This is a genomic window from Mesorhizobium sp. M6A.T.Cr.TU.014.01.1.1, assembly GCF_004022765.1.
In the GTDB taxonomy this organism is placed as follows: domain Bacteria; phylum Pseudomonadota; class Alphaproteobacteria; order Rhizobiales; family Rhizobiaceae; genus Mesorhizobium; species Mesorhizobium mediterraneum.
In genome coordinates, this window is record NZ_RZPG01000011.1 from 1 (window position 1) to 56848 (window position 56848).

Below are 56848 nucleotides of genomic sequence, written 5' to 3' on the forward strand. Positions count from 1 at the left end.
GGTGGGGGTAAGCGGCGGGAAGAAAGCCGGTCCGGCAATCGTTCACCGACCATGCCGGCATTGATCACAAACGACACCACCCGCTATGGCTGGGCGGCGATCGTCCTCCATTGGCTGATCGCCGCGATCTTCATCGGCCAGTTCGTGCTCGGCTTCGTCATGATGCGGGTGTCCAGCCAGCGCACCGCCTTCGAGCTGATCCAGCTGCACAAATCTTTCGGTTTCTTGCTGCTCGGCTTGGTGATCCTGCGCATTGCCTGGCGGCTCGGCAATGCGGCGCCGGCGCTGCCACGCTCAGTCGGACGCTTCGAGCGCCGGGCGGCGGCGCTCGTTCATTTCGCGCTCTACGCGTTTCAGCTTGCGCTGCCTCTGTCCGGCTGGGCGCTGGTATCAGTGTCGATGCTGGAGATACCGAGCGTGCCGTTCAACCTGTTCGTCATGCCGGACCTGCCACTCGTGGAATCGGACACGGCGGAAAGCTTCTGGATCTCAACGCATTGGTATCTCGCTTATGCTGGCATCGGACTTGTCGCCCTGCATATCGCCGCGGCGCTGCGCCATCATTTCTGGCTGAAGGACGCGGTGCTGACGCGCATGGTCCGGCCTTCGTCAAATCACGAGGCGGAATAGAGCTAGCGGTTCATTCGTTCACGGGGTGAGGCGCGGAGAACGCGTTGCCTGCAAGAAAAGGATCAAATCCATGTATGCGCGCATCCTCGGATTTGCGGCGGTCGCCACTTGTCTTGCCATGCCTGTTTTCGCGGCGGTCACCCTTGGTGATGCCGCCGGCAGCTACACGATCAGCCCGGCCGGTTCGAGCATTCGCTTCTCGATCGGCAAGCTCGGTGGCGGCGGATTCGACGGCGCCTTTGCCCGTTTCAAGGGCAGCATCCGCATCGACAACAGCGATGTCGGGCGCTCGCGTGTCAATATCACCATCTTTCCCGAAAGCGTCGGCACCGGCCAGAGCCGCATCGACGCCTTCCTTCGCTCCGACGCGGTGTTCGACGCCGCCAACAACCCGGAAATCCAGTTCCGCTCGACCAGCGTGAAACGCACCGGCGAGACGTCAGCCCTTGTCACCGGCCGGCTGACGGCGCGCGGCAAGACTTTTCCGGAAAAGTTCACTGCCGAGCTTAGCGGCCTCAAGGCGGGCACGATAAAATTCCATGTCACCGGCAAGGTGCTGCGGTCGCGCTACGGCATGGACGTCGGCACGCCGATCTATTCGAACGTCGTCCACTTCGACATGACACTGACCGGCAAGCGGAGCTAGCTTCACTTTCGCGATTGGCAGAGACACCTCTCACTTCGTCATCCTGGGGCGGAGCAAGGAGCGAAGCGACGCGGCGCAGACCCCAGGATCCATGCCGGGACATCAAAGCGTTGCAACGGTTCAGAATTCTGTTTCGTCGCATTCCTCGGCGATGTCGCGGCATGGATCCTCGGGTCAAGCCCGAGGATGACGAAAGTGCGGATCGACGAGCCAGTGTCTGATTGGCTTTTCTCCTGAATTAGGGCAAACCTCCAGTCCTGCAATCGAGAGGGAGAAGCCTGATGTTCCGATGGGGTGTTTTGTCGACGGCCAAGATCGGCCGTGAGCATCTTTTGCCCGCAATGGTCGAGGCGGAGAACGGCGTGCTGTCGGCGATCGCCAGCCGCGACCTGTCGAAAGCCCGTGCCCTGGCCGACCGTTTCGGCGCGCCCCATGCCTTCGGCTCCTATGACGAGCTGCTCGCATCCAAGGACATCGACGGCGTCTACATCCCGCTGCCTACCGCGCAGCATGTCGAATGGACTGCGAAGGCCATTCAAGCCGGCAAGCATGTTCTGGTCGAAAAGCCGCTGGCGCTCGATGCCAGGGACATTCCGCCGCTGATCAAGCTGCGCGATGCCAAAAACGTGCTGGTCTGCGAAGCCTTCATGGTCGTCTACCACCCGCAATGGATCAAGGTGCGCGAACTGATCGCCAATGGCGCCATCGGCCGGCTGCGCCATGTCCAGGGCGCGTTCTCCTACTACAATGTCGATCCCAAGAACATGCGCAACCAGCTCGACCTCGGCGGCGGCGCGCTGCCCGACATCGGCGTCTACCCGACGGTGTCGACGCGCTTTTCGACGGGCAAGGAGCCGCTGCGCGTCCAGGCGACGATCGAGCGCGACAAGACGTTCGGCACCGACATCTACTCCTCGATCCGCGCCGATTTCGGCGACTTCGAACTGTCGTTCTATCTGTCGACGCAGATGGCGGCGCGGCAGGTGATGGTGTTCCACGGCGAGAAGGGCTTCATCGAGGTGCTTTCGCCGTTCAACGCCGGTATCTACGATCATCATCGCATCGAGCTGCACAACCAGAAACACAGCGAGGCGCAAGTGTTCCGCTTCCCCGGCATGCAGCAGTACCGGCTGGAGGTCGAGGCCTTCGCGCGGGCAGCACAGGGCGGCACGGAGCGCGTCTTCACGCTGGAAGAGTCCGTGCTCAACCAGAAGGTCATCGACGCCATCTTCCGCGCCGGCGAGAAGGAAGGCTGGGAGACGGTCTGACAATTTCGTCAAGCCGGGGAGGAGAAAATGGCTGACGATGCCGATGTGATCATTGTCGGCGCCGGCCTTGCCGGCCTCGTCGCCGCGGCGGAACTGGTCGAGGCTGGCAAGAAGATCATCGTCGTCGACCAGGAACCGGAACAGTCGCTCGGCGGCCAGGCGTTCTGGTCACTTGGCGGCATCTTCCTCGTCGGTTCGCCCGAACAGCGGCGCATGCGCATCCGCGATTCGCATGATCTGGCGCTCGAGGATTGGCTGGGCACCGCCGCCTTCGACCGTGCGGAAGATCTCTGGCCGCGCCGATGGGCCGAAGCCTATGTCGGCTTCGCCGCCGGCGAAAAGCGCTCCTGGCTCATGCAGCGCGGCATAAAGTTCTTTCCCGTGGTCGGCTGGGCGGAGCGCGGCGGCGGCAACGCCGTCGGCCACGGCAATTCAGTGCCCCGCTTCCACGTCACCTGGGGTACCGGGCCCGGCGTGCTCGAGCCGTTCGTTCAGCGCGTGCGCGAGGCCGAGAAGCACGGGCTGATACGCTTCAGATTCCGCCACCGCGTCAATGAACTGACAAGGACGGGCGGCGTCGTCGACGGCGTACGCGGCGACATGTTGGCGCCGAGCGACGTCGAGCGCGGCCGCAAGAGTTCGCGCGACATCGCCGGCGATTTCGAGCTGAAGGCGCAAGCGGTCATCGTCGCTTCCGGCGGCATCGGCGGCAATCCCGAGCTTGTCCGGAAAAACTGGCCGCAGCGGCTGGGCACGCCGCCCAGCCGCATGATCAGCGGTGTTCCTGACCATGTCGACGGCCGCATGCTGGCCATCACGGAGGCGGCCGGCGGCAGCATCATCAACCGCGACCGCATGTGGCACTATGTCGAAGGCATCAAGAACTGGGCGCCGCTCTGGACCGACCATGCCATCCGCATCCTGCCCGGTCCGTCATCGCTGTGGCTCGACGCCCGCGGCAAGCGCCTGCCGGTGCCGCTCTATCCCGGCTTCGACACGCTGGGCACGCTCAGCCACATCATGGGCACCGGCTTCGACTATTCCTGGTTCATCCTGACCCAAAAAATCATTCAGAAGGAGTTCGCGCTCTCGGGCTCCGAACAGAACCCCGATCTCACCGGAAAGAGCTGGCGCCAGGTGCTCGGCCGCGCCACATCAGGCGTTCCCGGTCCGGTGAAAGCATTCATGGAGAAGGGCGAGGATTTCATCGTCGAGCCTGATTTGCCGGCGCTGGTCGCCCGCATGAACGCGCTTGTCGGTGGCGAGCCGCTGCTTGAGCTTCGCCAGGTCGAGCGCGAAATCCGCGCCCGTGACCGGCAGCTCGACAATCCGTTCTCCAAGGACATGCAGATCACCGCCCTGCGCGGCGCTCGCGCCTATCTCGGCGACCGGCTGATCCGCACGGCCAGGCCGCACAAGATGCTAGATCCTGCCAATGGCCCGCTGATCGCGGTCAGGCTCAACATATTGACCCGCAAGACGCTGGGCGGCTTGCAGACCGATCTCGGCAGCCGCGTGCTGGATGCCGAGGGCCAGCCGATCGAAGGGCTCTATGCCGTCGGCGAAGCCGCCGGTTTCGGCGGCGGCGGCATGCATGGCTATGCAGCGCTGGAAGGCACGTTTCTCGGGGGCTGCGTTTTTTCCGGGCGCAGCGCCGGCCGGGCTGCCGCGCGGGCGGTGGGGTAGAACCCTCACCAGATCCATTCGCCGCGTCCCAGAACCGACACAGCGTCGACGATGCGGGTGAAGCTCGAACGGGCGCGGCCGACCGTATGCCTGGCTCTGAGATAGCCATGCACCAGACCCGGCTCCTCCAACCAGTAGGCGTGTCCCTCTGCCGCGACGATGCGGTCGCGATAGGCCTCGCCGTCTGACGACAACGGGTCGCATTGCGCGGTGATCAGCACGGTCGGCGGCAGATTGGCAAAATCGGCGTCGGCCAGCGGCGACAGAGTGAGATCGCCGGTGCGGTCCTCGCCGCCAGTCCTGATATTCGTGTAGAAATCGAGGTCGCGCACCGTCAGCAACGGCGCTTCGGCATGGGCCACGTAGGACCCTTGCGAGCGGTCGCCGCCAAGACCGGGATAGATCAGCACCTGGCCGATCGGCCTTCGCGCATGGCCGCGTGTCGCGTGGCTGACGGAGGCGCAGAGATTGCCGCCGGCGCTGTCGCCGCAAAGCAGGATCGCGCGCTTATAAGTTGTCGCCGCCCATTCGAAGGCGCTGATGGCATCGTCGAAGGCAGCCGGATGAAGATGTTCCGGCGCTAGCCGATAGTCGACCGAAACCACTTCAAAGCCGGTGCGGCTGCAAAGCTCGGCACAGACGTCGTCATGGCTGTCGAGCCCGCCGAGGATAAAACCGCCGCCATGGAAATAGAGCACCATCGCCGCCGCTTCCGGCGCCGGCGTCAGGTAGATGCGGATCGGGATGGGATGCGAGGGCGTGGCAATGGCGGTGGTCTCCGCCGTGACATTGTCTGGGTAGCCGGCAAAGAACTCGCGGCACATGCGGTCGTAGATTTCACGTTGCTGATCGATCGTGTAGTCGATCGTGTCAGGCGGATAGTAGGAATTGGTCCGCTCGATGAAGGCCCAGGTCTCGGCGTCGATCAGCTTATTGTAGTCGGTCATGAGAGGAGACCAACCTGCGACGACGGCGCCCAGGCACCCCCCTCTGCCCTGCCGGGCATCTCCCCCTCAAGGGGGGAGATTGGCAGCTTCGGGCTCGGCGCTTTCCCTGCGACATAGAAGATTGACGAAAGCCTTCGCGACATCCGATCTCCCCCCTTGAGGGGGAGATGCCCGGAAGGGCAGAGGGGGGTGCCTCGCGCCATCATCTCCGACGTTATCGTCCCTTCCACACAGGCTGGCGCTTCTCCGCAAAGGCACGAAAACCTTCCATGTTGTCCTCCGAACCGTAGAGGACATCGACGGTCGGCAGCTGCCTGCGCGTCACCCGGTTCATCGCGTCCTGGAAGGTGAGCGATTCGGCGACCCGGGCCGTCTCCTTGATCGCGGCGAAGACCAGCGGCGGACCGCCGGCCAGCAGTCGTGCGATCTCCCAGACGCGGTCCTCGAGCCTGTCCCTGGGCAGCACCTCATTGACCAGGCCCCAGCGATGCGCCTCTGCGACATCCATCCAGCGGCCGGTGAGCAAAAGATCCATGGCGACATGATAGGGGATGCGCTTCGGCAGCTTGATCGTCGCCGCATCCGCAAGCGTGCCGGCGCGGATCTCGGGCAGCGCGAAGGAGGAATGATCGGACGCGTAGATGAGGTCGCAGGACAGCGCCAGCTCGAAGCCGCCGCCGACCGCCATGCCGTTGACGCAGGCGATGACCGGCTTGTTGAGGTCGCGCAACTCCTGCAGCCCGCCAAACCCGCCGACGCCATAGTCGCCGTCGACCGCATCGCCGCCGGCCGCAGCCTTCAGGTCCCAGCCGGCGCAGAAGAACTTGTCGCCGGCAGTCCTGACGATGGCGACCCGCAGATCCGGATCGTCGCGGAACGCCTTGAACGTCTCGCCCATCAGCCGCGAGGTCTTCAGATCGATGGCATTGGCCTTGGGCCGGTCGAGCGTGACTTCGAGGATCGTGCCCTCGCGGCGCGTTGAAATGACGTCAGACATTCTTTTTCTCTCCAAGCACCAGCAGCGCGTCGGCGATCCAGGCGCCTTTGCCGTGCGCGCAGACAATCAGCGGATTGATGTCGAGTTCCTCGATCTCGCCGGCATTTTCCTGCACGAAGGCGGCGATGCCTGATATTGCATCGATGGCCGCCGCGACATCGGCCTTCGGCCGACCGCGATAGCCTTCGAGCAGCGGGAACAATTTGAGCCCGCGCAGGGCCGCCTCGATGTCGTCGCGTGTCGCCGGCAGCATCAGCGTGACGCTGTCGCGCAACAGCTCGACCAGCACGCCACCGGTGCCGAGCGTCATCACCGCGCCGAACATCGGGTCGCGGGTGAAGCCGACGAGCAGCTCGGCGACGCCGTCGCGCACCATGCGCTCGACATAGAGGCCGGTGCCGAGCGGATCGAGATCATGGGCGGCGGTGCTGACGGATTCGGCATCCCTGAGGTTGAGCCGCACCGCGCCAAGCTCGGATTTGTGGGTGACGCCCAATGCCTTCAGCGCTACCGGAAAGCCGAGCGCCATCGACGAGATCACCGCCTCGACGGCGTTGCCGGCGCGTTCGCCCCTGGGCACGGGAAGCCCGGCCTCGATCAGCCGTGCTTTCGCCTCGGCCTCATCAGGTGTGACATGGTCGCCACTCGGTGCACCGGAAGCGGAGGTGTCGATCGGCTGCGCCTGCGGCTCGCGCCAGGCCCAGCCGATAAAGGCTGCCGCCTGGGCGGCGTCCATGGCCTCGGAAATGCCGAACAACGGCACCATGCCGCGCGCCATCAGTCCGGCGGTGTATTCCTCGGGCAGGTTCTCCGGCAGCGACGACACGATCGCGCCCTGCGCCTTGTTGGTCTTCAGCGCCGATTCGAAGGCACGCAGCGTCGCCCACCAGTCAGTGTCGGAGCAGCGGTCGGGGCGCGGAAAGTCGAGCACCAGCATGTTGAGGTCGAAGCCGCCCGACACCATGGCGGTGAAGGTGGCGGTCATCGCCGGCTCGTTGTTCCAGATGAAGGTGTGGTAGTCGAGCGGGTTGGCCACTGCAACCAGCGGCCCGAGCGTCGATTTGACGTGGGCGCGGTGCGTGTCGGTCAGAACAGGGAAATTCACCCAGCGGCCTTCGGCGCTGTCGGCCATGACGGAGGCCTCGCCGCCCGAACAGCTCATCGACGACAGCCGGTAGCCGGGCAGGGGTCCGGTGACGTGCAGCAGCTTCAGCGCCTCGATGAAGGCGGGGATGGAGTCGACGCGGGCGATGCCGAGCCGCTTCAGGAAGGCGCCCGAGGCCGCATCCGAGCCGGCCAGCGATGCCGTGTGCGAGACGGTCGCTTGCCGCGCCTGCTCGGAGCGGCCGACCTTCATGGCAATGATCGGCTTTCTCAACTCACGCGCCCGCGCGGCCAGCCTTTCGAAGCCGGCTACCGAATCGAAGGCCTCGATATGCAGGCCGAGCGAGGTGACGCGGTCGTCCTCGATCAGGCCGAGCGCCATTTCGGAAAGGCCGGTCTGCGCCTGGTTGCCGGCGGTCATCAGAAACGCGATCGGCAGGCCGCGCTTCTGCATCGTCATGTTGATGGCGATGTTCGACGATTGGGTGATGATGGCGACGCCGCGGCCACCCTCGACCAGCCTGATGCCGCCATGCTGGTCGGGCCATAAAAGCGCGCCGTCGGCATAATTGATCAGGCCGTAGCAGTTCGGCCCGATGATCGGCATCTGGCCGGCCGCTGCGACCAGTTCGGCCTGCAGCCGCTCGCCGTCCTCGTCATAGGCCTCGGTCTCGAGAAAGCCGGCGGCAAAGCAGACGGCGCCGCCGGCACCGCGCTCGGCCAGCACCTTGACCACCTCGATGGTCAAATGCCGGTTGACGCCGACAAAGGCAGCGTCCGGCGCGCCGGGCAAGTCGGCCACCGAGCGATAGGCTTTGCGCCCGGCGACCTCGTGCTTGGTCGGGTGCACCGGCCAGATCTCGCCAGCAAAGCCCATCTTGATCGATTGTGCGACGACAGCAGCCGCCTGCGCGCCGCCGAACACGGCAATGGAGCGTGGACGCAGGAGACGTTCAAGTCTGTGCATTGATCAGGCTCCGAACGGACGCAGCAGCGCCCGCGAAATAATGTGGCGCTGGATTTCCGACGTGCCTTCCCAGATGCGCTCGACGCGGGCGTCGCGCCAGATGCGCTCCAGCGGCAAATCGTCCATCAGCCCCATGCCGCCATGGATCTGGATCGCCTCATCGGCAACGAAGGCAAGCATTTCGGTGGCCTTCAGCTTGGCCATGGCCATGTCCTGATCGGTGACGGTGCCTTGATCGTACTTCCAGCCGGCTTCGAACACCATCAGGTCGGCGGCCTTCAACTCGGTCGCCATGTCCGCGAGTTTAAACGACACGCCCTGGAACTTGCCGATCGGCTGGCCGAACTGCTGGCGCTGCGCGGCGTAATCGATGGCATGGCCAAGCGCCCGCTCGGCCCGGCCGAGACAAGTGGCGCCGACCTGCAGGCGGGTTGCGCCAAGCCACGAATTGGCGACATCGAAGCCCTTGTGAACCTCGCCGAGCACCTGGGCCCCGGGCAGCCGGCAATCGTCGAATTCGAGTATGGCGTTGGTGTAGCCGCGATGCGAGACGTTGCGGTAGCCGTCGCGCACCGTAAAACCCTTGGTGCCCTTGTCGACGAAGAAGGCGGTGATCTTCTTTCGCTTGCCGCGCGGCGAATCCTCTTCGCCCGAGGCCATGAAGACGATGGCGAAGTCGGCGAGGTCGGCATGGCTGATGAAATGCTTGGTGCCGTTCAGCACCCAGTCGTCGCCGTCCTGGACGGCGGTCGCCTTCATGCCGCGCAGGTCGGAGCCGGCACCCGGCTCGGTCATCGCCAGGCAGTCCCATTTCTCGCCGCGAATGCAGGGGAACAGATACTTCTCGCGCTGCTCGGCCGTGCCCGCCAAAAGGATATTGGAAGGCCGCGCCACGCAGGTCCAATGCAGCGCGTAATTGGCGCGGCCGAGCTCCTTTTCGTAGAGCAGCCAGGTCACCGTATCGAGGCCGGCGCCGCCGACATCCGCCGGCATGTTGGCGGCATAGAGCCCGGCTTCGATCGCCTTGGCCTTGATCTCCTCGATCAGCTCGCGGCGCAGCACGCCGGTGCGCTCGACCTCGCGCTCATGCGGGTAGAGCTCGTTCTCGACGAAGGCGCGCGTCGTCTCGACGATGAGTTTCTGTTCTTCCGAAAGACCAAAATCCATGGTCTCAGCCCTTCTTCTTTTTCTTCGGCTTTTCAGCTTTGGCCTTCACCGGCTTGGTTGCCTTGGCCTTATCGGCTGCCTTGGAAGAGGCGGGCTTCTTCGCCGCAAGCTTGGCGAGCTGCTTGGTATAGTCCTTGTGCAAGGCGCCGGCGCCCCAGCCCTTGCCTTTGTTCTGCTTCGACAACGCATCCATGATGGCGACCAGATTGTCGTCGCGGATCTTTTCAAGCTCGCGGATCGACAGGCCATGCGCTTGGTCGTCCGACTGGGTGGCGATCAGGTCGACCAGTTCGTCGTTGAACTCCGGCACATCCATCAGCTTGGTCCACGGCCATTTCAGGCATGGCCCGAACTGCGCCATGAAGTGGCGCATGCCGGCCTCGCCGCCGGCGACGCGATAGACCTGGAACATGCCCATCTGCGCCCAGCGCAGGCCGAAGCCATAGCGCATGATGTCGTCGAGCTCCTCGACCGTGCAGATGCCATCCTTGATCAGCCATAGTGCCTCGCGCCATGCCGCCTCCAGCAGGCGGTCGCCGACGAACGCCTCGATCTCCTTGCGGATGACCACCGGCTTCATGCCGATCGAGGCATACATCTCCTTGGCGACCTCTATCGCCTCGGGAAAGGTCTGTTGGCCGCCGACGATCTCGACCAGCGGCAAGAGATAGACCGGGTTGAACGGATGGCCGACGACCAGCCGCTCCGGATGCTTCTTCATCGCCACCTGCATGTCGGTCGGCTTGATGCCGGAGGTCGACGAACCGACGATGGCGTTAGCCGGCGCATAAAGATCGATCTCGGCCAGCACGCGGTGCTTCAGGTCGAGCCGTTCCGGCACGCTTTCCTGGATGAAATCGGCATCGGCGACGGCATCGGCGATGGTCTTGGCAAAGGTCAGTTTTCCTTCCTTGGGCAGGCCGTCGGGCAGCATCTGCTTGTAGGCGCGGCGTGCGCCTTTCATCACTTCGCCGACCTTGCGTGCGGCTTCGGGGTCCGGATCAAAAATCGACACGTCGATGCCGTTCAAGAGCAGCCGTGCCACCCAACCGGCGCCGATGACGCCGCCGCCGATGGCGGCCGCCTTGTTGATGATGCTCATGCGGAGGCTCCGGTTCTGGTCCTGGCTACTTTGGAATCGGTGAGTGGCACGCGCTGGCCGGCGCGGATCACGGTGGGGTCATAGGCCTTGCGCGCAAACACTTCGAGCACGAAGGGCCGGAAGAAGTCGATCGGCAGCGTCTCGTAGTCCGGGTCGAAGCTCGACTGGTCCCAGCGCTCGCAAAACTCATCGCAATCGTCGAAATAATGATGGCCGGCGAAACGGTCGCGCGCATGCGGATTGCCGCCAAGGTGGTGCGCGTAATAGAGACGCTGGAAGTCGCCGTGCTTTTCCACCACCCAGGTGCATTGCTCGCGCACGAACGGTTTTAGGATCGAAGCTGCATATTCGTCGTGATTGTAGGGTGCGTAGATGTCGCCGATGTCGTGCAGCAGCGCGCAGGCGATCCAGTCGGTATCGGCGCCGTCGCGCCATGCGCGTGTCGCCGCTTGCAGCGAATGGCCAAGCCGGGTGATCTTGTAGCCGGACAGCCCCTCGTCGAGCTGGACAAGCGCGTCAAGCAGCCGGTCGCCGGTTTTCGCCGCATAGTCGATCTCGTGCTCGGTGAGGAAGGCGTAGTCCTCGCGGTCGCCGTCCTTCATGGCGGTGAATTTCACGGTCTTCATCGGCGGCTCCTCCCTACCGATTCCCTTCAAAGCGGCACGCGCTTCGTCAAATTGAGCTTCTTGCGCACTTCCTCCGGGCCGATCACCCTCGCGCCCATGTTCGACACGATGCTGACGGCCCGGTCGACCAGCTGCGCATTGGTCGCCAGCACGCCCTTGTCGAGCCAGAGATTGTCCTCGAGCCCGACGCGGACATTGCCGCCGGCCAGCACCGCGGCGGCGGCATAGGCCATCTGGTTACGGCCGATGGAAAAGGCCGACCAGGTCCAGCTCGACGGCACGTTGTTGACCATGGCCATAAAGGTGTTGAGATCATCCGGCGCGCCCCACGGCACACCCATGCACAATTGCACGAGAGCATCCGGATCCAGCACCTTTTCCTCGACCAATTGCTTGGCAAACCAGAGATGCCCGGTGTCGAAGGCCTCGATCTCCGGCTTGACGCCGAGCGCCGTCATCATGCCGCCCATGGCGCGCAGCATGCCGGGCGTGTTGGTCATGACATAGTCGGCCTCGGCGAAATTCATGGTGCCGCAGTCGAGCGTGCAGATTTCCGGCAGGCACTGGCGCACATGTTCCACGCGGTTGGTGGCGCCGCCCATATCGGTGGCTTTTTCATTCAGCGGCAGCGGGTTTTCCGGCGAGCCGAACACCATGTCGCCGCCCATGCCGGCGGTCAGGTTCAGCACCACGTCGACGTCTGCCGCGCGGATGCGCTCGGTCACTTCGCGGTAGAGATGCACGTCACGCCTAGGCTTGCCGGTTTCGGGATCACGCACATGGCAGTGCACGATCGCCGCACCCGCCTTTGCCGCATCGATGGCCGAATCGGCGATCTGCTTGGGCGAACGCGGCACATGCGGGCTGCGGTCCTGTGAGCTGCCGGACCCGGTCACGGCACAGGTAATGAAAACCTCACGGTTCATCGCAAGCGGCATGGACTTTCCTCCCAATCAGCACAGACGGCTCCGATCCAATATGGCCCAATCAAACATGGGCCCAATCGAGCAGATGGCAACAATGCCTGACTTGCCGGAAACTGTTTTGCGTTTTACGAAGATCGTATGATAAAAAGCGAAAAGCCGTCGATCTTTCGCGCCGAACGCTCGCCGCTCAAGGTGACGCTGCTGGTGTTTTCCGGTTCGTCGATCATGTGCGTGGCGTCGGCCGTCGATCCGCTGCGCGCCGCCAATCGCATCGCCGGCGAGACGCTGTTCGATTTCAGGTTGGTTTCGGTGACCGGCGAAGCGTCAATCACCACATGCGGCCTGCCGGTTGCGGTCAGCGGCCGCTTCGATGCAGCGGACACAACCGATATGCTTGTTGTGGTCGCCGGCTTCGGCACGCAGAACTATGCCACATCGGCCCTGCTTGCCGGCCTGCGCCGCGCGGCCCGCGCTGCGCGCGCTTGCGGCGGCGTCGAAGCCGGCACCTGGCTGGTCGCCCGCGCCGGCCTGCTGGAAGGGCGCAGCGCCACCACCCACTGGGAGGACATGGAAGATTTTTCCTCGGCCTTTCCCGGTGTCGATGTCCGCCCCGACCGCTACGTCATCGACGGGCCGGTATTCACCTCCGGCGGCGCCTCGCCGACCTTCGATTTGATGCTGCATCTGATCCGCACGCGGCTCGGCATGGCCGTCGCGCTCGATGTGGCAAGTGTCTTCATCTACGACCAGGCGCGGGCGGCGACCGACGCGCAGCCGCTGGTCTCGCTCGGCCGCCTCGACGGCTACGATCCGCGGCTGGCACAAGCCGTCCGGCTGATGGAAACCCATGTCGACCAGCCTTTGACCATTGCCGCGGTAGCAAAGCGCGCCGGGGTGACGGCGCGAACCTTGGAAAGCATTTTTCGCAAGTCGATCGGCGAAACGCCGGGCGCCTATTATCTCAGGCTGCGGCTGGGTGCCGCGCGCCGGCTAGTGGTCGACACGCGCGTGGCCATGGCCGATATTGCCGGGCGGACAGGGTTCTCGTCCGCCGCGGCATTTTCCAGGGCGTTTTCAAGAGCTTTCGGCGAAGCGCCGGTCAGGCTGCGTCAGAGATAGTGTGGGGATTAGGCAGCGTCCTGGCGGTCGCTGTTGCCGTCGATCTGCGAGCGCATCTGTCTCGCAAGGTGGGTCTCGAAGCGGCTGGCGACCGCGCGATCCCATTCGTTTGCACTGCGCGCACCATGCTTCGGATGCGGCAGCGCCATCAGCCGGTCGATGATCGATCCGGCCTCGCCAGATGAGAGCAGGGCGTCGATTTCGCGTTCGTGCTGCATATCGTTTCGCCTCCTTCTTTCTGTTCCCGCCACGAACCACACTATACGAGATTCGTGACGGCTGTTTGAAGGCAAGAGCGAGGCGATTGAGGGGCGTGCGAGGCAAAACCTTGTCGCCGGTTCCGCCCTCGCGCAAAGCTGTTCCGGGCCGGCGGGTCGGTTAGGAGACCCGCCGGCGCGACACCTCAGACGTAGCGGTTGACGATATTCTCGAGCAGTTCCTGGCGGCCGGATTTGGGCTGCGGCTCGATCTTCTTCTTGACGACGCGCTCGGCGATCTCCTCCAGCGTCCGCTTGCCGGCAAGCATCGCCTTGGCCTCGGCAGAGTTCCAGCCGGCATAGCGCTCGGCCAGCGGACCCGACAGCGCCTTGTCCTCGACCATCTTGGCGGCAGCCTTGAGGCCGCGTGCGCAAGCGTCCATGCCGCCGATATGGGCGATCAGCAGATCCTGCGGATCGAGCGACTGGCGCCGCAGCTTGGCGTCGAAATTGGTGCCGCCGGTCTTGAAGCCACCCGCCAACAGGACCTGGTAATAGGCCAGCGCCATCTCCGGCACATTATTGGGGAACTGGTCGGTGTCCCAGCCCGACTGGTAGTCGTTGCGGTTCATGTCGATCGAGCCGAAGATGCCGAGCGCATTGGCCAGCGCCAGCTCATGCTCGAAGGAATGGCCGGCCAGGATCGCATGTCCCTGCTCGATGTTGACCTTGACTTCCTTCTCCAGTCCGAAGCGTTTCAAGAAGCCATAGACCGTGGCGACATCATAATCGTACTGGTGTTTTGTCGGCTCTTGCGGTTTCGGCTCGATCAGAATGGTGCCCTTGAAGCCGATGCGGTGCTTGTAGTCGACGACCAGGTTGAGGAAGCGGCCTGCCTGTTCCTGCTCGCGGGCAAGGTCAGTGTTGAGCAGCGTCTCATAGCCTTCGCGGCCGCCCCACAGCACATAGTTCTCGCCCTTCAGCCGCTTGGTGACGTCGATGCAGTGCTTTACCGTCGCTGCCGCATAGGCAAAGACATCCGGGTCGGGATTGGTGGCGGCCCCCGACATGAAGCGGCGGTTGGAGAACAGGTTGGCCGTGCCCCAAAGCAGCTTGACGCCGGTCTGCTTCATCTTGCCGGCGAAGTAATCGGCGATCTCGTCGAGGCGCGCGGCACTCTCGGAAAAGTCCCTGCCTTCCGGCCGCACATCGGCATCGTGGAAGCAGAAATAGGGTGCGCCGAGCAGCGAAAACATCTCGAAGGCGACATCGGCCTTGAGCTTGGCCAACTCCATCGTGTCGGTGCCGCCGGCCTTGGCGAACCATGGCCGGTCAAAAGTCTGGCCGCCGAACGGATCGCCGCCCGGCCAGGCGAACGAATGCCAGTAGGCGACGGCAAAGCGCAGATGGTCCTCCAGCCGCTTGCCGGCGACCACCTCGTCTGGGTTGTAGAAGCGGTAGGCCAGCGGATTGGTAGAATCCGGTCCTTCGTATTTGATCGTCTTGATGTCGCCGAAAAAGCCGCTGGTCATGTTTGTCTGTCCTCTCGCATGGTTCTGTCCTGATTACCTCAGGCGTAATTGGTTTCGCGCTGGCGCTGGGTGAAAAGGGTCGTGTCAAAGCCACTCAACAACGGAGACAGACCATGACCGACCTCAACACGATCGCCGAAAACTACATCACCGCCTGGAACGAGAGTGATGCGGCTCGCCGGCAAGCCTTGCTGAAGGCGACCTTCACCGAGGACGTCAGCTACCGCGACCCGATCATGCAGGGCGACGGCCATGACGGCGTCGCCGCGCTGATCGATGGCGTCCAGCAGCGCTTTGCCGGCTTCCGGTTCTCGCTCAAGGGCAAGCCGGACGGTTTTGGCGACACGATCCGCTTCTCGTGGAATCTCGGGCCGGAAGGCACTGATTCCGTCATCGAAGGCACCGACATCGGCGTCATCGAGAATGGCCGCCTGAAAAGCGTCACCGGCTTTCTCGACAAGGTTCCGGCGCAGTGAAGACTTCTGGGTAAGGCGGGCGCCAAGCACCCCCCTCTGGCCTGCCGGCCATCTCCCCCTCAAGGGGGGAGATTGGCTGTCTTTTCTGCTTTCGCCAATCTCCAGCGAAACAAGGTTGGCACCAGCGCTGGAACTGCCGATCTCCCCCCTTGAGGGGGAGATGGCCGGCAGGCCAGAGGGGGGTAAGCGCCGGCTCACGCGGTTACAGCCCTGATCGCCGGATAAAGCGCCCGGTAGCGCTGATAGGCATCCGCATAGGCGTTGCTTAGCGCGGCGACCGGTTCGATGGTGGCATCGGTGGCCGGCGCCGTGCACACTCTGAGCGGATCGGCGCCTGTCGCCGCGATCATGCCGAGCCGGGCTGCACCGAAGGCAGCGCCGAAATCGCCGTCGGCGGGAACGTCGACGGGCAGGCCGAGCGCGGTGGCGATGGCCTTCAGCCAGTAGCGCGAGCGCGAGCCGCCGCCGATCGCCGTCACCCGCGTCAGCGTCGTGCCGGCCTTGGCCAGGGCTTCGAGACTGTCGCGGAAGGCGAAAGCCACGCCCTCCAGCACGGCCTGGGTCAACACGGTACGGCTGGTTTCATGCGCGAGCCCGGTAAACGAGCCGCGAATGGCCGAGTCATTGTGGGGCGTGCGCTCGCCGGAGAGATAGGGCAGGAAGGACACGCCGGTCGGCGCCTTCAGCGCATCGCCGAGTTCGGCGGTCAACTCGCCGGCGCCTTTTCCTGATATCTCCGACAGCCAGTTGAGCGAATCGGTTGCCGACAGGATGACGCCCATCTGGTGCCAGGTATCGGGCAGCCCGTGGCAGAACGTATGCACCGCGCTTTCCGGGTTTGGCAGATAGGCGGCGTTGGCGGCGAACAGCACGCCCGACGTGCCAAGCGAGACGAAGGCCTGGCCTGCTCCGACCGTGCCCATGCCGCAGGCCGAGGCCGCATTGTCGCCCGCGCCGCCGGCGATCGGGATGCCGGCCTGCATCCCCCATTTCGAGGCCAATTCGCTGCGCAAGGCGCCAGCCTTCTCAGTGCCTTCGACCAGCGATGGCATCTGCTTCTCATCAAGCGACGTGGCAGTGAGCAGGTCGGATGACCAGCCTCGCTTGCCGACATCGAGCCAGGATGTGCCGGCCGAGTCAGACATTTCCGAAATGTGTTCGCCGGAAAGCCAGAGCCGCAGGAAATCCTTCGGCAGCAGGACCTTTGCCACCTTGGCGAAAATATCAGGCTCGTTGTTTTTCACCCAGACCAGCTTTGGCGCGGTGAAACCGGGGAAGACGATGTTGCCGGTGAGCTTGCGAAAGCGCGGATCGGCGTCGAGCTTGGCCGCCTCGGCATGGCTGCGCGTATCGTTCCACAGGATGCAGGGACGCAGCACCTGGTCGCCGGCGTCGAGCAAGGTGGCGCCATGCATTTGGCCGGACAGGCCTATGCCCTTCACGGCGGCGAGCTGCCCTGGATGCGATGCCTTGAGCTCGGCGATCGCGTCCTCGCAGGCGCGGATCCAGTCGGCGGGATTCTGCTCCGACCAACCGGGATGCGGCCGCGACACGTCGAGTGAAGCATGGCCGGAGCCGATGACGGTCTGCCCGGCATCGATCAAAAGCGCCTTGACGCCCGACGTGCCCAGATCGAGGCCGAGATACATGGTGTCCTCCCAATGCCATTAATTTTTTCGGATCTCGAAAAAATCTGACTTGGCAGTTTTTAAGACAAGATCCGCCTCCGGTCAATTCTCCGACAAATCGGCCGCCCGACGCGAGAACAGTGCCGACAGCGGACTGTCCGGCCGCGCCAGCGCGCGTTCCGCCGCGAGCGCCCTTGCCAGCGCATGGTCGCCGGAACGCAACGCCGCCTCGATCAGCGTCAGGTCGATGACGTCGCGTTGCGCGTGGCTGCCGCCGAAGCGGTGGGCAATCGCCCGGATTGGCCGGATGAGGCGCACCGTCTCGGCATAATTGGCGTCGCCGAACGACTTGATGGCGAGCGTCAGGGGATGGCCGACGTCCCGGGCGAAGGCGGCGTTGTCGTCGTTGCCGTTCATGGCCTCGCGCTGCGCCTCGAGCAAGATGCGAACCGGCGCTTCTTGGCCGGCGCCGACGAAGGCCATCATCGCGTGGGCATCGTTGAAGGCATAATTGCCGGCGCCAGCCTTGGCCCAGTTGGCGGCAAGCGCCGCCCAGCGATCGCCGATATCGACGCCGCCGAGATGCAATCGCCACAGAATCGCCGAGGCGTCGACCATATTGAGCGCCAGCGTCGAGCGCTCGCCGTAGATCGGCCCATCATAAAGCGCCAGCACCTGGTCGGTCTCGCCGAGATCGTAGTGGAACAGCGCCAGATGCCACCAATTGTGCACTTGCAGGAAGCTCTCTTGCGTCCACGCTTCGGGGTTGGCGCGCATCCAAGCGATGCCGTCCTTTTGCCGGCTCTGCATCTCCATGACATGCGCGACGGCGTGCTGCGCCCAGCCGTCGCGCGGCTCGATGTCGACTGCCGCGCGGCCCAGCTTTTCGGCGCGCGCAAAGTCGCCCATTTCCTCCAGCCCGAACGCCTGCATGCCGAGTATGGCGTGATAGCCGGGCATGCCGTTCTGCCACGACGGCAGCGCGCGGCCGATGCGGTCGCGCAGCATGCGGGCGTTGCCGGTGAAGAAATCGATCTGGTGCCCGGTCTGCAGCGCCAGCGCGTCGAGCGGAAACTCGATGGCGATATCCTCGAGCAGACGGGCGGCTTCATGCCAATGTCCTGCGGCAAGATGGCCAAGTGCTGCGACGTGCGCCTGCTCACGCGTCGTCGCGGCAAGCGGCAGCGCCGCCTCGTGGCATGTCCTGGCCACAGCAGTCGCCTCGCGCTCGGTGGCGAGGCCGAAGAGATAGCCCTTGAACACATGCGCCATGACGAAGCCGGGATCCTCGGCGATGGCTCGGTCGACCGAGCCGACCGGATCGCCGATGAAGCATTGCAGTTCGCGGACAGCTTGGCTGTAGGGCGTGAACCCGGCTTCGGTCGCGCCCGAAAAAGTCAGGCCGAATGCGTCCCTGACTGCCATGTCATGTCCTCAATTGCCCGAGCGCATCGCCACCGTGGCGATGCCGGCGCCGACCAGCAGCGTGCCGCCGGTGCGGTTGAAGATACGGATCGCCCGGGGATTGCGCACCACGTTGCGCGCCCTTGCGGCGATCAGGGCATAGCCGAAGGCATTGGCGAAGGCGAGCGCCAGGAAGGTGGTTTCGAAGATCAGCATCTGCGTCCAGAAATCGCCATGCCGGTCGAGGAACTGCGGCAGGAAGGCGACGAAGAAGGTGATGCTTTTCGGGTTGAGCGCGGTGACCAGCCAGGCATGCGCCATCATCTTGGCCGACGACACCGCATCCAGGCGCGGCTCGGCCCTGAGCGTGCCACCGGCGCGAAACAGCTTTACGCCGAGATAGATCAGATAGCCGGCGCCGATCACCTTCAGCACCGTGAACACGGTGGCCGACGCCGCCAGCAGCGCGCCGATGCCCAGCATCGACAGCGTCATCGCCGTGAAGTCGCCAAACGCGACGCCGACCGCCATCGGCAGCGCCGTGCGCCAGCCCTGGCCGAGCGCATAGGACACGACCAGAAGGATGGTCGGGCCGGGAATGACAAGAAGGATCGTCGAGGCCGCGGCAAAGGCGGCCCAGTTTTCGAAGGACATGCTCGTCTCCTTGAGCTCAAAGAAGAGGATAAATCCTCGACCTCACGAAGATGTAAAGGGGCAGCATTGAAATAGACGGCACGACGGCTCGGCCAGAGGTTAAGGTAGGGCAAGACGTCTTCACGCTTTTTCAACCATGATTGGTGAAAATACCATCGATCCGGCCGGACCGTGTTTCCCGCCGATAGCGTAGGGTTTGGGTACATGCGTGAGTTGCCGCAAGGTCTGACGCCGCCGTACAATGGCGACGCCGTCGAAATCGAAATTTCCGAAAACCAGCTTTCCCGCCGCGCGGTGTTGTCTGGCGCCGGTGCGCTGGCGCTGCTCGGGGTTGCCGGCTGCAGCCAGACGCTCGATTTGCCATCGCTGCAGCTCGACGGCGTCACCACTGGCGCGATCACCCCTATCCGCCCGAGCATCAGCGTCGACAAGAACATCACCAGCCCTGGTGTGATGTATGCCTCCGTCACCGATGGCGGCTTCACGCTGCCGGAAGTGCCCTACCTCAAGGTCAAGCCGGAATTCCGCCGCCAGATCGTCGTCGACCCGACCGGCGAGCAGCCCGGCACCATCGTCGTCCATTCGCAGGAGCGGCTGCTCTATCTGGTGCAGCCCGGCGGTGACGCGATCCGTTACGGCGTCGGCATCGGCAAGGAAGGCTTCCGCTGGTCCGGCCGCGCCAACATCCAGTACGGCAAGGAATGGCCGGTCTGGACGCCGCCGGCCGAGATGATTGCCCGCAAGCCGGAGCTGGTGAAATGGCAAGGCGGACAACCCGGCGGCCTCGAAAATCCGCTCGGCGCGCGCGCCCTCTACATCTATCAGAATGGCCAGGACACCGGCTACCGCATCCACGGCTCGCCCGAATGGTGGAGCATCGGCCAGGCGATGTCGTCCGGCTGCGTTCGCCTGATCAACCAGGACATGATCGACCTCTACAGCCGCGTCTCCAGGAAGAACCCGGTCGTCGTCGTCTGACCCTCCCGGTTGTCGTCTGACTTCATAGCGGCTGGCGCGGCCGCTCGACTCTCCCGTTGCGTGATCTCGCAAGACAGGCGAATGTGCCTGCAAAGCCACTGCTCGGGAGACGTGAAGCATGTCCGGAACTTTTGTGATCGCGCAAGGCGGCGGCCCGACCGCCGTCATCAACCAGACGATGGTGGGCGCCGCGCTCGAGATCCGCAAGCGGCATCCCGGCGCCAAGGTTTTAGGCTCCATCCATGGCGTGCGCGGCATTCGTGACGGCAACTATGTCGATCTTTCCGCCATTGCCGAGGACCGGTTGCGGCTGATTGCGGCCACGCCGAGCGCCGCCCTCGGCTCGACGCGCGACAAGCCGGATGCCGCCTACTGCGAAATCATCCTCAGCGGCCTGAAGAAGGCCGGCGCCGACGCCTTCATCTACATCGGCGGCAACGACACGTCGGGCACGCAGCAGATCCTGACCGACGCCGCCGGCGGCAAGATGGCTTTCGTCCATGCGCCGAAAACCATCGACAATGATCTCGAGGAGAACGACCACACGCCCGGCTTCATTTCGGCGGCCGAATTCGTCGCCGGCGCCTTTCTCTCGGTCGACCTCGATTTCCGTGCCCTGCCCGGCATCTATGTCGGCATCGTCATGGGCCGGCACGCCGGTTTCCTCACCGCCGCCGCTGCCGCATGGCAGCTTGACCCCGACAGCGGCCCGCATCTCGTCTATGTGCCGGAGCGCCCGTTCTCGGCTGCGGCCTTCATCGACGATGTTCGCGCCACGCTCGATCGCCATAAGCGCTGTATCGTCGCCGTCTCCGAAGGCGTCAGCACCGCCGACGGCAAGGCGCTAGTCGAAAGTCTGGTGCCGCCGGACAAACTGGAGCGCGATGCGCATGGCAACGTCAAGCTGTCGGGCAGCGACCTGCCGGCCGCTCTCGAGCGTGCGCTGGCCGAAGGATTGCCGGGCAAGCGGGCGCGCGTCGATGCGCTCGGCTACATGCCGCGCGGCTATGTCGGCGCCATCAGCGCCGTCGATGCGCAGGAAGCCTTCGACGCCGGCGCTTTCGCCGTCAAGGTGGCGGAGGAGGGCGGCGGATCGGTAGCGCTGCAATATGACGGCAAGAAAACCGTGCTGAGGAAAGTGCCGCTGAAAAACGTCGCCGGCAAGACGCGCCACATGCCCGACGATTTCATGCTGCCGGATGTCAACCAGCTCTCCGATGCGGGCATGGCCTATCTGAAGCGCCTGGTCCCCGAAAAATACAAGGTCGGGAAGCCGTTCGTCTGATGCCGGATATCTCCTGATGCTTGACTGGTTCAGCAAGACGGAAGTCGACGCCCATACGACGATGCTGACCGAGCCGTTCGTGCATGATTTCGTGCGCGCCAATATCTGGCATCTGCGCGGCCGCGACGTCGACCTGCTCGTCGACACCGGCATGGGCATCCGGCCGCTGGCGCCTGAGATCGACACGCCTGACGGCAAGCCGCTGCTCGTCGTCGCCACCCATATCCATCTCGACCATGTCGGCTCGCTGCACGAATTCCCGTTGCGGGCAGGGCCGAGGATGAGTGCCGCGCATTTCGACAGCATGGACGAGGCGGTCACCTACGCCCACATGTTCCACGATCTCGACGGCGCCGTCTCCAAGTTGCCGGCGCCCGGCTGGAAAGCAGCCGATTACAAAATCCCACCGGCGCCGCTGACGCGGACGCTTGACGAGGGCGATCTGGTCGACCTCGGCGATAGGCGGTTCCGCGTGCTGCATCTGCCTGGCCATTCGCCTGATTCGATCGCGCTGTTCGATGAGGCCGACGGCCTGTTCTTCGCCGGCGACGCCATCTACGACGCCATGCTGATCGACGACCTGCCGGATTCCGATCCCGTCGCCTATCGCCGGACTATGCAGCGGCTGCTCGACCTGCCGATACGCGTCGGCCATGGCGGCCACGGCCCGAGCTTCGACGCCAAACGGATGCGCGAGATCGCTAACGGCTATCTCAGGCGGACTGACGGGATCGGCGCATAGGAGGCTCCGGCAGGACGGGAAGAGATGCGGGCAGGCGCCGTCGGCGAAGCTGCTGATCTCCTCCGCAAGGGGGGAGATTGGATGCCGCCACGGCTTTCGCCAGTCGTCAACGCCGGAAGCAGGGCCAGAGGTGTTCATGCTCTTTTGCCGGGTCGGTGCTGATTGCGCCAGCGACCCGCCGTTGAGGCGGGTTTTTTGTTTTCGGGTTTCGGCGCCATCGCGGCAGGCCGGTGCCAGGCCGTTATATTAAATCTTCGTAATATCATCTGGAAACCACGATCGCCGCCCTAGATGCGGGGGCTGTCGATCGGTCGGCTGCCTGCCAGGCGAGACAGGCAAGGCGACCCTCGACACGCCGAATGGGCGGTTTCCCAGCCGGAACGCCACGGTGCCCGACCAATTTCTCGCCCGGACAACGGCCATGTCACCCATCCACATTCTTCGCAGACATCGCGTCGCCGCCTTGCTGGGCGCCGCATTGATCGTCAGCCCTTTCATCCTGCCGCTCGCCCCCAAGCTGAATGGCGCCCTGGCAGAAACAGTGACCCCTCCCGTCACCGGCATGACGGTGCCCAATGGATCGTTCGCCCCGATCGTGGCGGCCGACAAGCCGGCAGTGGTGACGATCACCACCGTCATGAAGGCACAGTCGGAGACCATGAGCGACGCTGCTCCCTTCGGTGACAACTCACCGTTCGACGACTATTTCCGCCAGTTCTTCGGCGACCAGGGACTGCCCGGCCCCAGGACCCCGCCGCAGCAGCAGGCGCCTCGCGCAGAGGCGCTCGGCTCCGGCTTCATTGTCGCAGCCGACGGCACCATCGTCACCAACAATCACGTCATCGATGGCGCCACGTCGATCAAGGTGACGCTCGACGACGGCACCGAGCTTCCCGCCGAGCCGGTCGGCCGCGACGCCAAGAACGACCTCGCCGTCCTCAAGATCAAATCCGACAAGACTTTGCCGACCGTCAAATGGGGCGATTCCGACAAGCTCATGCCGGGCGACCAGGTGCTCGCTTTCGGCAATCCGTTCGGCCTCGGCACCACGGTTACATCAGGCATCGTCTCGGCGCGCGGCCGCGATCTGCACAGCGGGCCGTTTGACGACTTCATTCAGATCGACGCACCGATCAACCACGGCAATTCCGGCGGTCCGCTGATGGATGTGAGCGGCGACGTCGTCGGCATCAACACGGCGATCTTTTCGCCGAATGGCGGCAGCGTCGGCGTCGGCTTCGCCATCCCGTCGGACCAGGCGCAAAAGGTGGTCGCCAAGCTGATGAAGGGCGGCTCCATCCAATATGGCTATCTCGGCGTCCAGATTCAGCCGGTGACGCCCGACGTGGCGAGCGCCGTCGGCCTCGGTCAGCCCAGCGGTGCGCTGGTTTCCGAGGTCAGCGACGGCTCGCCGGCGGCAAAAGCCGGGATTGAGACCGGCGACGTCGTCACCAGCTTCGCCGGTCAGCAGATAAAGGATCCCAAGGACCTGTCGCGTGCCGTTGCCGATGTCTCGCCCGGCGAGACGGAAACGCTGGGCGTCTGGCGCAAAGGGCAGAATGTGAAGATTTCCGTCGATGTCGGGCGCAATGGAGACGATGTGGAGACGGCATCGGCCGGCGGCGGACCAGAGACACCGTCCGCACAGCAGGGCCTTCGTGCTCCTGCGATCGGCCTCGGCCTGATGGACGTCACCCCGGATGTCCGACAGGCGATGAACCTGGCGCCCAACCAGCGCGGCGCGCTGGTCGAGAGCGTCAATCCTGACAAGGCGGCCTCGGCTTCCGGGATCCAGCCGGGCGACATCATCATCGCCGTCAATCAGGCGCCGGTGAGGGACGCCAGGCAGGCGGACCAGGCGATCGCGCAGGCCGGAAAGGCTGGCAAGAAGTCCGTGCTCCTGCTCGTCGAACGGGGCGACGCGCAGATCTTCGTCGCCGTGCCCTTCGCCGCCGGCTGAAGCGAATTGGCGCGAGGTCGCGGCCAAGATTCCGGTTGCCCGTCAGAGCATCTTCGAGAAGACTAGCGCAGGTTGGCTTCAACCTGCATGGATTGTCTCGATGGTCACCCGCGGCTTCTCTTCAGGACGAAAGCCCCCGACGGATGCGGATGCGCGCATCCCGCCGGGGCAGTATCTCGAGCAAGGGTTCCCGGTGCTGTCGGCCGGGCCGACGCCGCGTGTGCGCACCGAGGAGTGGTCGTTCACGCTCAAGCACGGACCGCGGCCGATCAAGAAGTGGAATTGGACGGAGTTCAACGCGCTGCCTTTGACCAAGATGACGCGCGACATTCATTGCGTCACCGCATGGACCAAGTTCGACACGGCGTGGCAAGGCGTGCTGGTCGACGATATTCTGGCGGATGCCGGCATCGAGCCGCCGACCGGCTTCACGCTGGCGCTGTCCTTCGACGGCTACACCACCAATGTGCCGACGAAGGACTTCACCGCCGGCAAGGCGATGGTGGCGCTGCTTTACGAAGGCAAGCCGATCACGCCGGACCATGGCGGCCCGGCGCGGCTGCTGGTTCCGCATCTCTATTTCTGGAAGTCGGCCAAATGGCTGAACGGGCTGCAGTTCACCGAGCGCGACGAGCCGGGTTTCTGGGAACTGCGTGGCTATCATATCTATGGCGACCCGTGGCGCGAGCAGCGCTATACGGGCGATCCATGAACGACGGGCCGGCGGCGCAGTCGCCCTGGCAGACGGTGACCATCACCCGCATCGAAAAGCGCACGCCGCGCGTCACCAGCTTTTTTCTCCGGCCGTCACGGCCCTTCGCCTATCGTGCCGGGCAGCATGTCGATGTCAGGCTGACGGCGCCGGATGGCTATCAGGCGCGCCGTTCCTACTCCATTGCCTCGGCGCCGGAAGCCGGCGAGACGATCGAGCTGGCGATCGAAAGGCTCGATGATGGCGAGGTCTCGCCGTTCTTCCACGAGGTCGCGGCAGTCGGCGACGAGGTCGAGCTGCGCGGCCCGCTCGGCGGACACTTTGTCTGGTCCGACAGTGACGGCGGCCCGCTTCTGCTGGTCGGCGGCGGGTCGGGCGTGGTGCCGCTGATGGCGATGATCCGCCATCGCGCCGCACGCAAATCGGCGGTGCCTGCCACGCTGGTGTTTTCCGCACGGATCTGGGACGAGGTGATCTTTCGCGACGAGCTGATCGACTTCCACGATCGCCGGGACGGCTTCGATCTGGTGTTGGCGCTGACCCGCGAGCCGGCCCGGCGCCCGGCGGACTATTCACGGCGGATCGATGCCGCGATGATAGAGCAGTCGATGGTGCGGCTGCCCGCGCCGCCAAGGTTCGCCTTTGTCTGCGGCTCGAATGCCTTCGTGTCGGCCGCCGCCCAGGCGCTGATCGATGCCGGCGTTCCGGCAAGCCTCATCCGCACCGAGCGCTACGGGGTCTAATGCATGTCGCGCAACAACCTAAGCGCGTCGCATAAGGCCGGTCAAAACGCGACGCGCTTTAGGGCCGCCGGTCATGCCTCGATCTCGATCGCCGTCAGCGGCTTCGAACAGCAGGCAAGGATGAAGCCGTCGTCGATCTCGTGATCGAGGATGCCGCCATTGTGGCTCATCTCGACCGTGCCCGAGACCTTTTTCACCTTGCAGGTTCCACACAGGCCGAACTCGCAGGCCGCCGGGATGCGCACGCCCGAAGCGCGCGCCGTCTGCAGCACGGTCTGGCCGGCAACGCAGTCGGCATCGACATCCGAAAGCGAAAAGCGGATCGGCGTTGCGGCCTCAGCAGGTGCCTCGACCCCGCCCTCTGCCGGCCCACCCGCTGCTGACGAAGCGAATGGAGCCGGTATTTCCTCCACCACCGGGGTCGCGAAGCTCTCCTGATGATAGTTGCCCATATCGAAGCCGGTGGCCTCCAGCATCTGCCGCACCGCACGCATGAACGGGTCGGGGCCGCAGCAGAAGATTTCGCGCTCGCGAAAATCGGGCGCCAGCAGCGGCAGCCGTATCGCGTCGATCCGGCCCATATGGCCGAACCAGCCCTCGCGGCTGGAGCGCTCCTCGATCATGAAGCCAAGCGTGAGGCCCGGCATGCGGCTGCCCAGCAGCTCGAGCTCCTTGCGGAAGATGATCTCCTCGGGCTTTCGCGCGCAGTTGACGAAGCCGACATCGGTCCATGGCGCGCAGTCGTTCAGCCAGCGCAACATCGACATCATCGGCGTCACTCCGGAGCCGGCCGAAATGAACAGATACTTGGCCGCGGGATGGCTATGCAGCGAAAAGTCGCCCGTCGGCCCATAGGCTTTTACATGAACGCCGGGCTTCAGATTGTCGAACATCCAGCGCGTGCCTAGACTGCCGGCCTGCGCCTTCGCCGTCACAGTGATCGAGAACGGGCGCGACGGCGAGGACGACAGCGTATAGGTCCGCATCAGCGGGCCGTCGATGGTCGGCAATTCCAACGTCACGAACTGGCCCGGTCTGTAGCGGAACCAGGTCTGGTTGTCGGAGCGGAAGGTGAAGGTCTTCACGTCAGGCGCCTCGTCGCTGACGCCGATCACCTCCAGCACCTGGAGCCTGTCGTTCCAGGGCGCCATCTCGTCGAGATGGCGGTAGAGCCCGAGGTCCGTCATTGCGTTCATCTCTTCACGTTTCTCTCAGGCGACGCTGCGCAATGCCGGCCGGCCGTCCTCGGCTAGGCGCGGCCCGATGAAGGAGGCGTACCATTCGACGAACTGGATGACGCCGCCCTCATGCAGTTCCGAATAAGGGCCGGGCTCATAGGCCGGCGACAGGATGCCGAAGGCGTTTTCCTCGACGATGCGGCGGTCCTGGTCGTTGGTCTCGGTCCATACATGGGTGAGTTCGGCAAGGTCGTAGTCGACGCCTTCGACCGCGTCCTTATGGACGAGCCATTTGGTTGTCACGGCGGTTTCCGTGGCGCTGATCGGCAACACGCGGAAGGTGACCGCATGATCGCCGAGGATGTGGTTCCAGGTCGTCGGATAGTGATAGAGCAGCAGCGAGCCGACACGGTCGGTCGAAACGCTGTCGGAAAGGTTCTTCTTCACGGCGCGTGTTCCCGTCATCGTATAGCTGACAGCGTCGCGCAGCAGCGGTGCGCGGGTGGCGCGGTATTGCCCGGCCGGATCGATGCGGAACTTGCTCGGCAGGCCCGCCGCCTCGCATTTCGCCCAGTGCGCCAGCATCTCAGGATCGCTGTCGGCGCCCTGCACGCCGGTCACGGTCGGCGCTTCCGGGAATGTCTTGCACAGTTCCGGATGATTGCCGGCGCAATGATAGCACTCGCGGTTGTTCTCCCAGACGAGCTTCCAATTGCCCTTCTCGACGATGGTCGATTCGAAGGCGACCTTTGCCTCGCGCAGCCGGTGCGGCAGCAGGTAAGGCTCGATCATGGCGCGCATCGGCGCGAAATCGGCGGGCTCCTTGGCCAGGCAGATGAAGATGTAGCCGCCGACACTTTCGCAAGCCACCGGCTTGAGGCCGAACTGGCTCTTGTCGAAGCCGTCCGCCATCTGGCGGGCGAACAAGAGCCGGCCGTCTAGCTCGTAGGTCCACTGGTGATAGGGGCAGACGAGCTTTGCCGCCGTGCCCTTGTCGGCGTTGCAGACGCGGCTGCCGCGATGCCGGCAGGAATTGTGGAAGGCATTGATCTTGCCTTGCTGGTCGCGGACCAGCACGACCGGATAGTCGCCGATCTGGGCGGTGATGTAGCTGCCCGGCTTCGGCAACTCGCAATCGTGGCCGATGAACAGCCAATCGCGATACCAGATCAGCTCCATGTCGAGCTTGAAGAAATCGGGATCGGTGTAGAAGGGCTGCTCGAGCGAATAGCCTTGCCTGCGGCCGTGCAAGAGCCTCAGCATGTCGTTGCGCGAATCCATGTCCTGTCCTCATAGCCGTCGCATCGGCCCGAAATCGGAATCGATTTCGGAAAGCACGATGCGCAATTCAAAGTCTTGGAGCGTACTTTATGCGTCCAGATGGACGCATGTCGCTCCAAAGACTGAACTGGTGGTGATTGAGGAGGGATCGCTTGCACGCCGGCGACAGGCCAGACATGCATCATCCACCTCTTGACCGCCCACCGCGATCAGTCGAGTCTAGACACCTCGGGCTGGTTTCCGGGCTCTGGAGTGTCCTTGCGGACAGTCGCGACACCTTCCCAGGCTTGTGGCCCAGTGGTCTCCCGTTGCGACTTGAACTCCACCACCGTTGCGGGGGCAGCGCCGGGATTTGACCGGCTTCCCAATTCTCCGCTTCGTCGTCACCAAGCGGCACCTGAGATGGCGTCATCTAATCATGACGGCCAGCTGGCTGTCGGCATGAAAGCGACATCGTATCCATGCGGCGCGACACGGCCCGCGAAACGTGCAGGTTGGTAATTGCAGGGCTGAAACCCATTTTTTCGGCCGCCATTGTCGGCCGCCGTGACATCGAATTCCGACCCGCGGCGGAGGCAAAGAAGGTTAACAGTTTCCAAAAGTGACTATTAGCCGCTTCTAAAATCGAACCGAACGGTTCGTTTCTGTTGACAATGCGTGCATGACGCTGTGAACGCAAGTCCGCCAATCCGTCAAATCGTCAAATGGCGACTTTGGCATAAACCTTTGAAAATAAAAGATAAAGCAGCGCCTGTAGAAGCGTCTGGTACAATTTCAAGGTGTAGATTCTTGGTCCACACGGAACAACTTCGTGATTGGAATCTGCGGGATGGCCTTCCCACATCGGGGCTGTCCGAACGACGCGAATTCCTTCCAAGACACGCCGCTAGCCGGACGGAAAACTAAGATACTGGAGTACCAAAAATGAAAAAGATTGCTCTTACTGCCGTCGCCGTTCTGGCCATCACCGGCAGCGCCTTTGCCGGCAGCGACCATTATGGGTCCAACGGCGCCAACCAGCCGACCGCTGCGGTCGACAGCTCGTACACGGCTTCCATTCAGAAGCCGGCTCACGCTGAAAAGCCCGCCGTCCAGGGCGCCGACCGCAACCTTTTCGGCAACAACTAACAGCTGAGCCCAGACCATGATCCCGAAAAGTGGAAACCGGTTTTCGGAAAAGATCATGGTCAAACAAGAAGACAGAGCGGCGGCAGGTCCGCCGCTGGGGATCTTTAGAAATTCAGGAGTATTGGAAATGAAGAAGATTGTTCTTGCCACCGCCGCCATTCTGGCCATCTCCGGCAGCGCTTTTGCCGGTAGCGACAACTATGGATCGAACGGCGCCAACCAGCCGGCCGCTGCGGCCGACAACTCATACACGGCTTCGGTTCAGAATTCCGCTTCGGCGCAGAATCCGGTTCCGGCCGACGAGAAACCTGTCCACGGCAGCGACCGTAACCTCTTCGGCAACAACTAACAGCCAGTTCCAACAGCAGCGGCGGCATTTGCCTGCCGCGCTGATGGGATACGAAAATCCAGGAGCACTGAAATGAAGAAGATCGTTCTTACCGCCGCCGCGCTTTTGCTTGCTGCCGGCAGCGCCTTTGCCAACAACGACAATGTTGGCGGGACCGACATCAACAAGCAGGCGACCGTCAACGTCGACAACACGCAGACGTCTTCGGTACGCAACACCGGCTCGCCGGTCTACAAGCTGCTCAATTCGTCGGGCGACGTAGAGAAGTCCGCCCCGCAGGGCAGCGACCGGAACCTGTTCGGCCGCTAGCGCATCGGCCCGAAAATCGGAATCGATTTTCGGAAAGCACGATGCGTAGGTTCAAAGTGTTAGAGCGTACTTTATGCGTCCACTTGGACGCACGTCGCTCTAACAGCGACCTGAATGCACAAGAGCGGCGGGCTTTGCCCGCCGCTCTTGTTTTTGGCTTCGCCAAACAACTGCTCGGCAGTCTGCTGCCGTTCTCAGGCCGCCTTTGCTTCCGCTTCGTGAAGCGTGAAGGACCGCCCGTCGGTATCGAAAATATGCAGGTCGCCGGCATCGGCACTCAACCGCAGCGTCGCACCCCGCTTGACCTCGACATTGCCGGGCAGCTTGGTCACCAGCGGCAGGTCGGCGCGGCCGATGTCGACATAGACGAGCTGGACCTCGCCGAGCTGCTCGACATAATCTACCGTTCCCTCGAAAAGATAATCCGCGCCGCTAGCGATCATCAGATCCTCCGGCCGCACGCCGAAGCTCACCGAAGCGCCCTTCGCTGAGGCCGGCGTGGCGATCGGCACCGTCGCCTTGCGCCCGCCGACATGGCTGACGATGGTCGGGTTGCCTGATTTGTCGATCGTCGCCGGCAGGATGTTCATTGCCGGCGAGCCGATGAACTGGGCGACGAACAGATTGCCGGGTTTCTTGTAGAGCTCCATCGGCGTGCCGACCTGCTCGATATGGCCGTCCTTGAGCACCACGATGCGGTCGGCCAGCGTCATCGCCTCGACCTGGTCGTGGGTCACGTAGATCATTGTTGTGGCAGGCATCGACTCCTTGAGCTTGGCGATCTCGATGCGGGTGGCGACGCGCAGTGCCGCGTCGAGGTTCGACAGTGGCTCGTCGAACAGGAAGACCTTCGGGTTGCGCACGATGGCGCGGCCGATGGCGACGCGCTGGCGTTGGCCGCCCGACATCGCTTTGGGCAAGCGGTCGAGATATTTGGTCAGCTGCAGGATTTCCGCCGCTTGGCGCACCCGCTTGTCGATCTCGGCCTTGCTCTCCTTGCCGATCTTCATCGAGAACGCCATGTTGTCGTAGACGGTCATGTGCGGGTAGAGCGCATAGGACTGGAACACCATGGCAATGCCCCGCTTCGACGGTGGCACGTCGTTGACCACCTCGCCGGCGATCTTGAGCTCCCCGGAGGTGATTTCCTCAAGCCCGGCGATGGACCGCAGCAAGGTCGACTTGCCGCAACCCGAAGGGCCGACGAAGACGATGAACTCGCCCGACTTTATGTCGAGGTCGATACCGTGGAGAATGTTGAGATTGCCGTATGATTTCTTCACTTGCCTTAGCGTGACATCGGACATGGGTTCCCTCCAGTGAATTGCAAACTCAGTCGATGCGCCCGAACCAGGCGCCGTAGCCGCCGAGGCGGATAGAGCCGGCGCCAGTCTGTCCCGAAAACCCGTGCCCCGGCAAGGGCTGCAGCGAGCGTCCGCCGAGATTGACTTCCGCCGGTCGGCTGCCGAGATTGAAGACGCAGACGATCTGCTCGTTGCCCTCGCGGCGCGTGAAGGCGACCGTATCGCCCTCGCTCTCGATGAAGTCGATATCGCCCTTGGCCAGCGCCGGATGCAAACGGCGGAAGGCGAGAAAGCGCCGGTAGTGTTCGAGCAGCGAGCTGTCGTCGCCCTGCTGCACATCGAATGCTTGCGAAAGGTGCTTGGCGGGCACGGGCAGCCATGGCTTTGCCTTGGAGAAGCCGCCATTGCTGTCGTCGCCATCCCAGACCATCGGCGTGCGGCAGCCGTCGCGGCCCTTGAATTCCGGCCAGAAGCGGATGCCGTAGGGGTCCTGGAGATCCTCGAATTGCAATTCCGCTTCGCCAAGACCAAGCTCCTCGCCCTGATAGATGCAGACCGAGCCGCGCAGCGACATCAGCAGCGCCGAGATCACCTTGAGATAGGCGGTCTGGTCGGCTTCGCCGGCCGCCCAGCGTGAGGCAGTGCGCATCACGTCGTGGTTGGAGAACGCCCAGCATGACCAGCCGTCGCTGGCGACCTTGCCGAAGGCTTCCAGCACCGAACGCACCTTGGCCGCGCTGATTTTTTCGGGCGCCAGGAAGTCGAACGAATAACACATGTGCACGCGCTTGCCGCCGGCGGTATAGGCCGCCACCACCTCCAGCCCGCGTTGCGAATCGCCGACTTCGCCGACCGCCGCTGTCGCCGGATACTCGTCGAGCAGGGCGCGGAAGCGCTCGAGGAAGCCGAGGTTTTCGGGGCGGCTCTTGTCGTAGAGGTGGTCCTGGTAGTTGTAAGGGTTGACGGAAGGAGCAGTCTGGTCGTTGCGTTCTTCGGGCGGCAGCGGCGGATTGTCCTCCAGGCCCTGGCTGTGGAAATAGAAGTTGATGGTGTCGAGGCGGAAACCGTCGACGCCGCGCTCCAGCCAGAAGCGGGTGACATCGAGCAGCGCGTCCTGGACGGCGCGGCTGTGGAAATTAAGATCGGGCTGCTCGGCCAGGAAATTATGCAGGTAATATTGCTGGCGGCTGGTGTCCCACTGCCAGGCAGAGCCGCCGAAGATTGACAGCCAGTTGTTGGGTGGCGTGCCGTCGGGCTTGGCGTCGGCCCAGACATACCAGTCTGCCTTGGGATTGGTGCGGCTCGAGCGGCTTTCCCTAAACCACGGATGGATGTCGGCCGTATGCGACAGCACCTCGTCGATCATCACCTTGAGCCCGAGCCTGTGCGACTCGGCGGTCAAGGCATCGAAATCGGCCAGCGTGCCGAACATCGGATCGACGTCGCAATAGTCTGACACGTCGTAGCCGAAATCCTTCATCGGTGATTTGAAGAACGGCGAGATCCAGATGGCATCGACGCCGAGCGCAGCGATATAGGGCAGCCTGGCGATGATGCCCCTGAGGTCGCCGATGCCGTCGCCGTTCGAATCCTGATAGCTGCGCGGATAGATCTGGTAGATCACGGCACCGCGCCACCAGTCGCGGCCGACGGCGAGGTCGGGGCTCAACGTCGCTTTCACAGCGGATTGCATGATCTCAACCACCTTTCACTGAGCCGGCGAGCAGCCCGCGGACGAAATAGCGCTGCAGCGAGAAGAACACGATCAGCGGCACGACAATGGTGATGAAAGCCGATGTCGTCAGGATCTCCCAGTCGCCGCCGCGCGAGCCGAGCAACGCATTGAGCTTGGCGGTCAGCACGATCTGGTCGCCCTCAGTGCCGAGGAAAACCATCGCAACCAGCAGGTCGTTCCACACCCACAGAAACTGGAAGATGGCGAAGGAGGCCAGCACCGGGAACGACAGCGGCAGCACGATCTTGACGAAGATCTCGAAATCGCTGGCGCCGTCGATGCGCGCCGATTCCATGATTTCGCGCGGCAGGCCGGCAATGTAGCTTCTCAGGAGATAGATAGCGAAAGGCAGACCGAAGCCGGTATGCGCCAGCCAGATGCCGAGATAGGTTTTCGACGGCACGCCGAAGAAGCTGCCGACGCCGTTGTAGAGCTTCAGCAGCGGGATCAGCGACATTTGCAGCGGCACGACCAGGAGGCCGATGATAACCGCGATGAGCAATGCCCGGCCGGGAAAGCGCATCCAGGCCAGCGCATAGGCCGCGAACGCCGCGATCAGGATCGGGATGACAGTCGCCGGGATGGTGACGGTCAGCGAATTAATGAACGAGCGGCCGATGCCCTCCGAAAACAGCACCGTATTGTAATTGTCGGTGGTGAACTTCGGCGGCGCCGACGAGGCGTAGTAGACGCGCTGGCCGCGCATGCCCTCGAAGGGCTTCGTTGAGGTCATGACGAAACTGCCGTCGGCGTTGAGCTGCAAGGTCTCGCCGTCGCCGAGATCGGCTGTCGTGCCGGCGGGATATTGCGTCGGCGCCGCCGACTTGACGCCGAAGGCGCTGATGTCGCGGGCCGCATCCTCGCCGAAGATGTTGCCCTCGAGGACGAACTTGCCGTCCTTCTCGACTTGCGCCGAGGCGGGCGGCAGCCGGCCCGCTTCCGTCTGGGTGGAACTGGCAAACGAGTTCCACCAGCCCGAGGCGATGATCTGATCCTTGTCGCGCAGCGACGAGACGAGAATGCCGAGGGTCGGGATGGTCCAGATCGCGACGAAGATGAAGACGGCGATATGGACGCCGAAACGGCTGGCAAAAGACTTTCCGGTCGCCACGGCCATCTCAATGTCCTCCCGTCTCTTTGTTCGCCTGGCGGATGTTCCAGACCATGATCGGAATGACCGCGATCATGATGATGATGGCGATGGTCGCGCCACGGCCGAAATCACCGCCGCCGCGGAACATCCAGTCGAACATCAGATTGGCCAGCACCTGGCTATTCCATTGGCCGTTGGTCATGGTCAGCACGATGTCGAACACCTTCAGCACCAGGATGGTGATGGTGGTCCAGACGACGGCGATCGTGCCCCAGATCTGCGGCACCATGATCTTCCAGAAGATCTGGAACGGATTGGCGCCGTCGATGACGGCCGCTTCCAGCGTCTCTTCGGGAATCCCCCGCAAGGCTGAGGACAGGATGACCATGGCAAAGCCGGTCTGGATCCAGATCAGGATGATCATCAGGAAGAAATTGTTCCAGAACGGCAGCGATATCCAGACCTGCGGCTGGCCGCCGAAATACTGGATGATGGCGTTGAGCAAGCCGATCTGCGTCTGGCCGGCGCCTCTATACTCATAGATGAATTTCCAGATGACGCTGGCGCCGACGAAGGAGATGGCCAGCGGCAGGAAGATGAGGCTCTTGGCGATGGTGCCCCACCAGATCTTGTCGGTGAGGACGGCGATGATCAGCCCGAGGAAGGTGCAGGCGGCGGGCACGACCGCCAGCCAGATGATGTTGTTGAGGATGGAGGTGCGGAACTCGCGGTCGCCGAGCGCCCATTCATAGTTGGCGAAGCCGACGAAGTTGGCGCCGCCGCGATCGAGGAACGACAGCCTGAGCGTCTCCACCACCGGGTAGATCAAATAGATGGTGAGGATGATCATGGCCGGGCCGACGAACAGCCACGGCCGGATCATCCCCTGCCGGCGCAAATTGTCGATGGCCGCAGCACCTGCGACGCCACGCGACGGGAAGATGATGTCCACCAGCTTGTTGGCGCCCCAGAAATAGGCGACGCAGCCGCCGACGCCGACGATGATGACTGTTATGGCCGAGAAAATCTGAGCCGCCACGGGTCCCTCCCTCTGCGCATGATCCGCCAGTCGAGAATGGCTTTGGCGACGGGATCATGGGCCGATTCAGTTGTTGAGAGCGATCGAACGCAAACCGGTTTCCACCATTGCTGATCGCACTCCAAGCTGGAATGTCGTTGTACTCGTGACAATCGGTGCGGCGCGGGCCGCCGGTCGGATCCGGGCCATTGAGGCCCGGATCCATTCAGGATCGGTAGTCCGCACGTTCAGCCGGGGACGCCTACTTGATCGCGTCCCAGCTCTTCTGGATGTCGGTGGCGACATCCTGCGCGGACTTGCCGCCGACAAGATCGATCATGCCGGTCCAGAAGGCGCCGGCGCCGATCTTGCCCGGCATCAGGTCGGATCCGTCGAAGCGGAAGGTTGAGGCTTCGGCAAGGATTTCGCCCTGCTTCTTCAGCGCGTCGCTGGCATAGGCATCCTTGTTGACCGATTTGAGCGGCGTCACGAAACCGCCCTGGGCCATCCAAATCTCATGGGCGAGCGGCATCTTCAGGAATTCGATGAACGCGCGGGCACCCTTGCTATCTTTAGTGATCATGGCCAGCGTGCCGGCGCCGAGCACCGGGGTGCCGAGGTCAGGCTTAGAGGCGTAAGGTGGGAAGTAGAAGAAGTCGGCATCCTGGCCGATCTCTGTGCCTTCCGGAAAGAAGGTCGGGATGAATGACGCCTGATGATGCAGATAGCACTTCGGCGGCACCGAGAAGAGGCCTTTCGGGCTGTCGCGGAAGTCGGTCGCGGCAACCGCCTTGGCGCCGCCGTCGACCATTTTGTCGTCGGTCGCGATCTTGCCGAAAATGTCGATGGCATTGACCACCGCGGGATCGTTGAACGGAATTTCGTTCTTCACCCACTTGTCGTAAGTTTCGGGCGTCTGGGTGCGCAGCATGATGTCCTCGACCCAGTCGGTCGCCGGCCAGCCGGTGGCGCCGCCCGAACCGAGCCCGATGCACCATGGCGTGCCGCCGTCGGCGATGATCTTCTTTTCGAGCTCGGCGAGTTCTTCCTGCGTCTTCGGCACCTCGTAGTCGGCTTCCTCGAAATTGTCAGGCGAGTACCAGACCAGCGATTTCACGTCGGCCTTGTAGGGAAAGGCGAAGAAGCCCGGCTTGCCGTCCTTGTCGTTGAAGGTGCCGAGATCGACCCATGACTGGCCGGCGCCGTAATTGTCCTTGATCCAGTTGGCGGTGTCGTCGCCGAGCGGCGTCAGCAGGCCCTTGGACGCCAGGTCCTGGATCAGGCCCGGCTGCGGCAGCACGGCAATGTTGGGCGGGCTGCCGGCCTGCGTGTCGATGACGATCTGCTGTTCGTAATTTTCCGACGAGGAGTATTTGATCTCGGCGCCGGTGGCTTCCGAGAAATAGTCGAGAACGGTGCGGATGAGCCCCTCGTCCTCGCCGCGCCATGGCCCGAAGATCGACAGCGTCTCGCCCTTGAGGTCGACTTTCTTGAGGTCTTCGTAATTCGCCCAGTTGAAGCGGGGATCTTCGCCCGGCTTGAATTTCAGTTCGGCTTGCGCCGGCGCGCCCAGGGCGAGCGCGACAAAGGCGGCGCTCAGCAGAAGCATTTTCTTCATCGGTATTCCCTCCCAGTGGTGACAAACACTCGGACGGAACCTCCATTCCGTCCGCCGACGCTGCAGGACTGTGACTCAGTCGGAAAGGAACCGCAACCTTTCGAAGAGTCTTCCAAAGCGCTTTGGTCTTTTCGATCACGCCACTGAATCGATCAGGAGTCAAGAGGGGTCGCGTGCTAATCGATTTAATTTTCGCGATATAAGAGCAACTAAAGTGCGCTGCAGCATGCTTTTTTGGCGCTGCGGCAGCATATTTTGCTTCAAACTGGTCGGAAACGGTGCTTATGGTCTTTGCATCAGGCAGGGCTGCCCGTAGCGGCTAGGCCGATCCATAGTTAAAGCGCTTTGAGGCTTGGAGGCCTCCGGTGAACCTCAAACAGCTCTCCCACATGCTGGCGCTTTCGCAGACAACGGTAAGCCGCGCGCTGAACGGCTACCCGGAAGTCAATGAGGAAACGCGCCGGCGGGTGATCGACGCAGCCAAGCGCCACGGCTACCGACCCAACCCGAGCGCGCGCCGGCTGGCCACCGGCAAGACCGGGATGATCGGTTATGTCTTGCCGACCGGCACGGCCGTCGACATCGACCCGCATTTCGTCGAATTCCTGTCCGGTCTCGGCGACTATGCCCGTTCGCATGAACTCGACCTGGCGCTGTCCCCGGCCGATGCCGACGACCAGGAGACGACCTACCGGCGTATTGTCGCCAACCGGCAGGTCGACGCCGTCTACATCTCCTCGCCGAAGCCGGCCGACCGGCGGGTGGCGCTGGTCAACACGCTCGGCATCCCGTTTATCGTCCATGGCCGCAGCGAAGGGCTCGATTTCGACTACCCTTTCACCGACATCGATAATGAGGGTGCCTTCCACGAGGCGGCACGGCTGCTCGTCCAGCTCGGTCACCGGCGGTTGGCGCTGATCAACGGCGACGACCGCGAGACTTTCGCCATCCACCGCGAGCGTGGCGTGCGCCGGGCATTGGCAGCGAGCGGTCTGGTGCTTGGCGAAGGCCATGTCTGTTCCCTCGCCATGACCGAGGAGAACGGCTACCGCGCCGCCAGACGGTTGCTCGAGCAGAGCGATGCGCCGACAGCGATCGCCTGCTCCAGCCTGATCATGGCGCTCGGCGTCGTGCGCGCGGTGCGCGATCTCGGCCTGACCATCCCGGGCGACCTGTCGCTGATCGCCCATGACGACGTCTTCGCCTGGCTGAAGCCGGAGAATTTTTCGGTGCCGTTGTCGACGACGCGTTCGTCGATCCGCCTGGCCGGCGCCCGCGTCGCCGAGCGCCTGGCGGCGCGGATTTCCGGCCTGGAGGAGGGCGCCCGCGGCGAAGTCTGGCCGGTCGATCTGGTGATCAGGGGATCGGTCGCCGGCGCGCCGGGTTAGGGGGGTCGAAGCCAAATCATTCTGAGCGACGAGTTCGATCCAGTCATCCACGTCACTTGCGCGACGGCGCAAGTTGACCTCGGATGGCACCGTTGGGCCCGTTACCAGACGGCTAGTAAGGACATGGCCGGTCTTTCTTTCAAGGGCTGTCACCATTGAGCCATCGGTGGGCGTGGTTGCGATCAGGCATTCGTGGTATACTTTTGCCGTCTTGAAACCGTGACGCTTACTGCGGTTTGCCTTGGGAGATGCCAAATGCGCGTGTCCTTGCTTCTCATTCCACTGCTGCTTTTGCACATTCCGATTGTATCGCAAGCCGCCGCCATCCACGATGCCGCCATGGAGGGCGATGTCGCGGCGATCACAGCAGCGCTCGATGCGGGCGCTGATGTAGATGAGAGTGATGGAAGCGCAACGCCGCTCTATCTCGCGGTCTTTATGGGCCACATCGAAGCGGCAAAACTGCTCATAGAACGTGGTGCGGACGTCAACGCCCAGACGACTGGTGGTCCCGCACTGATGGCGGCTGTCGGAACAGGCAAGATCGATCTGTTAAACCTGTTGCTAGAGCGGGACGCGGATCCAAATTCCGATCGTGATGGCGAATTCGCCCTTCATGTCGCCGTCACTCTCGATTGTTTCGACTGCGTGAAGGCACTGGTCGAGGCCGGAGCGGACGTGAATGCGAAGGCAATGCACGGCAAGACGCCGCTCCATCTGGCAAAAAACAGGGGGCAACGCGAAATTGCCGACTATCTCTTGGCGCATGGCGTCGTCTTGCCAACGCCAGCGCCAATATCAATGAAGTTGGCTTCTGCCGATGTCGAGAAAGGCCGAACCGAATACACCCGCCGGTGTACTACTTGCCACGAAGCCGAGCCACAGGGAGGGAACAAAATAGGACCGAACTTGTGGAGCGTCGTCGGCCGCGACAAGGCATCCATGGCAGATATGCGTTACTCCGAGGCCTTGTTGGGCTGGGAGGGTGTATGGACGTACGAGGACCTGAACAGATTTCTCTTCGAGCCCATGCTCACCACGCCGGGCGTCAAGATGGAGACTCCCGGTGTCCCGGACGAGACCGAACGGGTCAACATGATCGCCTACTTGCGCACACTCAGTGACAAGCCGATCCCGCTGCCCTGAACCGATGATCTCTTGCGCAAGTGCTGCTACGGACCTGCGTCGGCTAGATTTGCTCAAGTAGCACCTCTGGTGACCCTAAAAGGGCCACTTGCCCAGCGGGCATCAGCCGCCAATGAAACGAACTAGCCAGTTTTCGAACTATTTGACGGGTTTTGGCATGGCCAAGCCGATCCGGCAGTCAGCTCGAACGTCTAAGTTCCACCAATCTCGGGCGCTGGTGGCAGCCAGTGATTGAGTTTCGATGTGCATAAAAGCAGAAGCGTTTAAGCCTACGCCTATTCCTTCGCTGCCGCGGCCGCCTTGGTGTCCAGCAGACCATAGCCGAAATCATTGTCTCGTCCCTTGGGGCCGAGATCCTTGGCCGTGCCGGCCAATGCCTTCTCGACCCAGTCGGCGGAACGATCGGGCGCGGCATGCAACAGATTGGCGATCGCGCCGGTCACAATGGCTGCGGCAAATGAGGTGCCGGTGACCACATCCGAGCCGGCGCCGCTCGGCGCCACCATCTCGACGCCAGGAGCGGAGAGGAAGACGTAGGCGCCACGATTAGCCTGCTGCATCAGCCCGTCCTTGGCATCAGTGGCCGTCACCGCGATGACGCCGTCGAAGGCGGCGGGGTAGCCGTAGGGCGCCTTCGGCCCGTTGTTGCCGGCGGCGGCGACCAGCACGATGCCCAAGGCGCGAGCATTGCGGCAGGCGATGCCGAGCAGGTCGTTCTTCGGTCCGACGAAGCTCATATTGATGATGCGAACATCTTGGCTTGCCGCCCAGTCGAGCGCCGACAGGATGATGTCCATGGTCGACTTGCCGCCCTCGAAAGCTCGGGCATGGTAGATTTTCGCGCCCGGCGCCATGCCTTTGAGCGCGCCGACGCCGGCGATCAGGCCGTCGATCGAGGTGCCATGATCGCGCGCCTCGATCGGCACATCGGGCATGGCGTCGAACTGATCGACGATGACGCCGGAGAGTGCTGGATTGGCATCGTCGATGGCGGTGTCGATGACGGCGACGCGCACATTCTCGCCGCTGGCCGCTTTCGAATCCAGCGCGATGCGCTCGAAGGCATAATTGACGATGCTGGCTGCCTGTTGCAGCGAGTAGATATGGTTGGGCTCGCGCCGCATGGTGCGGCCGTCGGCGGCAAGCTGCGCCAGCACGACGCCGACCGGTCGGCCATCGGGAATGCCGAAGCGCACCAGCGTGGTGCCGAGCAGCAGAGACTGGCGCTGCGAGCGCACCTCGAGGCCAAATGAGGCGGCGATCTGCTGGACGGCGTCGCCGTCTACCGTCACCAGCACCTCGTCGGGCACGAAATCACCGATGACGGCGCGCGGCGGCTCGGCCGCGACGAGATCGCTGGGCGAAACGATCGGACCGCCCGTCGCGGCGGCCTGTATCGCAGGCGCACCGGCGGCCTGCGGCGGCAGTGCCCGACCGGCCGGATTGCGGCGTGGATCGGGCGTCGGCAGCGGAGCTTGGCCGCCGCCGACCGGGTTGGGAAACAGGTCAACGATCAGCGCAGGAAGAACGACCGCATTTGTCGCGGCGGAACCAGCGCCGGGCTTTTCGCCGCTGCCGTCTCTTGTATCGTCCTCGATACAGTCGGCCGCCGCCGTCGCCCGGTTGAGGCAGTCGATTTCCGTCTGGGTGAGGTTTGGATCATTGGTCTGCGCCAAAGCGGGCGCGGCGGCGAGCGTCATCGCCGCCACAAGGAGCGCCGCAAACCCAATGACCGCCCTAGCCGCCATCAACCGGTCTCCTTCCCTCGACCACAGCCTCCGCGAAAGGCTGGGCGGCAATAAGAGCAAGCACTTTTTGATAATCGGCTGCGGTTGCGGCCGGGATGCCAAGGCGGAAGACACCGTCGGCGGTCGGCCCGCCGGCAATCTTCAGCTGGTGTTCGCCAAGAAAAGCGACAATGTCGGCCATCTTCGCATCCGGCTTGAACGTCACCAGCGCGAACGGCATTTTCGTCAGATCGCCTTGTTGGCCGGCAATTTCGAAATCGCCGTCCTTGCCGCCTGGCTGAACAACCGATTGCACCATGACGAGGGCAAGCAGTGCTGCCGCCGCAGCCCAGGCGACGCCGGCCGGCACCGCCATGAAGCGGCCCCACACCTGCGCCAGCCAGGACGATGTCGCCGGCGCGCGCACGGGGCCGGCTTCGGCATCGAGCGCCCGGGTGAAGCGGCCGAGCGCATCGGCCGGCGGGCGGATCGCCTCATTGGATGCAGCGGTGCTGGAGAATTCGGCTTCGGCCTCGCCGAGTGCGGCAAGCGCCGCCGGATCGGAAGCCAGCCATTCCTCGACGGCTTCGAGTTCCGAGCCTTCCAGCGAGCCGTTCAGATAGAACGGCAGCAGCGTTTCCATTTCATCGCGGCGCGACATCTTTTCAGCGGCGCTCATGGCCACCCCCTGTCGTAACCGGCGGCCTTGAGCGCCTCGCCGAGTTTCTTGCGGGCGTAGAACATCCGGGTCTTGACGGTAGCAACCGGGATGCCGAGCACCTCCCCGATCTCGGTCACCGACTGTCCGTGGTAGTAGGCAAGGTCGATCACCGTGCGGTGCTCTTCCGGCAAGGCATCGACGAAGCGCCGCAAAGCGGCGCCCTTGTCTTCCTTCATGGTGACGACTTCCGGCGTGTCGGCGCTGTCTGGGACCTGGGCCGCGTCATCGTCGTCGATCCGGTCTTCCTTCTTCTTGCGCAGCGACGACAGCGCCTTGAAGCGGGCGATGCCGAGCAGCCATGTCGAGACTTCCGAGCGCCCCTCGAAGCCTGGCGCCTGGCGCCAGAGTTCGAGAAACACCTCGTTGGCGATATCATCGGCCATCATTTCCGATCCCGTCTGGCGCACCACGAAGCGGTAGACCCGCGCGTGGTGGCGCATGAACAGGAGCCGCACGGCGGCACGGTCGCCCTTCGCGACCCGGCTGACAAGCGCGCGGTCGGTTTCCGTCGCTGCCGTCATGGCCGGTCGAGCCGCCTGGCTCCTGTCTGCTCTGTCGCCGATCGGCCCAAAAAGGTTCACCGCTTTCCGCCCGGATTTTTGCGGAGGCTAACCGAAGAGCGGAAAGGTTGCCAGAGTATACCGTTGCCCCCCGTTTTTAGGGGTCAGTCTCAGTCAGGGGCACCAAGCAAAAGGCAGCCGTCAGGCTCGCCATGATGGCGGCCACTAGGCGGCTCATCCCAGTCGGCAAGGTGCAGTCGTTCAGCCTCGGGCGGAGCGTCATTGGACGACGCCGCCGCACAGGGGATTCCCGACAGGTTTGTAACTCACCGGTCCGCTGCCGGGCGACTAAGGTCCCGATCGCAAACCGCAACCCTCTGAAGAAGTGAAAGTCATGACCAACAACAGCTTTTCGGCCGCGACTCGTGGATCAGTCGCCGATGGCGGTGTTCGACGCGGTCAATCGTCCATGCGACTGGTGAGGCGCATGAAGCCTTGCGCGATCGGAAGGACCTTTCCATGAGACTGATTAGGCTGAAAGCGCCGGGAGGCTTGGAAAATCTCAAGCTGGTCGAGGAAGATTGTCCGAAACCAGGGCCGGGTGAGTTGCTTGTCAGGATACGAGCGTGTTCGTTGAATTTCCACGACAGCATGGTGGCGCTGGGAAACAAACCGTGCGCCGATGGCCGAATCCCGCTGTCCGATGGCGCTGGACAAGTGATTGCGGCCTCAGACGATGTCCAACAATTCAAGGCCGGAGATGCCGTCGTCAGCACCTATTGGCCCCATTGGCTGGCCGGCGAACCGACGCCAGCCAATAAGACGGGCGAATTGGGAGATGATGTTGACGGCTATGCTCGCGAATATGTGTGCATGCCCTGGCATGCCTTCACAAGGGCACCGGCAGACTTCACGCATATGGAGGCGGCAACGCTTACCTGTGCCGGCGTTACCGCCTGGAAAGCCCTGATGGTGTGCGGCCAGGTGAAGCCCGGTGATACGGTGCTGGTCCTTGGCACGGGAAGTGTATCGCTGTTCGCGCTGCAATTCGCAAAAATTGCGGGCGCTCGCGTTATTGCCACCTCTTCATCGGAGGAAAAGCTGGAAAAGCTGAAGCGGTTTGGAGCCGACATTGTCGTCAATTACAAGGCAGTGCCGGATTGGGGCCAGAAGGTAAGGATTTTGACGGACGGACGCGGCGTCGATCACGTGATCGAGGTTGGCGGGCCGGGCACGTTGGCGCAGTCGATAACAGCTTGCAGGATGGGCGGCCACATCGCCCTGATCGGCGTCCTGACTGGCTTTGCCGGACAAGTTTCGATCCCGGCCCTGTTTTCCAATCAGATTAGGATCAGCGGAATTTCTATTGGCAGCAGGGCAGACCAGGAAGACATGATTCGTGCCATCGAGGCCAACCGTTTGAAGCCAGCTATCGACCGCGGTTTTCCGCTGCAGGAGATCGCCAATGCCTTCAAGTACTACGAATCCCAAAAGCACTTTGGCAAGGTTTGTCTCGAACTTTGATACGACATATGCGTCGCTGCCCTATCGCGCCACGGCGCCTGCAGGAGAGAGGGCCAGCATTCATTCAGTCGAGGAACGGCGTGGCCTTCATCGTCGCAGGCACCGGCACGCCGAGGCGGGCAAGCACGGTCGGCGCAAGCTGCAACTGGTCTAACAGCGTGCCGGCCTCCGGCCCCTCGCCCTGTCCGAAATAATACAGAGCAAAATCCTGCATCTCGTCGTCATGGCCGCCATGATGGCCGCGATCGGTCTGGCCGTGATCGGCTGTGACGATGACCTCGTAGCCGGCTTCCCGCCAGCGCGGCAGGAAGGCTGCGAGCATGCCGTCCATCGCATAGACGGCGTGATCCATCTCATGGCAGTCATGGCCGAAGCGGTGGCCCATCGAGTCCAGCGTGCAGGTGTGCAGGATGCCGTAGTCGATGCGGTGGCGCCTGGTCAGCATGGTCAGCGTCGCGAACAGGTCGACGTCGCTCGGCGTCATCTGGTTGCGGGCGTTGTAGCCGGTCATGGTGTGGAACCGGCCATGCGTGATCGGCCCGCCGGGCTCGTCGAACTCCATGTCCTCGACCAGATCGAACGGATAGGCCCGGAAGAATTCGGACCAGTAGGAATGAGTGACCGCGCCGGTCTTGCCGCCGGCCTTGCTGACCTCCGAAAATATATCCGGTTGCTTGACGCGGAACCGGCTCTCGTTGGTCAGGATGCCATGCACTTGCGGTGCCACGCCGGTATGGATCGACGCATAGCAGCAGGCTGAGGTCGACGGCAGAACGGAGCGCATCTTCCAGACACGCGCTTCGCCCGATTGCACCCAGCCTTCGAGATTGCCCATCAGCCGGCGCCAATTGCGGTAAGGCACGCCGTCGAGGATGATGAGCAGAAGTTTTGTATTCAACGCCACCGGGTGTCTAATTCCCGGCGCTTGCCATGCGCCGTCCCTTGATCGCCTTCTCCAGCCAGCCGATCTCCATTTCGGGCACCGAGGACAAGAGAAGGTCTGTATAGTCGTCGAAGGGCGGCGCCAGCACCTGGCTCTTCGCGCCGTAGCGCACCACCTCGCCGCGATACATCACCGCGATCGAATCGGCGATCGACTTCACCGTGGCGAGGTCGTGGGTGATGAACAGATAGGCGACGTTTTCCTCTTTCTGCAGCTCGAGCAGCAGCTTCAGGATGCCGTGGGCCACCAGTGGGTCGAGCGCCGAGGTGACCTCGTCGCAGATGATCAGCTTCGGCTTGGCGGCAAGCGAGCGGGCAATGCAGACGCGCTGCTTTTGGCCACCGGAAAGCTCGGCCGGGTAGCGGTCGACGAAGCCCTTGCCCATCTCGATCTTGTCGAGCAGCTCGGCGACGCGGGCGTCACGTTGCCTTCCACGCAGACCGAAATAGAATTCGAGCGGCCGGCCGATGATGGTTCCGACGGTCTGGCGCGGATTCATCGCCACGTCGGCCATCTGGTAGATCATCTGCAATTGGCGCAGATCCTCCTTCGGCCGGTCGGCAAGCCGGTTGGCGAGTGGACGTCCGTCGAAGGTGACGGTGCCTTGTTCGGGCGGCAACAGGCCGGTGACGGCGCGCGCCAGCGTCGACTTGCCCGAGCCGGACTCGCCGACCACCGCCAGCGTCTGGCCTGGATAGATGTCGACCGAGACGTTCTTCAGCACCTTGATGTGACTGCGGCCATAGGCGGCGGTGATGTTCTTGACAGACAGGAACGGCGTCGTGCCGGGCTTCTGTTCCTGGTGCTCGATCTCATGCACCGAGACCAGCGCATTGGTGTATTCCTGGCGCGGTTCCTTGATGATCTGACGGGTGCCGCCCCATTCGACCAGCCGGCCGTGGCGCAGCACCATGATCTCGTCCGAGACCTGGGCGACGACGGCAAGGTCGTGGGTGATGTAGAGCGCCGCGACATGGGTGTCGCGGATGGCGTCCTTGATCGCCGCCAGCACGTCGATCTGCGTCGTCACGTCGAGCGCCGTGGTCGGCTCGTCGAAGACGATCAGGTCGGGCTCGGAACAGAGCGCCATCGCCGTCATCACGCGCTGCAGCTGGCCGCCCGACACCTGGTGCGGAAACCGCTCGCCTATGCTTTCGGGGTTCGGCAGGCTGAGCTTCTTGAACAGTGCGACGGCGCGCTTCTCGGCCGCGGCCCGTGTCGCCGTGCCGTGCAGCAGCGTCGCCTCGACCACCTGGTCCATCAGCCTGTGCGCCGGGTTGAAGGCCGCCGCGGCCGATTGCGCGACATAGCAGACCTCGCGGCCGCGCAGCTTGCGAAAGCCCTCCTTGCCGCCCTTCAGGATGTCGCGGCCGTTCAGGATGACCTCGCCGCCGGTGATGCGGACGCCGCCGCGGCCATAGCCCATCGAGGACAGGCCGATGGTCGACTTGCCGGCGCCGGACTCGCCGATCAGGCCGAGCACCTTGCCCTTCTCGAGCGTCAGTGAGACGTCGTGGACAAGCACGATGTTCTTGGGCGGCTCGCCTGGCGGGAACACCGTGGCCTCGATGCGCAGATTGCGGATATCGAGCAGCACGGGCTTTGCTCGCTGGTCAGCCATCACCCGCGCCCTCCCTTCAGGCTTGTCGTGCGGTTGAGCACCCAGTCGGCGACCAGATTGACTGAAATCGCCAGCATGGCGATCGCCGCCGCAGGGATGAGCGCCGCCGCGATGCCGAAGACGATGCCATCCTTGTTTTCCTTGACCATGCCGCCCCAGTCGGCGCTAGGCGGCTGCACGCCGAGCCCGAGGAAGGACAGCGTCGACAGGAACAGCACGGCATAGATGAAGCGCAGGCCAAGTTCCGAAACCAGCGGCGACAACGCGTTGGGCAGGATTTCGCGGAAAATGATCCACATGCTGCCTTCGCCGCGCAGCTTGGCCGCCTCGACGAAATCCATGACGTTGATGTCGACGGCGACTGCCCGCGACAGGCGGTAAACGCGGGTCGAGTCGAGGATGCCCATGACCAGGATCAGCGTCACCAGATTGGTTGGCAGCACGGACAGCACGACGAGGCCCATGATCAGCGTCGGAATTGACATCAGGAGATCGACAAGGCGCGACATAAGCGTGTCGAACCAGCCGCCGAAAACCGCCGCCGAGAAGCCGAGGATGGCGCCGAGCGAGAAGGACAGGGCGGTGGCCAGCACCGCGATGAACAGCGTGACGCGGGCGCCGTAGATCATGCGCGAAAGGAGGTCGCGGCCAAGATTGTCGGTGCCCAGCCAATGTGTCGCCGACATCGGTGCCCAGACGTCGCCGACGATCTCGCCATTGCCGTACGGCGCGATCCACGGCGCGAAGATCGCCGCCAGCACGAACAATGCCGTCAGCACCAGGCCGATCAGCGCAGGGATGGGGATGCGTTTTATGTCGAGCATGCCCTCTCCCCTATTTCGGGTGTCTGAGACGCGGATTGGCGACGATCGCCGCTATGTCCGCAACGATGTTCAGGCTGATATAAACGGCGGCGAAGATCAGGCCGACCGCCTGCACCACCGGCACGTCACGCTTGGTGACGTGGTCGACGAGATATTGGCCCATGCCCGGATAGACGAAGATCACTTCGACGACGACGACGCCGACGATCAGGTAGGCGAGGTTGAGCATGACGACGTTGATGATCGGCGCAATCGCATTGGGGAAGGCATGCCTGCGAATGACGGCGAATGCCGAAAGCCCCTTGAGCTCGGCGGTTTCCACATACGCCGACTGCATGACATTGAGGATCGCGGCGCGCGTCATGCGCATCATGTGGGCGAGCACCACCAGCGTCAGTGCCGCCGCCGGCAGCATGATCGCCTGCATGCGCTCGCCGAACGGCATTCCGTCATAGACCGTCGAGATGCCGGGGAAGATCTGGTATTTCACGGCAAAGAAATAGACGAGCACGTAACCGATGAAGAATTCGGGAAACGACGTCGAGGCAAGCGCCAGTCCGGAGATCAGCTTGTCGACCCAGCCATTGCGGTAACGCACTGCGATCAGGCCGAGGATGATCGCCAGCGGCACGGCCACGACCGCCGCCCAGAAGGCGAGGAACAGCGTGTTCCACAACCGCCCCTTGATCGACGTCGCAATATCCTGCCCGCTTGACATGGCAGTGCCGAGATCGCCGGTCACGACGCCGCCGAGCCAGCGGAAATAGCGGATAAAGGCCGGATCGTTGAGGCCGAGCTGCTCGCGCAGATTGGCGAGCGACTCCGGTGTCGCCGACTGTCCGAGGATGGCTTGCGCGACGTCGCCGGGCAGGATCTGGGTGCCGGCGAAGATCAGGACCGATACGGCCAACAGCAGGAGAATGCCCAGCGCAATGCGCTGGGCCACCAGTTTCACGATGGGTGAGGACATATCCGCAAGGCCGGGCTCAGGCTTCGAGCCAGCACTTTGCCAGAGCGTACCCGTTCATCAGCTCCTGATGCGGATCGTCGACCCAGCCGGCGACCTTGGCGCCCGTCGCGTCGATGAACTGGTTGAACATCGGCAGGATCAGGCCACCTTCGTCGCGGACGAGCATCGCCATGTCGCGATACATCGCCTTGCGCTTGGCTTCGTCGAGCTCGGCACGCGCCGCCAGCACCATCTTGTCGAAATCGGGACGCTTGAAACGCGTGTCGTTCCAGTCGGCCGTCGACAGGTAAGCAGTCGAATACATCTGGTCTTGCGTCGAGCGTCCGCCCCAGTAGGAGGCGCAGAAGGGCTGCTTGTTCCATACTTCCGACCAGTAGCCGTCGCCCGGCTCGCGCTTGATCTCCAGCGTGATGCCGGCCTTGGCCGCGCTCTGCTGGAACAGTTGCGAGGCGTCGACTGCGCCTGGGAAGGCGACGTCCGATGTCCTGAGCAGGACGGCGCCGTCATGGCCCGACTTCTTGTAGTGGAACTTTGCCTTGTCGGGATCGTATTTGCGCTGCTCGATGTCCTCGGAAAACAGCGGATAGGCCGAGTTGATCGGAAAGTCGTTGCCGAGCGAGCCATAGCCTCTGAGGATCTTGTCGAGCATCTCCTCGCGGTCGATCGCCAGCTTCAGCGCCATGCGCAAATCGTTGTTGTCGAACGGCGCCGTGTTGCAATGCATGATGAAGACGTAGTGGCCAGGACCCGCATGGTTGCGGATGGTAACGCCGGGCAGCCGCTTGATCAGGTCGACGATCTTCGGCTCGACGCGGTTGATCATGTTGACCTGGCCGCCCTGCAAGGCAGAAGTGCGCGCCGTGGCGTCGTTGATGACGATGATCTCGATCTGGTCGGCATGGCCCATCTTGTCGGCCTGCCAGTAATTGGCGAACCGCTCGCCGCCATGGCGCACGCCGGGTTCGTTGGTGGTGATCTTGTAGGGTCCGGCCGAGATGCCGGCGTCGGCCTTGTCCTTGCCGCCATTGGGCTGGATGATCAAATGGTAATCGCTAAGCAGATAGGGCAGGTCGGCATTGGCTTCCTTCAGCGTCAGCACGACTTCCTTGCCGCTGGCCTTGATGCTCTCGATGCCTTTCATGTAGCCGAGCGCGCCCGACTTCGACTTCTCGTCCGAATGGCGTTCGAGCGTGGCGGCCACGTCCTCGGCGGTCACCGTCTTGCCATTGTGGAATTCGACGCCGTCGCGGATCTTCAGCGTCCAGACCTTGGCGTCGTCCGACGAGCCGATCTCCTCGGCGATGCGGTTCTCGAGATTGCCTTCCGGGGAAAGCTCGACGATCAGTTCGCCCCACATCTTGCCGAAGGCGAACGGCACCTGGGTCATGAACAGGGCCGGATCGAGGCTGTTGGTGGACTCGCCGCCGACCAGGCCGGCCTTCAGCGTGCCGCCCTTGACCGGACCCGCGGCGCGCGCCGCACTTGAAAGCAGCGAGTTGGCGAAGGTCGCGGTGACGCCGAGCGCTGCCGCCCGGCCGAGAAAATCACGACGGCTCAGTTTGCCGGACGCGACGCGCCGGCTGAGAAATTCCAGTTCGTTCGACATGTTGAGTTCCTCACTCTGTTGGTTCGACCTTGTGGTCGTTTTTTATTATTTCTTGTGAGGAGAATAATGACCGCAAGGGAACGCCGTAAGCAAGACCGAATGCGACATGCCGTGGCGTAAATCGTACGTCGCAATTGGACCAATCCGCATAAGCGCTCAAAGCAGCGCGCGCGGGATTTTCTCTTCGAAAGAGCGCTCGAAAACCAGTTTCTCGCCTTCATAGGCTTCGATTCTGGCGCTTACCATGAAGCTTTGCGCGTCGGACCGCATTTCGGCTGATGTTTCGGTGCGCACCGACCATCCATTTCGCGACAGCGTCTGCGTCCAGTGCGTCTTGCCCGACGCCGACAGTGGATTGTCCGGATGGATCGCCCATGTCTCACTCGCGATGCTGCCATTGGCAAGGCCATGCTCCAGGTCGCGCACCTCGCCGAAATCGTCGACGATGGAAAGCGTGACGATTCCGGTCTTCTCGTCGCGGTCGACATGACGTTCGGAATTGGCGACGCGGACCGTTTCGGTCGCCCAGAGCGCGGCGGCCTCGGGCGAGGGGAACGTGACTTCATCGCGGTGCGCCAGCGGGCGCAACGGCAGCTTCAGTGTCGCCGCCGACAGGTCGAGCCGGACCGGCTCCGGCGATGGCCAGATCATCGGCCAATAGGCGTTCGAAACGGCAATACGCAGGCGGTGGCCTGATGGCACGCGATAGGCGCACTGGTCGAGCACCACACGGGCGCTGACGGTTTCGCCCGGCACCAGCGCCTCGGGGAATTCGTGCGAGTTGCGATGCGTCAGGTTGAGCACGCCATAGGAGATCAGCTCCGACGCGCCGTCGGGATGCACGTCGCACAGCCGGATCGCGATGTTCGCTTGAGGCCGGTCGGACGAAACCCTGACCAGTGCTTCCGGCGCGCCGACAATGTCGATCGCCTGTGTTAGCACCGGCTGGTCGAAACACACCGATAATGCATCGTCGGGGCGCTGGTCGCCGGGCAATTCCGGGCCGAAGGTGAAGGGAAAGTATTCGCCGCCGGCAAGGCCGCAGCTTTGCGGCGAAGCGACGATTACCGGCTTGGCGCCTTCATGGATCAGCTCGATCTCACGTGTCTCGATTTCGGGCGACGGCCACACCGATTCAGCGACCCAGCGGCCCGGCCGCTCCGGATGCCAGCGCGCGGGGCGCACGCTGTCCATCACATAGGCGCGGTAGGCCGGGTCGGCCTCGACGCCGGTGTCGATGCCCTTTAGCCAGCGGTCCCACCAGCGCAAGGCCTCCTGCAGGAAGCCGATCGCTGGTTTCGGTGCTGCGTAGTGCGGGTACTTGTGGATCCAGGGGCCGACGATGCCCTTGACCGGCGCCTCGATATTGGCGGCGAGATGGGAAATGGTGTTGCGATAGCCGTCATGCCAGCCGCCGATCGACAGCACGGCGGCTTTAATGGCGGAATAGTCCTCGCAGATCGAGCCGCGCTTCCAATAGGCGTCGCGGTGCTGGTGCCTCAGCCACAGCGGCGCCAGGAAGGGCTGGTTCTCCAGCCGGGTCAGCCACAGGTCGCGCCATCTGTTGTCGCCGGCCAGCAGCGGGTCCGGCGGTCGCGACGAATAGGACAGCATGGTCGAGGCCCAGCCGAAGTTCTCGATCAGCAGGCAGCCGCCCTTGTAGTGGATGTCGTCGGCATAGCGGTCGACGGTCGAGCAGAGACTGATCACCGCCTTCAGCGCCGGCGGCTGCTTGGCTGCTGTCTGCAGGCAGTTGAAGCCGCCCCAGGAGATGCCCATCATGCCGACTTTGCCGTTGCACCAGGGCTGGGCCGCCGCCCAGGCGATCACATCACAGGCGTCCTGCAATTCCTGCTCGGAATATTCGTCATCCATAAGCCCTTCGGAATCGCCATTGCCGCGCATGTCGACGCGGATCGAGGCGTAGCCGTGGCCGGCGAAATAGGGATGCGTCAGCTGATCGCGAAAGATCGTGCTGTCGCGCTTGCGGTAAGGCAGATGCTCAAGGATCGCCGGCACCGGATCGTCGCTGGCGTCGTCGGGCATCCACACTCGCGCCGACAGCCGGCAGCCATCCGGCATGACGATCCCCATATCCGGAAATTCGACGACCTTGCGGGGAAATTCAGTGACGGTTTTCATGCTGGGCTCCTAGGTGACTGCATGATGGAGCCCAAGCCTGCCGCGTCGTGGGCCAGCCAACGAATTCGGCTGGTCAATCCGCGTCAACTCAACGGAATGTCGTTCTCGGTCTTGCTCGCCTGGTAAGCGCTGGACAGTTCGTCATAGCGCGCCAAAATGGTGCCGATCCGCGTTTCCAGCCGCAGGCGCTCGGCCTCGGGCAGTGACCGCACCAATTTGCGGATCGAAAAGCTCTTCCAATAGGCGTTCTCGGCATTGTAGCCGCCGGGGTCGAGGGTGAAGACCTCCTTCAGGATTTTCAAATCGTGCGGAATGGCGAAGCTGTCGCGCGAATCCTCGTGGCTGAACAAATAGTAGAAATTATCGAAGCCGGTCCAGGTGATCGCCGACAGGCAGAGCGAGCAGGGTTCGTGCGTGGCGAGGAAGATGGCGTCCTTGGTGTCGACGCGCTCGGCCTTCGGCATTTCATAGAATCGCTTCAGGCAGTTCACTTCGCCATGCCAGAGCGGATTCTCCGTCTCGTTGTTGGTTTCAGCGAGCACCAGCGAGCGGTCGCCCTTTCTCATGATCGCCGCGCCGAACAGCTTATTGCCGTGGGCGACGCCTTCGGCCGTCTTCGGCACGATGTCATGCTCGATGACGTCGAGCAGGCGGTCGATCAGCGAGACGTCGGCCATCATGCGGTCCCATCGGGAAGGTGGATCTCGTAGGCGTGCGAGAAATGGCACTCTTCGAGGTTGGAGCCGTCGCCGCCGCGATCGACGACGAGAAAATCCTGGGCCTCGCCGATCGGCGTCAGCACGCCGTGCCACAGATTGCGCGGATAGTTGACGCCTTGCCCGGGCGCGGTGATGAAGGCGTGCGGCTCGCCTGGACCTTCGTCGCCATCATGGCAGACGATGACCAGGAACGGCCGTGGCGACAGCGGGATGAAGGCCTGGCTGCCGAACGGGTGACGCTCGACCATGGTGAGCTTCAGCGGAAAATCGTAGGGCGCGCCCCGCACCATGGAGATCAGCACGCGCGCATTCGGCCCCAGCGCTTGCGCCGTGGCGAGGTCGTGATAACGCTCGGCCTTGCCGCCATTGATCGGGTAGTGATTGTCGCCGCCCATATCGATGACGTCGCCGAATTCGGCGAAGCTCTCGCGGGTCAGCGGCCGGGCGACAATGCGGCTCATGGCACGCGCTTCGCGATGCCGGCACCGCCAAGCTTGGCGTGCCGATTGACGTCCTTGTAGAGAAGATAGCGGAATTTGCCGGGCCCGCCGGCATAGCAGGCCTGCGGGCAGAAGGCGCGAAGCCACATATAGTCGCCGGCCTCGACCTCGACCCAGTCCTGGTTGAGGCGATAGACCGCCTTGCCTTCCAGCACATAGAGGCCGTGCTCCATGACATGGGTTTCGGCGAAGGGGATAACCGCGCCGGGCTCGAGCGTGACGACGGTGACATGCATGTCGTGGCGCATGTCTTCAGGATCGACGAAGCGCGTCGTCGCCCATCTGCCTTCGGTGCCGGGCATGGGCGTGGGCGCGATGTCCCTTTCGTTGGCAAAAAAGGCCTGCGGCGGATCGATGTCTTCAACGGCGTCGTAGGCCTTGCGGATCCAGTGGAAGCGGACAGCAGCACCACTCTCGTTGCGAACGGTCCATCCGCTGGCCGGCGGCAGGAAAGCAAAGCCACCCGGCTGCAGGACATGTTTCTCGCCAGCCAGCAAGACGCTCAGCTCGCCCTCGACCACGAACAAGACGCCCTCGGCGCCGGCATCCGGTTCCGGCCGGTCGCTGCCGCCGCCGGGCGCGACCTCGACGATATATTGCGAGAACGTCTCGGCGAAGCCGGACAATGGGCGCGACAGCACCCAGACTCGGGTTTTGTCCCAGAACGGCAAGGCGCTGGTGACGATGTCCTGCATCACGCCTCGGGGAATGACTGCATAGGCCTCGGTGAAGACGGCCCGGCCGGTCAGCAGCTCGCTCTGGCCGGGGTGGCCGCCATGCGGCGCGTAATAGGTTCGGTCGGCCATCTTGATCGTATCCATGAGTTCAAGCCTATTGCGGGAGCCAAAGCCCATTACGGAAGTAAGTCCTTGAGGCGAAGCAGCGCGATGCGCTCGACCTGTTTGCAAGCGGTGTCGAATTCGACGCCGCGGGTGTTGCCGCTGCGCGCCTCGAACTCCGCCAGGATTTCCACCTTGGTCTTGCCTTTCACCGCGATGATGAAGGGAAAGCCAAAGGACGTGACGTAGGCGGCATTGAGTTTTGAGAACAGCTCGCGCTCCTTATCGGTCAGTGCGTCGAGCCCGGCTGAAGCCTGCTCTCTGGCCGATTCCGCCGTCAGCCGCTTGGCCTGCGCCAATTTGCCGGCAAGGTCGGGGTGGGCGTTGAGCACGGAGAGCCGCTCGGCCTCGCTGGCGCCGCGAAAGACACGACACAGTGCATTATGGAGGCCGCCGGCGCTGTCATGCGCCGGGCCGAGCTCCAACTCGTAGGCGCGTTCGGCGATCCACGGCGAATGCTCGAACATCCCACCGAATGCCTGGACGAAGGCCTCGAACTCCATTTTCGACGGGCGCAGCGCCGGCCGCCGGAACGGATGGGTCTCCTGCCAGTGCCTGGCGATGTCGATGCGCCGCGCCAGCCATACCTTGTCGTGCGATTTGACGTAGTCGACAAAGCGCTTGAGCGCCGCGACCCGGCCCGGCCGGCCGACGAGACGGCAGTGCAGGCCGATATTCATCATGCGCGGCCGCCCTAGCTTCCCCTCGGCATAGAGCGTGTCGAAACTGTCCCTGAGATAGGCGAAGAACTGGTCGCCCGAGTTGAAGCCTTGCGGCGTCGCGAAGCGCATGTCGTTGGCGTCGAGCGTGTAGGGGATGATGAGTTGCGGCTTTGTCGACCCGTCCGGCCCATCATGCTCGAACCAGTAAGGCAGTTCGTCGTCATAGGTGTCCGACACATAGTCGAAGCCGCCTTCTTCCGCCGCCAGCCGCACAGTGTTGATCGAGGTGCGGCCGGTGTACCAGCCGGTCGGGCGCGCGCCGGTGACTTCGTAGTGCAGCCGGATCGCCTCCGCCATGTCGCGGCGCTCGTCCTCCGGCGCATGATCGCGGTAGTCGATCCATCTCAGCCCATGCGAGGCGATCTCCCAGCCGGCCTCCTGCATCGCTGCGACCTGATCGGGCGAGCGCGCCAGCGCTGTGGCGACGCCGTAGCAGGTCACCGGCACCTCAGCCTCGGTGAACAGGCGCAGCAATCGCCAGAAGCCGGCGCGCGCGCCGTATTCGTAGATCGATTCCATGTTCCAGTGGCGCTGGCCAAGCCACGGTGCGGCGCCAACGATCTCGGACAGGAAGGCCTCCGAAGCCTTGTCGCCATGCAGAACGCAGTTCTCGCCGCCTTCCTCGTAATTGACGACGAACTGCACCGCGACATGCGCGCCGCCAGGCCATTTCGGATCCGGTGGATTGGCGCCATAGCCGCGCATGTCTCGTTCGTAACGCATCGTCACTCCTGCCGGATGGTGTGATCAGGATAGTCGAAAGGGCGGCTTGCGCATTCCCCCGAAAATTTTGAAAGTGTTTTTGCAGCACTCCGCTCGACCGGGACTTATGCATCGCCTTTAATTGGCGCACAATTCGTCAAGTATGTTTCGACTGTACCGGGAATGGGAGCAGCCAGTGGCGGAAACGTCGAAAGCCGAAGGCGGACGTCTGACAACCCATGTCCTCGATACCGCGACCGGCAGGCCGGCGGCGGGCCTGTCCATCGAGCTCTACCGTATCGACGGCGACATGCGGACGCATTTGAAGACGGCGGTCACCAATGCCGACGGCCGCTGTGACGCACCGCTGCTTGCCGACGCACAATTCCGCACCGGCGAATACGAGCTGGTCTTCGCTGCCGGCGACTATCTGCGCCGGCAGGGGTTGAGGCTGCCGGAACCGGCCTTCCTCGACAGCGTGCCGATCCGCTTCGGCATGGCCGAGCCGGTGCACTATCATGTGCCGCTGCTTGTCTCCCCCTACGGCTATTCGACTTACCGGGGGAGCTGAGATATGGCCAAGATCACGGAACGCAATGAGATACGCTTCATCCTCAATGGCGAGAACGTTGCGCTAACCACCGTGGCGCCCGACGAGACCTTGCTCGACTGGTTGCGGCTCGAGCGCTCGCTGCGCGGCACCAAGGAAGGCTGCGCCGAAGGCGATTGCGGCGCCTGCACTGTGCTGGTCGGAAGGCTCTCGGCCGGCCGGTTGGTTTACGAAAGCGTCAATGCCTGTATCCGCTTCCTCGGCTCGCTCGACGGCACGCATGTCGTGACCGTCGAGCATCTGCGCGGCGAGGGCGATAGGCTGCATCCGGTGCAGCAAGCCATGGTCGACTTCCACGGCTCGCAATGCGGCTTCTGCACGCCGGGCTTCGTCATGTCGCTCTATGCGCTGTGGATGCGGTCGCCGGAGCCGTCGGATGCGGCCATCGAAAAGGCACTGCAGGGCAATCTCTGCCGCTGCACCGGCTATGAAGCGATCATGCGGGCGGCGCGTGCCATCTCCAGCTACGGCAAGGCGGCGAAGGACCCGCTGGCGGCGGAGCGCGAGGCCATCACGGCCAAGCTTGCGGCCATGAAAGACGGTGCGCGCATCGAGATCGGCGCCGGCAAGCAGCGGCTGGTCGTGCCGGCCGATGCCGACGATCTCGCCACCGTGCTCGACAAGGAGCCGGGCGCCACCATCGTTGCCGGTTCGACCGATGTCGGCCTTTGGGTAACCAAGCATATGCGCGATATTGCGCCGGCGATTTTCATCGGCAATCTCGACGGTCTGTGCGGGATCTCCGAGGACAAGGGCGTCATCTCGATCGGTGCCGGCGTCACCTATACCGAGGCTTTCTCGACGCTGGCGAAACGCGTCCCGGCGCTCGGGCCGCTTTTCGATCGCATCGGCGGCGACCAGGTGCGCAATATGGGCACGATCGGCGGCAACATCGCCAACGGCTCGCCGATCGGCGACACGCCGCCGCCGCTGATCGCTCTGGGTGCGCGGCTGACACTGCGCCGCGGCAACAAGCGGCGAACCATCCCGCTCGAAGATTTCTTCATCGCCTATGGCAAGCAGGACCGGCAGCTGGGCGAATTCGTCGAGGCCGTGCATGTCCCGGTGCCAGGCCGAGACACCAAATTCGCCGTCTACAAGATCACCAAGCGCCGTGACGAAGACATCACCGCAG

The 56848-nt window shown here is 63.4% G+C and carries 52 protein-coding genes and 1 riboswitch (1 of these 53 cut by a window edge); of the genes, 20 read left to right on the top strand and 32 right to left on the bottom strand.

Features of this window, described 5'->3' with window-relative positions:
* Nucleotides 1–51 precede the first annotated feature (51 nt).
* The 4 genes from EN885_RS14230 to EN885_RS14245 all read left to right on the top strand — a co-directional run bounded on the left by EN885_RS14230 (nt 52) and on the right by EN885_RS14245 (nt 4230).
* Nucleotides 52–630: a cytochrome b gene (locus EN885_RS14230; protein WP_095484444.1), complete on the top strand. Its 579-nt coding sequence runs from the start codon at nt 52–54 to the stop codon at nt 628–630.
* A 70-nt stretch (nt 631–700) separates the two neighbouring features.
* Nucleotides 701–1276, top strand: a complete 576-nt coding sequence (locus EN885_RS14235; protein WP_095484443.1) for a YceI family protein — start codon at nt 701–703, stop codon at nt 1274–1276.
* Between the two features lie 281 nt (nt 1277–1557).
* On the top strand, nt 1558–2544 hold the full coding sequence (locus EN885_RS14240; RefSeq protein WP_095484442.1) for a Gfo/Idh/MocA family oxidoreductase: 987 nt from the start codon (nt 1558–1560) through the stop codon (nt 2542–2544).
* A 27-nt stretch (nt 2545–2571) separates the two neighbouring features.
* Nucleotides 2572–4230, top strand: coding sequence for an FAD-binding dehydrogenase (locus EN885_RS14245; protein WP_127204862.1), 1659 nt, complete (start codon nt 2572–2574; stop codon nt 4228–4230).
* Between the two features lie 5 nt (nt 4231–4235).
* Here EN885_RS14245 and EN885_RS14250 read toward each other — a convergent pair whose 3' ends face one another.
* The 7 genes from EN885_RS14250 to EN885_RS14280 all read right to left on the bottom strand — a co-directional run bounded on the left by EN885_RS14250 (nt 4236) and on the right by EN885_RS14280 (nt 12078).
* A complete protein-coding gene (locus EN885_RS14250) occupies nt 4236–5177 on the bottom strand; it encodes an alpha/beta hydrolase (RefSeq protein ID WP_095484440.1) in 942 nt (313 codons plus the stop codon).
* A 214-nt stretch (nt 5178–5391) separates the two neighbouring features.
* Nucleotides 5392–6174, bottom strand: a complete 783-nt coding sequence (locus EN885_RS14255; RefSeq protein ID WP_095484439.1) for a carnitinyl-CoA dehydratase — start codon at nt 6172–6174, stop codon at nt 5392–5394.
* A complete protein-coding gene (locus tag EN885_RS14260; RefSeq protein WP_128242292.1) occupies nt 6167–8245 on the bottom strand; it encodes an acetate--CoA ligase family protein in 2079 nt (692 codons plus the stop codon). The genes EN885_RS14255 and EN885_RS14260 overlap by 8 nt, the downstream gene beginning before the upstream one ends.
* A gap of 3 nt (nt 8246–8248) precedes the next feature.
* Nucleotides 8249–9412: an acyl-CoA dehydrogenase family protein gene (locus tag EN885_RS14265; RefSeq protein ID WP_095484437.1), complete on the bottom strand. Its 1164-nt coding sequence runs from the start codon at nt 9410–9412 to the stop codon at nt 8249–8251.
* Nucleotides 9413–9416: 4 nt separating this feature from the next.
* The gene (locus tag EN885_RS14270; protein ID WP_095484436.1) at nt 9417–10514 is read right to left on the bottom strand and encodes a carnitine 3-dehydrogenase; all 1098 of its coding nucleotides are present in this window, start codon (nt 10512–10514) and stop codon (nt 9417–9419) included.
* Nucleotides 10511–11140 carry an HD domain-containing protein gene (locus tag EN885_RS14275; protein ID WP_095484435.1) on the bottom strand — a complete coding sequence of 210 codons (630 nt, stop codon included), beginning with the start codon at nt 11138–11140 and terminating at the stop codon, nt 10511–10513. Before EN885_RS14275 ends, EN885_RS14270 begins: the two co-directional genes overlap by 4 nt.
* A gap of 26 nt (nt 11141–11166) precedes the next feature.
* The gene (locus EN885_RS14280; RefSeq protein WP_095484434.1) at nt 11167–12078 is read right to left on the bottom strand and encodes a 3-keto-5-aminohexanoate cleavage protein; all 912 of its coding nucleotides are present in this window, start codon (nt 12076–12078) and stop codon (nt 11167–11169) included.
* A 126-nt stretch (nt 12079–12204) separates the two neighbouring features.
* Here EN885_RS14280 and EN885_RS14285 point away from each other — a divergent pair, with 126 nt between their 5' ends.
* The gene (locus EN885_RS14285; protein ID WP_128242293.1) at nt 12205–13185 is read left to right on the top strand and encodes a GlxA family transcriptional regulator; all 981 of its coding nucleotides are present in this window, start codon (nt 12205–12207) and stop codon (nt 13183–13185) included.
* Between the two features lie 8 nt (nt 13186–13193).
* Here the strand turns inward: EN885_RS14285 and EN885_RS14290 are convergent, their stop codons facing one another.
* Both EN885_RS14290 and xylA read right to left on the bottom strand, forming a co-directional pair.
* Nucleotides 13194–13403 (bottom strand): hypothetical protein, encoded by a 210-nt coding sequence (locus EN885_RS14290; protein WP_095484432.1) that lies wholly within the window; start codon nt 13401–13403, stop codon nt 13194–13196.
* Nucleotides 13404–13588: 185 nt separating this feature from the next.
* Nucleotides 13589–14914, bottom strand: a complete 1326-nt coding sequence (gene xylA / locus EN885_RS14295) for a xylose isomerase (protein WP_095484431.1) — start codon at nt 14912–14914, stop codon at nt 13589–13591.
* 113 nt (nt 14915–15027) lie between these two features.
* Here xylA and EN885_RS14300 point away from each other — a divergent pair, with 113 nt between their 5' ends.
* A complete protein-coding gene (locus EN885_RS14300) occupies nt 15028–15390 on the top strand; it encodes a nuclear transport factor 2 family protein (RefSeq protein ID WP_095484430.1) in 363 nt (120 codons plus the stop codon).
* Nucleotides 15391–15584: 194 nt separating this feature from the next.
* Here the strand turns inward: EN885_RS14300 and xylB are convergent, their stop codons facing one another.
* The 3 genes from xylB to EN885_RS14320 all read right to left on the bottom strand — a co-directional run bounded on the left by xylB (nt 15585) and on the right by EN885_RS14320 (nt 19076).
* A complete protein-coding gene (xylB, locus tag EN885_RS14310) occupies nt 15585–17039 on the bottom strand; it encodes a xylulokinase (RefSeq protein WP_128242294.1) in 1455 nt (484 codons plus the stop codon).
* 81 nt (nt 17040–17120) lie between these two features.
* Entirely contained in the window at nt 17121–18443 is a 1323-nt protein-coding gene (locus EN885_RS14315) for a tetratricopeptide repeat protein (protein WP_128242295.1), read from the bottom strand.
* A 9-nt stretch (nt 18444–18452) separates the two neighbouring features.
* Complete coding sequence (locus EN885_RS14320; protein ID WP_095484427.1) at nt 18453–19076, bottom strand: LysE family translocator; 624 nt, start codon at nt 19074–19076, stop codon at nt 18453–18455.
* A gap of 204 nt (nt 19077–19280) precedes the next feature.
* Here EN885_RS14320 and EN885_RS14325 point away from each other — a divergent pair, with 204 nt between their 5' ends.
* The 6 genes from EN885_RS14325 to EN885_RS14350 all read left to right on the top strand — a co-directional run bounded on the left by EN885_RS14325 (nt 19281) and on the right by EN885_RS14350 (nt 25496).
* Nucleotides 19281–20054 carry a L,D-transpeptidase gene (locus EN885_RS14325; RefSeq protein ID WP_128242296.1) on the top strand — a complete coding sequence of 258 codons (774 nt, stop codon included), beginning with the start codon at nt 19281–19283 and terminating at the stop codon, nt 20052–20054.
* Nucleotides 20055–20172: 118 nt separating this feature from the next.
* Nucleotides 20173–21339 carry a diphosphate--fructose-6-phosphate 1-phosphotransferase gene (locus EN885_RS14330; RefSeq protein WP_127204874.1) on the top strand — a complete coding sequence of 389 codons (1167 nt, stop codon included), beginning with the start codon at nt 20173–20175 and terminating at the stop codon, nt 21337–21339.
* A 16-nt stretch (nt 21340–21355) separates the two neighbouring features.
* On the top strand, nt 21356–22081 hold the full coding sequence (locus tag EN885_RS14335; RefSeq protein ID WP_128242297.1) for an MBL fold metallo-hydrolase: 726 nt from the start codon (nt 21356–21358) through the stop codon (nt 22079–22081).
* Between the two features lie 421 nt (nt 22082–22502).
* A complete protein-coding gene (locus EN885_RS14340; RefSeq protein WP_128242298.1) occupies nt 22503–24041 on the top strand; it encodes a DegQ family serine endoprotease in 1539 nt (512 codons plus the stop codon).
* Between the two features lie 100 nt (nt 24042–24141).
* The gene (locus EN885_RS14345; RefSeq protein ID WP_128242299.1) at nt 24142–24753 is read left to right on the top strand and encodes a molybdopterin-dependent oxidoreductase; all 612 of its coding nucleotides are present in this window, start codon (nt 24142–24144) and stop codon (nt 24751–24753) included.
* A complete protein-coding gene (locus EN885_RS14350; RefSeq protein ID WP_126103958.1) occupies nt 24750–25496 on the top strand; it encodes an FAD-binding oxidoreductase in 747 nt (248 codons plus the stop codon). The genes EN885_RS14345 and EN885_RS14350 overlap by 4 nt, the downstream gene beginning before the upstream one ends.
* Before the next feature lie 71 nt (nt 25497–25567).
* Here EN885_RS14350 and EN885_RS14355 read toward each other — a convergent pair whose 3' ends face one another.
* Nucleotides 25568–26683: a hybrid-cluster NAD(P)-dependent oxidoreductase gene (locus tag EN885_RS14355; protein WP_128242369.1), complete on the bottom strand. Its 1116-nt coding sequence runs from the start codon at nt 26681–26683 to the stop codon at nt 25568–25570.
* Between the two features lie 24 nt (nt 26684–26707).
* On the bottom strand, nt 26708–27955 hold the full coding sequence (locus tag EN885_RS14360) for an aromatic ring-hydroxylating dioxygenase subunit alpha (protein WP_128242300.1): 1248 nt from the start codon (nt 27953–27955) through the stop codon (nt 26708–26710).
* A 213-nt stretch (nt 27956–28168) separates the two neighbouring features.
* Nucleotides 28169–28371, bottom strand: a riboswitch (cobalamin riboswitch).
* 508 nt (nt 28372–28879) lie between these two features.
* On the opposite strand from EN885_RS14360, the gene EN885_RS14365 reads away from it, so the two are divergent.
* The 3 genes from EN885_RS14365 to EN885_RS14375 all read left to right on the top strand — a co-directional run bounded on the left by EN885_RS14365 (nt 28880) and on the right by EN885_RS14375 (nt 29741).
* On the top strand, nt 28880–29083 hold the full coding sequence (locus EN885_RS14365) for a DUF680 domain-containing protein (protein ID WP_095484419.1): 204 nt from the start codon (nt 28880–28882) through the stop codon (nt 29081–29083).
* Between the two features lie 127 nt (nt 29084–29210).
* The gene (locus EN885_RS14370) at nt 29211–29432 is read left to right on the top strand and encodes a DUF680 domain-containing protein (protein ID WP_095484418.1); all 222 of its coding nucleotides are present in this window, start codon (nt 29211–29213) and stop codon (nt 29430–29432) included.
* 72 nt (nt 29433–29504) lie between these two features.
* Nucleotides 29505–29741 (top strand): DUF680 domain-containing protein, encoded by a 237-nt coding sequence (locus tag EN885_RS14375; protein WP_095484417.1) that lies wholly within the window; start codon nt 29505–29507, stop codon nt 29739–29741.
* Nucleotides 29742–29935: 194 nt separating this feature from the next.
* On the opposite strand, the gene ugpC is transcribed toward EN885_RS14375, so the two are convergent.
* The 5 genes from ugpC to EN885_RS14400 all read right to left on the bottom strand — a co-directional run bounded on the left by ugpC (nt 29936) and on the right by EN885_RS14400 (nt 36509).
* The gene (gene ugpC / locus EN885_RS14380) at nt 29936–31048 is read right to left on the bottom strand and encodes a sn-glycerol-3-phosphate ABC transporter ATP-binding protein UgpC (protein WP_128242301.1); all 1113 of its coding nucleotides are present in this window, start codon (nt 31046–31048) and stop codon (nt 29936–29938) included.
* Between the two features lie 25 nt (nt 31049–31073).
* Entirely contained in the window at nt 31074–32738 is a 1665-nt protein-coding gene (locus EN885_RS14385) for an alpha-glucosidase (RefSeq protein WP_128242302.1), read from the bottom strand.
* 4 nt (nt 32739–32742) lie between these two features.
* A complete protein-coding gene (locus EN885_RS14390) occupies nt 32743–33897 on the bottom strand; it encodes a carbohydrate ABC transporter permease (protein ID WP_095484415.1) in 1155 nt (384 codons plus the stop codon).
* A gap of 1 nt (nt 33898) precedes the next feature.
* On the bottom strand, nt 33899–34912 hold the full coding sequence (locus tag EN885_RS14395) for a sugar ABC transporter permease (RefSeq protein WP_095484414.1): 1014 nt from the start codon (nt 34910–34912) through the stop codon (nt 33899–33901).
* Nucleotides 34913–35153: 241 nt separating this feature from the next.
* Nucleotides 35154–36509, bottom strand: coding sequence for an ABC transporter substrate-binding protein (locus EN885_RS14400; RefSeq protein WP_095484413.1), 1356 nt, complete (start codon nt 36507–36509; stop codon nt 35154–35156).
* A gap of 365 nt (nt 36510–36874) precedes the next feature.
* Here EN885_RS14400 and EN885_RS14405 point away from each other — a divergent pair, with 365 nt between their 5' ends.
* On the top strand, nt 36875–37897 hold the full coding sequence (locus EN885_RS14405; RefSeq protein ID WP_095484412.1) for a substrate-binding domain-containing protein: 1023 nt from the start codon (nt 36875–36877) through the stop codon (nt 37895–37897).
* 255 nt (nt 37898–38152) lie between these two features.
* Nucleotides 38153–39043, top strand: coding sequence for an ankyrin repeat domain-containing protein (locus tag EN885_RS14410; protein ID WP_095484411.1), 891 nt, complete (start codon nt 38153–38155; stop codon nt 39041–39043).
* Between the two features lie 275 nt (nt 39044–39318).
* On the opposite strand, the gene EN885_RS14415 is transcribed toward EN885_RS14410, so the two are convergent.
* The 3 genes from EN885_RS14415 to EN885_RS14425 are packed head-to-tail and all read right to left on the bottom strand — an operon-like array spanning nt 39319 to nt 42012.
* The gene (locus EN885_RS14415) at nt 39319–40791 is read right to left on the bottom strand and encodes a S8 family serine peptidase (RefSeq protein WP_095484410.1); all 1473 of its coding nucleotides are present in this window, start codon (nt 40789–40791) and stop codon (nt 39319–39321) included.
* Nucleotides 40781–41449 carry an anti-sigma factor gene (locus EN885_RS14420; RefSeq protein ID WP_095484409.1) on the bottom strand — a complete coding sequence of 223 codons (669 nt, stop codon included), beginning with the start codon at nt 41447–41449 and terminating at the stop codon, nt 40781–40783. The genes EN885_RS14415 and EN885_RS14420 overlap by 11 nt, the downstream gene beginning before the upstream one ends.
* Nucleotides 41446–42012: a sigma-70 family RNA polymerase sigma factor gene (locus tag EN885_RS14425; RefSeq protein ID WP_095485055.1), complete on the bottom strand. Its 567-nt coding sequence runs from the start codon at nt 42010–42012 to the stop codon at nt 41446–41448. Before EN885_RS14425 ends, EN885_RS14420 begins: the two co-directional genes overlap by 4 nt.
* A 498-nt stretch (nt 42013–42510) precedes the next feature.
* Between EN885_RS14425 and EN885_RS14430 the strand changes: the two genes are divergently transcribed.
* A complete protein-coding gene (locus tag EN885_RS14430; protein ID WP_095484408.1) occupies nt 42511–43515 on the top strand; it encodes an NAD(P)-dependent alcohol dehydrogenase in 1005 nt (334 codons plus the stop codon).
* 64 nt (nt 43516–43579) lie between these two features.
* Here the strand turns inward: EN885_RS14430 and EN885_RS14435 are convergent, their stop codons facing one another.
* The 10 genes from EN885_RS14435 to puuE all read right to left on the bottom strand — a co-directional run bounded on the left by EN885_RS14435 (nt 43580) and on the right by puuE (nt 55124).
* On the bottom strand, nt 43580–44419 hold the full coding sequence (locus EN885_RS14435) for an alkaline phosphatase family protein (protein WP_095484407.1): 840 nt from the start codon (nt 44417–44419) through the stop codon (nt 43580–43582).
* Nucleotides 44420–44426: 7 nt separating this feature from the next.
* A complete protein-coding gene (locus EN885_RS14440; protein WP_128242303.1) occupies nt 44427–46079 on the bottom strand; it encodes an ABC transporter ATP-binding protein in 1653 nt (550 codons plus the stop codon).
* On the bottom strand, nt 46079–46903 hold the full coding sequence (locus EN885_RS14445) for an ABC transporter permease (protein WP_095484405.1): 825 nt from the start codon (nt 46901–46903) through the stop codon (nt 46079–46081). Before EN885_RS14445 ends, EN885_RS14440 begins: the two co-directional genes overlap by 1 nt.
* A 10-nt stretch (nt 46904–46913) precedes the next feature.
* A complete protein-coding gene (locus tag EN885_RS14450; protein WP_095484404.1) occupies nt 46914–47873 on the bottom strand; it encodes an ABC transporter permease in 960 nt (319 codons plus the stop codon).
* A 16-nt stretch (nt 47874–47889) separates the two neighbouring features.
* Complete coding sequence (locus tag EN885_RS14455; RefSeq protein ID WP_095484403.1) at nt 47890–49479, bottom strand: ABC transporter substrate-binding protein; 1590 nt, start codon at nt 49477–49479, stop codon at nt 47890–47892.
* Nucleotides 49480–49635: 156 nt separating this feature from the next.
* Nucleotides 49636–51621, bottom strand: coding sequence for a CocE/NonD family hydrolase (locus EN885_RS14460; protein WP_127289897.1), 1986 nt, complete (start codon nt 51619–51621; stop codon nt 49636–49638).
* An 83-nt stretch (nt 51622–51704) separates the two neighbouring features.
* The gene (locus tag EN885_RS14465) at nt 51705–52298 is read right to left on the bottom strand and encodes a nucleoside deaminase (RefSeq protein WP_128242370.1); all 594 of its coding nucleotides are present in this window, start codon (nt 52296–52298) and stop codon (nt 51705–51707) included.
* A complete protein-coding gene (locus EN885_RS14470; RefSeq protein WP_126103942.1) occupies nt 52298–52801 on the bottom strand; it encodes an ureidoglycolate lyase in 504 nt (167 codons plus the stop codon). Before EN885_RS14470 ends, EN885_RS14465 begins: the two co-directional genes overlap by 1 nt.
* Entirely contained in the window at nt 52798–53661 is an 864-nt protein-coding gene (locus tag EN885_RS14475) for a bifunctional allantoicase/(S)-ureidoglycine aminohydrolase (protein ID WP_126103941.1), read from the bottom strand. Before EN885_RS14475 ends, EN885_RS14470 begins: the two co-directional genes overlap by 4 nt.
* 32 nt (nt 53662–53693) lie before the next feature.
* Nucleotides 53694–55124, bottom strand: a complete 1431-nt coding sequence (gene puuE / locus EN885_RS14480) for an allantoinase PuuE (protein ID WP_127205762.1) — start codon at nt 55122–55124, stop codon at nt 53694–53696.
* Nucleotides 55125–55299: 175 nt separating this feature from the next.
* Here puuE and uraH point away from each other — a divergent pair, with 175 nt between their 5' ends.
* Together uraH and xdhA are read left to right on the top strand one after the other, a co-directional pair.
* Nucleotides 55300–55674: a hydroxyisourate hydrolase gene (gene uraH / locus EN885_RS14485; RefSeq protein ID WP_128242304.1), complete on the top strand. Its 375-nt coding sequence runs from the start codon at nt 55300–55302 to the stop codon at nt 55672–55674.
* Nucleotides 55675–55677: 3 nt separating this feature from the next.
* Nucleotides 55678–56848, top strand: the 5' portion of a protein-coding gene (gene xdhA, locus EN885_RS14490) for a xanthine dehydrogenase small subunit (protein WP_128242305.1). The gene runs 311 nt beyond the window's last position; 1171 of the gene's 1482 nt are visible here — the first part of the coding sequence; it begins with the start codon at nt 55678–55680; the stop codon falls past the right edge of the window.

Excerpts from the sequence above, each read along its gene's own strand:
- EN885_RS14230 (WP_095484444.1), top strand. The coding sequence starts at position 52 with ATGCCGGCATTGATCACAAACGACACCACCCGCTATGGCTGGGCGGCG.
- EN885_RS14235 (WP_095484443.1), top strand. The coding sequence starts at position 701 with ATGTATGCGCGCATCCTCGGATTTGCGGCGGTCGCCACTTGTCTTGCC.
- EN885_RS14240 (WP_095484442.1), top strand. The coding sequence starts at position 1,558 with ATGTTCCGATGGGGTGTTTTGTCGACGGCCAAGATCGGCCGTGAGCAT.
- EN885_RS14245 (WP_127204862.1), top strand. The coding sequence starts at position 2,572 with ATGGCTGACGATGCCGATGTGATCATTGTCGGCGCCGGCCTTGCCGGC.
- EN885_RS14250 (WP_095484440.1), bottom strand. The coding sequence starts at position 5,177 with ATGACCGACTACAATAAGCTGATCGACGCCGAGACCTGGGCCTTCATC.
- EN885_RS14255 (WP_095484439.1), bottom strand. The coding sequence starts at position 6,174 with ATGTCTGACGTCATTTCAACGCGCCGCGAGGGCACGATCCTCGAAGTC.
- EN885_RS14260 (WP_128242292.1), bottom strand. The coding sequence starts at position 8,245 with ATGCACAGACTTGAACGTCTCCTGCGTCCACGCTCCATTGCCGTGTTC.
- EN885_RS14265 (WP_095484437.1), bottom strand. The coding sequence starts at position 9,412 with ATGGATTTTGGTCTTTCGGAAGAACAGAAACTCATCGTCGAGACGACG.
- EN885_RS14270 (WP_095484436.1), bottom strand. The coding sequence starts at position 10,514 with ATGAGCATCATCAACAAGGCGGCCGCCATCGGCGGCGGCGTCATCGGC.
- EN885_RS14275 (WP_095484435.1), bottom strand. The coding sequence starts at position 11,140 with ATGAAGACCGTGAAATTCACCGCCATGAAGGACGGCGACCGCGAGGAC.
- EN885_RS14280 (WP_095484434.1), bottom strand. The coding sequence starts at position 12,078 with ATGCCGCTTGCGATGAACCGTGAGGTTTTCATTACCTGTGCCGTGACC.
- EN885_RS14285 (WP_128242293.1), top strand. The coding sequence starts at position 12,205 with ATGATAAAAAGCGAAAAGCCGTCGATCTTTCGCGCCGAACGCTCGCCG.
- EN885_RS14290 (WP_095484432.1), bottom strand. The coding sequence starts at position 13,403 with ATGCAGCACGAACGCGAAATCGACGCCCTGCTCTCATCTGGCGAGGCC.
- xylA (WP_095484431.1), bottom strand. The coding sequence starts at position 14,914 with ATGACCAGCGGCTTTTTCGGCGACATCAAGACGATCAAATACGAAGGA.
- EN885_RS14300 (WP_095484430.1), top strand. The coding sequence starts at position 15,028 with ATGACCGACCTCAACACGATCGCCGAAAACTACATCACCGCCTGGAAC.
- xylB (WP_128242294.1), bottom strand. The coding sequence starts at position 17,039 with ATGTATCTCGGCCTCGATCTGGGCACGTCGGGCGTCAAGGCGCTTTTG.
- EN885_RS14315 (WP_128242295.1), bottom strand. The coding sequence starts at position 18,443 with ATGGCAGTCAGGGACGCATTCGGCCTGACTTTTTCGGGCGCGACCGAA.
- EN885_RS14320 (WP_095484427.1), bottom strand. The coding sequence starts at position 19,076 with ATGTCCTTCGAAAACTGGGCCGCCTTTGCCGCGGCCTCGACGATCCTT.
- EN885_RS14325 (WP_128242296.1), top strand. The coding sequence starts at position 19,281 with ATGCGTGAGTTGCCGCAAGGTCTGACGCCGCCGTACAATGGCGACGCC.
- EN885_RS14330 (WP_127204874.1), top strand. The coding sequence starts at position 20,173 with ATGTCCGGAACTTTTGTGATCGCGCAAGGCGGCGGCCCGACCGCCGTC.
- EN885_RS14335 (WP_128242297.1), top strand. The coding sequence starts at position 21,356 with ATGCTTGACTGGTTCAGCAAGACGGAAGTCGACGCCCATACGACGATG.
- EN885_RS14340 (WP_128242298.1), top strand. The coding sequence starts at position 22,503 with ATGTCACCCATCCACATTCTTCGCAGACATCGCGTCGCCGCCTTGCTG.
- EN885_RS14345 (WP_128242299.1), top strand. The coding sequence starts at position 24,142 with ATGGTCACCCGCGGCTTCTCTTCAGGACGAAAGCCCCCGACGGATGCG.
- EN885_RS14350 (WP_126103958.1), top strand. The coding sequence starts at position 24,750 with ATGAACGACGGGCCGGCGGCGCAGTCGCCCTGGCAGACGGTGACCATC.
- EN885_RS14355 (WP_128242369.1), bottom strand. The coding sequence starts at position 26,683 with ATGACGGACCTCGGGCTCTACCGCCATCTCGACGAGATGGCGCCCTGG.
- EN885_RS14360 (WP_128242300.1), bottom strand. The coding sequence starts at position 27,955 with ATGGATTCGCGCAACGACATGCTGAGGCTCTTGCACGGCCGCAGGCAA.
- EN885_RS14365 (WP_095484419.1), top strand. The coding sequence starts at position 28,880 with ATGAAAAAGATTGCTCTTACTGCCGTCGCCGTTCTGGCCATCACCGGC.
- EN885_RS14370 (WP_095484418.1), top strand. The coding sequence starts at position 29,211 with ATGAAGAAGATTGTTCTTGCCACCGCCGCCATTCTGGCCATCTCCGGC.
- EN885_RS14375 (WP_095484417.1), top strand. The coding sequence starts at position 29,505 with ATGAAGAAGATCGTTCTTACCGCCGCCGCGCTTTTGCTTGCTGCCGGC.
- ugpC (WP_128242301.1), bottom strand. The coding sequence starts at position 31,048 with ATGTCCGATGTCACGCTAAGGCAAGTGAAGAAATCATACGGCAATCTC.
- EN885_RS14385 (WP_128242302.1), bottom strand. The coding sequence starts at position 32,738 with ATGCAATCCGCTGTGAAAGCGACGTTGAGCCCCGACCTCGCCGTCGGC.
- EN885_RS14390 (WP_095484415.1), bottom strand. The coding sequence starts at position 33,897 with ATGGCCGTGGCGACCGGAAAGTCTTTTGCCAGCCGTTTCGGCGTCCAT.
- EN885_RS14400 (WP_095484413.1), bottom strand. The coding sequence starts at position 36,509 with ATGAAGAAAATGCTTCTGCTGAGCGCCGCCTTTGTCGCGCTCGCCCTG.
- EN885_RS14410 (WP_095484411.1), top strand. The coding sequence starts at position 38,153 with ATGCGCGTGTCCTTGCTTCTCATTCCACTGCTGCTTTTGCACATTCCG.
- EN885_RS14415 (WP_095484410.1), bottom strand. The coding sequence starts at position 40,791 with ATGGCGGCTAGGGCGGTCATTGGGTTTGCGGCGCTCCTTGTGGCGGCG.
- EN885_RS14420 (WP_095484409.1), bottom strand. The coding sequence starts at position 41,449 with ATGAGCGCCGCTGAAAAGATGTCGCGCCGCGATGAAATGGAAACGCTG.
- EN885_RS14425 (WP_095485055.1), bottom strand. The coding sequence starts at position 42,012 with ATGACGGCAGCGACGGAAACCGACCGCGCGCTTGTCAGCCGGGTCGCG.
- EN885_RS14430 (WP_095484408.1), top strand. The coding sequence starts at position 42,511 with ATGAGACTGATTAGGCTGAAAGCGCCGGGAGGCTTGGAAAATCTCAAG.
- EN885_RS14440 (WP_128242303.1), bottom strand. The coding sequence starts at position 46,079 with ATGGCTGACCAGCGAGCAAAGCCCGTGCTGCTCGATATCCGCAATCTG.
- EN885_RS14445 (WP_095484405.1), bottom strand. The coding sequence starts at position 46,903 with ATGCTCGACATAAAACGCATCCCCATCCCTGCGCTGATCGGCCTGGTG.
- EN885_RS14450 (WP_095484404.1), bottom strand. The coding sequence starts at position 47,873 with ATGTCCTCACCCATCGTGAAACTGGTGGCCCAGCGCATTGCGCTGGGC.
- EN885_RS14455 (WP_095484403.1), bottom strand. The coding sequence starts at position 49,479 with ATGTCGAACGAACTGGAATTTCTCAGCCGGCGCGTCGCGTCCGGCAAA.
- EN885_RS14460 (WP_127289897.1), bottom strand. The coding sequence starts at position 51,621 with ATGAAAACCGTCACTGAATTTCCCCGCAAGGTCGTCGAATTTCCGGAT.
- EN885_RS14465 (WP_128242370.1), bottom strand. The coding sequence starts at position 52,298 with ATGGCCGACGTCTCGCTGATCGACCGCCTGCTCGACGTCATCGAGCAT.
- EN885_RS14470 (WP_126103942.1), bottom strand. The coding sequence starts at position 52,801 with ATGAGCCGCATTGTCGCCCGGCCGCTGACCCGCGAGAGCTTCGCCGAA.
- EN885_RS14475 (WP_126103941.1), bottom strand. The coding sequence starts at position 53,661 with ATGGATACGATCAAGATGGCCGACCGAACCTATTACGCGCCGCATGGC.
- puuE (WP_127205762.1), bottom strand. The coding sequence starts at position 55,124 with ATGCGTTACGAACGAGACATGCGCGGCTATGGCGCCAATCCACCGGAT.